Raw genomic sequence first — 57671 nt, 5'->3', positions numbered from 1 at the left:
CCCTAGAGAATTCAAAACCGAGAAGCTTAAATCTTTCGCATCCATTTTTTCGAGTTGTAAAAGCATGTAGGCAACAATGATGACAAAGACGCCGAGTATTCCGATGAGGTCGGTTAGGGATAATTGCATAGGGTATGTTCCGTTGAGTGTTTAGTGAAGAAGTGTATCGAAGAAGGGTTAAAAAAAGGGGTTTCAGACCTAAAAACGCCCGTTTAGGACGTTTTTTATGGTCTTTACATCATGCCGGGCATTCCACCCATACCGCCCATATCAGGCATTGCAGGTTTGTCTTCTTTGATCTCGTGGATCGTTGCTTCAGTTGTGAGAAGCATACTCGATACCGACGTTGCGTTGGTCAATGCGACACGCTCTACTTTGAGAGGATCGATGATTCCCGCTTCGTACATATCGACGTATTCACCCGTTGCCGCGTTGAATCCGATGTTTTCATTTGTTGCAGAGACGATCGTGTTGACAACAACACCTGCATCGTATCCCGCATTTTCAGCGATTTGTTTCACCGGAGCGGTGATCGCACGGAGGATGATCTCCCAACCGATTTTTTGATCGCCGGTAAGGTCGTGTTTTACTTTTGCCGCCGCACGGATCAATGCCGCACCGCCGCCGATAACGATCCCCTCTTCAACGGCCGCTTTGGTTGCTGAGAGTGCATCATCTACACGGTCTTTTTTCTCTTTCATTTCGGTTTCCGTCGCTGCTCCGACTTTGATAACCGCAACGCCGCCTGCGAGTTTCGCAAGACGCTCTTGAAGTTTCTCTTTATCGTATTCGCTCGTAGTCGCTTCGATTTGGGTACGGATCTCTTTGATACGTGAGTTAACCGCATCTTTATCTCCTGCTCCATCAACGATCGTGGTGTTGTCTTTGCTGATTACCACGCGAGAGGCTTGACCCAAATCAGTTATCGTTGCACTGTCGAGTGTTCGTCCGATCTCTTCGCTGATGAGTTGTGCACGAGTGAGCACCGCGATATCCTGGAGCATCGCTTTACGGCGATCACCGAATCCCGGAGCTTTAACGGCAGTGATGTTCAAAACACCGCGAAGTTTGTTGACGACCAACGTTGCCAACGCTTCACCTTCAACATCTTCTGCGATGATGAGAAGCGGGCGTGAACTTTTTTGAACTTGCTCCAACACAGGGAGAAGGTCTTTGAGGTTCGAGATTTTTTGATCGAACAAAAGGATAAACGGATGATCCAATTCAACGGTCATTTTTTCCGAGTTGTTGATGAAATACGGGCTGAGGTAACCACGGTCGAATTGCATCCCCTCTACCACGTCGAGTTCGTCATTGATTCCTTTGGCTTCTTCAACCGTGATAACGCCATCACGGCCTACTTTATCCATCGCTTCGGCGATCATTGCACCGATGCGCTCATCGGAGTTTGCCGAGATGGTTGCGACTTGCGCGATCTCTTTTTTATCGTTGATGATACGTGAAGCCGCTTTGAGCTCTGCCAAGATCGCTTCGGTCGCTTTGTCCATACCCCGTTTAACTTCGATCGGATTAGCCCCCGCTGTGATGTTTCGAAGACCCTCTTTGAAAATAGAGTTGGCTAGGATGGTCGCCGTTGTGGTACCGTCACCCGCTTCGTCCGCCGTGTTAGAAGCAACCTCTTTAACGAGTTGCGCTCCCATGTTTTCAAGCGGGTCTTTGAGTTCTACCTCTTTGGCAACCGATACACCGTCTTTAGTGATAAGCGGTGCGCCGTAGCTGCGTTGGATAAGGACATTACGACCGCGCGGCCCCATGGTTACTTTGACCGCATCGGTCAGTTTTTGTACTCCGGCGGCTAATTTATTGCGTGCGTCATCTGAATAGTGAATTTCTTTTGCCATAGTAGTTTCCTTTATTTAATAATTCCGAGTAAATCGCTTGTCGCAATCACTAAGTAAGCTTTTCCCTCTAGTGTCAATTCTGTACCGGCGTATTTACCGAAAACGACAACATTCCCTATCTCTACATTACTTACTTTCTCGCTCACAGCTATAACAGTTCCTTGTGAGGGTTTCTCTTTTGCATTGTCAGGAATAATGATACCCGATGCGGTTGTGGTTGCTTCTTCGAGACGTTGAACCAATACCCGTTTTCCAAGTGGTTGAAAATTCATTGTGTTTCCTTTATATGATGTGAAATTTTTATGTGCGGGATTGTACATGAGTTTGGGTTAATTCGTCTTTATGACTCAATAATAATGAGTTATATTATATAGTGTAAAGTATGAGATCCACGGATAAATTGAAATTTTAGATTATCTTTTAGCTTTTAATAAGCAATGGTTCACTATAATTCCGGTCTTTCCAAAAGATGGCTGGGTAGCTCAGCTGGTTAGAGCGCTGGTCTCATAAGCCGGAGGTCGGGGGTTCGAGTCCCCCCCCCGCCACCATCTTTAAAATTAACCCCGTAAAATATCATCAATAAAACCCTTACAAACCACACAAAATAGGCATTATTGCTACTTCTTACCGTCTAAACGAGTCAAAGCCGATTTAATACAATCCAAATATTTAATGTACTTTTTAATGTACTTCTCTATAATGTACCTCATTAATACCTAAAAAAAGGTACAAAAAAGAAGGGTACATTATGGCAAAACGAGAAGTTACACCGCTTATAGATACTCAACTAAGAAACGCCATACCAAAAGAAAAAGAGTACACGCTACCCGATGGGAACGGCTTACAGCTCAATATCAAACCCGACGGGCGGAAAGTTTGGGAGATACGTTACACGATTAACGGCAAAGCCAAAAAGACCACAGCGGGGAGTTATCCTAATACTTCGTTAAAAGATGCGAGGCTCAAACGTGACGAACTCAAAGAAAAGATTAAAAGCGGGATAGACCCTATCCAAGAGAAAAAAGAGATCAAGGCTATCAATGAAGCGGAAAAGATCGAAACACAAACCGCTATAAATACTCAATTTCATCTAATCACCTACGAATGGCTATCTACCCTCAAAAATGATGATGCGACCGCCACAAAGCGAAAGAGAGCGTTTGAGCGTGATTTATTCCCTTATTTTTGTACCTATGACGAACGCCACGTTATCACCTCATCCAAAACAATCGGAGAGATCACCCACGGGGAGCTATTGAAGATCATCACCGAAAAGGGAAAGACCGCCCCCGAAACGGCATCCCGACTCTTTGCCGATTGTAACCGTTTATGGATTTATGCAGTGAGTCACGAATACACCGATTTAAACATTACGTTACGAATAGATAAAAGCGTACTTCCAAAGCATGAAGAAAAGAACATGGCAAAGATTACCGATGAAAAGATACTGGGAGAGCTTTTAAGAGGGATAGACGGCTATTATGGAGAGGGCGGGGTGATTGTACGGAATATTTTACGTTTCGTATCTTTGATACCTTTACGGGCGGATAACCTTTGTAAATTGAAATGGTCACAGATTGATTTTGAAAAAGCCGTTATCACTATCCCCCGCTCAGAGATGAAAGTGAAAGATAAAAACCTACCCGATTTTAAAATCCCCCTACCTCATCAGGCTATCAATATCCTCAAAGAGATCAAAGAGGTAACGGGGTGGGGTGTATGGGTATTTCATGGTGTACGAAACAATTTAACCCATGCAAACAAAGAGAGCGGAAACAAAGCGTTAAGGGCGATAGGCTTCAATGATGAAGTAACGGGGCGTAAACAAACGCTTCACAGTTTTAGAGGTACGTTTCGATCATTAACCGAGACACACGCCACAGCCCACGGGGTGAGCTTTGAAGTACGGGAGCGGGTACTCGATCATCATGAAGAAAACAAGGTGGTGAGATCGTACACCCATAAAGCCGATTACACCGAACAGATGCGGGAGTTATTGCAGTGGTGGGCGGATTATCTCGATGAGGTAAAGAAATCAAAGGGAGATAAATAAAATGGCGAAACTAAGCGCATTAGGGAAAGGTTTAGGGGCATTATTGCAAGAGATTGAAGATGCTTATGATCAATCACCTTACAAATGGAAAGAAATCACATTAGAAGAAAAAGATTTTATTAATCAATCTTTACAAAAATTATCAAAAAAAGAGATAGATTTTGTTAATCAATACATAGAACCATCCGAGAAGAAAATCGTTATTGAAACATTGCTATTTATGGGGCGGATAGAAAAACCTACAATCAAAAAAACACACAGTCATAATAAAGTCATGCACGAAATTAGTAATGCAAAAAAAGAACATCAAGATTTTAATAGAACTCAAATTATTGAGCATGTAGCAAAACAGTTAGATATGACTCCAAGAGCAGTTACTAAGCACTATTATCAAACAAAATAATCTTACACCTTTACACCTTTTTACACTTTTACACCTTGTTTCATTTTTCTTTTGAGTTGTTTCCCCTTATTATTGCAATCGTTTAAACAAATAAAACTTAGTGCTAAGTAATCCAATCCAAGAGGTTACGACATGGAACAGAATTTCAGAGTTAAAGACGCTTCAAAATATTTGAGTGTTTGTATTGCTACGGTGTGGGCTTATGCTAAAGAAGGGCGATTACACCCGATTAAACTATCCCCACGGGTAACGATATTTAAAAAGAGTGATTTAGATGCACTCATTGACAGTATGACGGCGGTGGCATCATGAAACGTAAAGATCAGATGCTTATTATCCTCGAACTCTTAAATGAGATCGACATTGCAAAGATAAACGATCATCAAGACGCTATCCCGATGCTAACAATGATACAAAACCGTATCTTTACAATACAAAGCGTTATCCCAAACGATAGCACATTTTGCAAAATCCTCGATCATTTCGTGGGAGACGTTCAAGCGTTGGAAAATGAGTTATTCAAAAATCTCAAACATGAGGGGATTAACTTATGAGACACATTTATCATAAAAGATCAGTAATGCGCCGTTTTTTGCGGGATTTACTCAATGGGGAAAGTATCGGGGCATCCGATGGGAGACGTTACGGCGTTTCATGGTTGGCGAATTATGCCACAGAGCTACGGGAAGCCCACGGGCTGATTATCGACAGCGTACCAAGAGGAAAAGGGCTTAAACACTACTACATCATCCGAAACAAAGAACAAGCCCGTAAAGTGTTGGCTATGTTTGAAAAACAAGCTCAAAGACCAAGCGGTAACGATGAATAATAATCGCTCCATTTCGGGGCGGTGAAACTCTCGAAAACAGCGTTTAAGCTTCAAAAAAATACACGGATGAATAGAGTCTAATAGCGTCTAATGAGATGATGAGGTCATGGGGTGAAAGAGATACACAAAAACAAGCCTCAATCCACGGCGGGGCGGGGCTTTGTTTGAGGTGGTGAAAGTGCCGTTATTATGCACTTTAAGAAATCGCCCCCGTAGTGTAGTGTTATTCTTATTCTAAAACCTAATAAATGAACCAAGAAAAAAAGCGGGTTGATTATGAAAAAAATACTCGAACGAATAGAAAATTATCTCAATGATTTTAACCAAACCTACGGGATGGATTTAGCGATTGATACGATACGTATTCAATTCAAAAAAGAGGATAAACTCGAAAAGCTTTACAGTTTGGGAACATGGCGAAAAATCGCCCTAAACTCTAATATTTCGGCAAAGGTTAAAAAGAGACTCAAAGAGGATGAGATCACATCAGCCTATCAGTTTGAGCGTGAAAATATTTATTACTTCAATAGCAACATAGACCGCCCACGCTACAACATAGCCGTAATGGTCATTTTCGGGATGAAACAATACACCTCATCCGCTCCAAACAATCACACCGTAAAAAGCATTTTAAGCATCCTAAAGGACGTTTCAGAGATAGACGTATGTTACGACACACCGACACCGCCAAACCTTGAAGAGCTATCAAAACGGTTTAATCTTACACCTTACAAAGACAGCCGTTACATCAACACGCCAAACATTCAAATGATTGAGAAAATCATCATTTATAATAAGGCACTAAAGAACGGTCTAAACGCTCCATTATGGCGCATAGAGTTTAAGGTGACAATACCAAACGCCCGACATTTAGCGATACCGCTTCACGATATAAAAGAGATCATAGACATTACAAAGGGGAACGGATGAACTCTAAACAGCGCAAAGCACTCGAAGCAAAAGCGAAAAAGAAGATCAAGGCGATAATGAAACAATATCCATTATTCAGTGATACGGCGATAACAATCACGTTTAAAAATCCAAGGGGAGAGAATGAACGATAAACAAAAGAAGTTTTTACAGCTCAGAGCGTCGGGGATGAGTTTCGACAAAATAGCCATAGAGCTAAAATCATCCAAACAAACTTTAATACAGTGGGGGCGATTGTTTAAAGATGAGTTAAACGATATGAAATTTCAATCCCTTGCAACGCTCAAAGAGGAGTACCAATACACCGTTAAGGCAAAATATGAACAGCTCCTCAAACACCTCTCAAAGATCGATGAAGCGATAGAGAAATTTGATTACAGCACTGCGACACTCAAAGACCTTGCAACGGTGAGGAATGATATTATCGCTCAGTTAGAGAAGATCGAAAAACAAACCTCTTTTATACAGACGGGGTTAGTCACTACGTGCGAATACACGGGGAAAAAAGAAGCGGTAACGGTCAAGCTCAATGAGATCGAATGAACTAAAAACAATCCAAGCCGTACCGAAAATTAAACGATTGAAGCCTATCCCCTCACTCTCTCCACGTGAAGAGTGGCAACGGGGGGAGATAGTAAACGCCGTTAAAATCCTTTTACTCATTGCATACGTCAATCATGACGCTATGATGATAATAGAGGACGGCAAAGAGTGGACGGGCGAAAAAGCGTTATTGATTGATACCTATCTATTAATCGTCAAAAGATTGTTTGGTTATGTAGATGAGGGGTACATGATGAAAAAAGAATTTAATCAAATCAAAAAGGACTTAAAAATAAGGTTTGATAAATGACTGAAAAGGTTACAAAAAGGAAGCACTAAAACCCCGTTGTTATCGTACTTTGTCGATAAAAGGAAACACTAAAAAATCCCCTAAAAATCCCATAGAAAATCTTACTAAAAACTTAGTACATTAAAGCCCGAAAGGTCACGGGGCATAATTCAACACCTCCCCCCACAGTTTGGGGGCGTATCTCTTCAAATTCAACACTACGTTAAAGCAATTCAATAGCCCTATTATCTCGATGAGATTGATCGATACAGCTTTAGAAAACCTAACAAAACCTTACCTTGCTAACTAATGCTAACTTTCAAAGATAGAGAATTCACAAATTACGGGCGATATGTAAGCTCAGAAAACTTGAAAAAACTTGAAATTCAAGGGTAAGGAATTCACACCTAAAGAGAGGAGAGCGAAATTTTACGCCGTCCTATCCTCAAAGATACATCCAAATTAGGATACACCCCGACAATGCCCCCAACTTTGGGGATATTATAAAACATCGGAATTTTAATATTAAAAAGATGCGCTCATTTTTGAGCCTAAAGTATTCCTTAGAGGGAAGTGGGGAACGAATCACAAAAATGAGAACGGCAAAATAAAAGTATTGAGTTGATCGATGAGGTACGTTTCAATCTTTTCAAAGATCACGCCGATATAATGACAGCATGAAAAAACAGTGATTTATCGGTTAAGATAGATTTAAACAAACGGGTTAATGTACCTTTTTATGTACCTTTTTTTAAAGCACACCTTTAAAGCGTCATAAAATAGGGATAAGACGATAGACCCCCCCGCCACCATCTTTGAAAAACAATCCCCATTCAAAACTTCACAAAATCATCATTTCATCCATACCTAATTTACTCATTCAATAAAATGACTTTCCCTATTTTGAGTTAGGCTCGTTTTCAAAAAGTGAAGATTGAATACCTGACCCCTAGTTCATCGAGTCATCAATCCATTGTGCAATTTTGTATCGCTTTTTTTATATTTTGTTAGAACCTAAAAAATGAAGATTGAATACCCCTTTTCCTTTATTTTGTATTGACATTTTTTTTTGCTAGACTATTATAGAAATAAGATGTTATGAGGGATGGTTATTAAATGCGGAAATTTATTTTTTTAATTTTTAGTTTGTTGTCTTTAAACTTGTTGGCTGATGAGCTAGTTGAAAATCCCTATGTGTATGCAAGTGAAGTTGGAGATTTTAGCGAAGGCTTGTTGCCGATCAAGATGAGTCCGAAATGGGGATTAGTAGGAGATGAAAAACAAAAAGAAGAAATAAATAAATGGGGGTATATTGATAAGTCAGGTCACTTTGTTATTCGCCCTAAATTTTCTTTTATAGATCAACGAGGATTTCAATTTGGTAGAGCTAATGTCGTATATAAAAATAGATGGGGAACAATTGACAGTGTAGGTAGATTTATGATTGAAGCAGTTTATTCTGATACCTATACTTTTTATAATGATGTTGCAATAGTTTTAATGCCTTTAAAAAATGATACCAACTATACGTACTATTCTCAGAATCCAGACTATCAAATAAAGTTGACTAGTTCATCTATTTTTGAAAAAAAGATGATAGACAAAGAAGGTAAAACCATTACCACTCCACCATGTTTAAATATTGAATATATTGGAGATAAAATGTATACATGTACAATAAATGGGTTGTCAGGACTGATGAATGAATCGGGAAAATTACTGACAAAACCTATCTACAATCAGATTAATAAATTTGTAAATGAAAGAGCAATTGTAGTTTATCAAGATATTGTCAACGGATTGGGTATGGGAGTGATAGATACAGAAGGAAATATAATCGAAGAACCTAAAAACAATATTAACATAACGACTGATGAAGAATCATATTTAATTCGAGAAAATGGAAAAATTGGCTTTAAGGACAAAAATGGTCGTATGATTTTAGAACCAATTTATAATAGTGCTCATGCTTATAAATATAATCTATTTGCCGTTGCCAATGATAAAACTTGGCATTTTATTAATGATAAAAAAGAAAAAATTAATGAAGATGAGTTCGATAACGTTGATGATTTTTATGATGGTAGAGCCCGAGTTGGTAAAAAGAATTTTTTCGGAAAAGTCTTATATGGCTTTATCAATTCAAATGGTCAATATCTTGTTGAGCCAACGTATACAATAGCCAATCCTTTTTCGGAAGGCTTGGCAGGGGTATGTCGAACTTCTATAGTTGGTGATCAATTTTGTGGTTACATTAATACTGAAGGCAAAGAAATTATTCCATTAAAATATGCCCATGTTGGTTCGTTCCAATCAGGGATAGCAAAAGTAGGTGAACGGGTGGCTGTAGGCAAAAACAATGCTATTTCTGTTTATATAGATAAAAATGGGAAAGAGTTTTTTCGCTCTGACAAAGCAATAAACTTTCAAAGTTTTGCGTCAGCATACAGCGATATTTTTATAGGAAAATTTGACGAAGATGGGTATGCCAAACTTCAACAAAACGGGCAATGGGGGATTATTAATAGAGAAGGAAAAATAGTCATACCTCCTCAATATCAAAATATTGGAATATTTCATAGAGGGATAATTAAAGCATCTAAAGTAGGTGGAGGAATTGTCTTTCTTGACGATAAAAATAATATTGTTTTACCAAAATAGAATTGTTAGCCATGTGTGAAAAATATGAAAAATAGGGGTATTCAATTATCACTCAGGAGCGTGAGAGCAAGTAAAAGCTAGTAACGCAAAAAGTGCTATAATTTTCTTAATAGAACAAAGGGGAAAGCTATGACAATGACGATTACCGTTAATGATAGCGTTGCCGATAAAGTAATGGCTTTTTTAAACTCACTTCCTAAAGAGTCGGTAACAGTAGAACAATCCCGTCCATGGTACGCCGATGAAGTCAAACGCCGAGTAGAGGAATACAAAAGCGGGAAGATGGAGACATACCCACTCGATCAAGATTTTTGGGATAGAATGGATAAACGTATCGATGAAATGGATAGCCATTGAGGATTAGACGGAGTGGACGTTTTGAGTATGAGTTAGGTGAGATTATCGATTATATCGCCAATATTTATCGATGGGGATATTATAGTGGTTTTGGGTATCTTCAATCAGAATATGTGGAGTAAAGAAGAAGATTAAAAGCGGTTCAATATCAGTTAAGCAAAACGGTTTATATACCTTTTTTTATCGTACACCTTTAAAACATCATAAAACAAGTATTGGACGATAGTCCCTCTCCTCCACCATCTTCATAAATATTTCCCCCAACAAAACATCGACTTATCCTAAGTAGCTTTCCTAAGCTGTACCTATGTTATAATCATTCAAAAGCCATTCTTAAAGAGATACAATGAATATGGTGTTAGCACTTGTTTTGTTACCGATTATTGCCGCATTTTTAGTGTTATTAGTCCCCTTCGGGCGTGCTCAGTATGCCGTGAGCGGAGCAGTTTTGGCCTTACTCAGCGGTGTTACTTTTGCCCTGTATAACTCTTTTGGTATTTTTACCTTTCAACTTTCCCCTATTATGAACATTATGATTGTTGCCGCCGATGTTGTACTGCTGTTGTTTTTTCTCTATCAAGGTAAAGTCTTCAATCATCCCAAAGTGATGGCTCTTGCTGCAGTGCAGCTGGTGTTGTACGGATATATCGAGTTTATTGCCCCTGCGGCGGGGACGGCTGAGATTGTGGTGGATGAGCTTTCGAAGTTTATGTTTTTGATTATCAACGGGGTGGGTGGGATTATCGTCTTGTACTCCGTGAAATACATGGAGGATGAACCGACGTCACCGCTTAAAAAACGGTTGTTTATCGGTACATTGCTCGTTTTTCTTTCGGTGATGAATTTGATCGTTGTTGCTAACTCGATCCTCCTTTTCTTTTTCCTTTTTGAGATGACGACGCTGGCCTCGTACCTGTTGATCGCCTTTAGGGACGATGAGGTGAGCCGTAGCAATGCCCTTAAAGCCCTTTGGATGAATCAGATCGGCGGAGTGGTAATTTTGGTGGGGGCATTGATCGCCATCATCGGATTTAAGACGGTGATGTTCGATACGCTGTTACAAAGTTCAGGGGGAATGGTGCTTTTGGCTATTGCATTTCTCTCGATGGCGGCACTGGTGAAGGGGGCGTCGATCCCGTTCGAGGGGTGGTTACTCGGGGCGATGGTGGCACCGACTCCCGTGAGCGCGATGCTCCACTCGGCGACGATGGTAAAAATCGCTCCCTATCTGATCCTGAAACTCTCTCCCGCATTGGCCGTGAGTATGGTCGGGGGGATGATTTCGATCATCGGTGCTCTGGTGTTTGTTGCCGCGTCGTATTTGGCACTCTCTCGCTCAGTTCTCAAAGAGATTTTGGGATACTCTACCGTGGCACTGCTGGGGCTTATGATGGCATTGGCGGCAATCGGGAGCGAAGAGAGTATCAATTTGGCGATGGCATTGATGCTCTTTCATGCCCTCTCAAAAGCGTTGCTTTTCCTCTCTGCGGGGGTGTTAGAGCGGGTGCATCACGCTAAAAATATTGAGGAGATGAAAGGGATGGTGAGCCGTTCTCCCAAAACGGTCGGATTTATCCTCTTTGGCTTTGTCTCTTTGACACTGCCTCCGTTTGGTCTTTTTATGGGGAAACTTTTTGCGATCAGTTCGGTGGCGTCGCTGCTCAAAGAACACCCTTCTAATCTCATTATTCTCCTCGCACTGATCGTCGGAAGCGCGTTGATGGTGCTTCTCTATTTTAAAGTCGCATCGGCACTTCTATCTGCTCCTTGCGATGTGGAAGTTTCTCCGGCAATTGTGATCCCCAACGGTTTTAATGTCCCGTTGGTGTTGTTGAGCGTTTTTATTGTGATCGGGGCTCTCGGATACATTATGATGCAGCACAACATCTTCGTCGTGATGTTGGCATTGCCGATGGTCTTTGTGTTTGCGCTACCCGCGATTGTTCGGCGTATGGATCGGTATGATCGTTCACAGCCCTATCATTGCGGGGAAAAAGAGCCTTTTGATGCGGCATTGGTCTATTATGCACCCTCGGAAAAAATAGAAAAAATAGTGTATTGGGGGTTTGGGTTCCTGTTTGTCGCCGTAGCGATTATCGGAGCCGTGTCGTGATCTGGGTATGGATAGCGTTGGCCCCGATTTTAGGGGGATTGGCGTATGGAGGAGAGCGGGTGTTGCGTGCTCGGATGCAGCGGCGCCAGGGGCCGCCGATCTTGCAGCCGTTTTACGATATGTTTAAACTTCTCGATAAGCGGACGCTGATCGTCCATGCTCCCCATGCCCTCCTCGCACTCGCCCATTTTTTTGTCTTATGGTTCAGCATCGCCGCCATCTTTTTGGGATGGAATCTCCTCTACATCATTTTTCTCCACCTTTTTGCCCAAATCCTCCTCATTTTGGCGGGGTACAGTGTCCGCTCCGTCTATTCGCATCTCGGATCAAACCGTGAACTGCTGATGGTGGTGGCGTATGAGCCGATACTGATTTTGGTCGCGGTCGGTTTGTATCTCGTGAGCGGTAGTTTTGAGATTGCCGAGATTTTAACAAGAGATAATTATCTTCTTCAGCTCCCATTGCTTTTTATCGCGTTGGTGATGATTGTCCCGATCAAGGTTAAAAAGTCGCCGTTTGATGTCGGTGAAGCCCATCAGGAGATCGTCGGGGGAGTCGAGATCGAGTACAGCGGCGTTTTTTACGAGTTTTTGTATATGTCCCGTTTTCTCGAATATATTTTTATCTACAGCTTTGTTTACCTTTTCGGAGGGGAGTCGCATTGGATCGGTGCGGTTTTGGTCGCGGGAGTATTTTTGCTCGTCAATCTCGTCGATAACGCGACCGCCCGTGTCCGCGCTTCTCATATGGTTAAAATCATCTATAGCGTGGCAATGTCTCTTACTGTTCTAAATTTTTTGGGGATTCTCCTATGAAGTTTTTTACCCCGTTTCGTAAAAAATCGCCGTGGGTTTTACACTACAATGCGGGAAGCTGCAATGGCTGTGATATCGAGATTCTTGCGGCACTGGGGCCGAAGTTCGATTTGGAGCGTTTCGGGGTGATTAACACGGGAAATCCGAAGCAATCCGATATCTTTTTGGTGACGGGGCCTGTCACCTATCGCTCACGTGAGCGTCTTGTCGAGCTTTACTCCCAAATCCCTGAACCCAAAGTGGTCGTGGCGGTCGGATCGTGTACAACGACGGGGGGTGTGTTTCGGGGGATGTACAACGTCGAGGATGGGATCGACCGATATATCCCCGTCGATGTGTATGTACCCGGATGCGCTTCTTCTCCGCAACTCATTATCGATGCATTGGTCAAAGGGCTCGAAATTCTCGAAGCGAAAAGCAAAGCAATCGAGAAACCGTTTAAACTCTTCGGCGCTATCGAGATGATCGGAAATAAACTCAGCCGCCTGGGCATGGCGACAAAGGTGGAACAGCATGAGAAAAATTGAAACCACATTAGATACGTTATTGAACGATATCGGAGCGTTTTATGTTCCAAAACAATGGCATTTTTTGAGTGTCAACGGGATCGATTTGGGTGAGGGGAAGATAGAGTTGCAATGGATTTTCTCACAATACGGGGTAAAAGATGAGATAGTGATCTATTACGCCCTCAGTGACTACGAAACTGCTGTCCCCTCGATTGTCAGTTTGATCCCCTCTGCGATTATGGGGGAGAGGGAAATCGTTGATATGTTTGGGTTGAGTGTCGATGGGGCGGAGAGAGGGCTTTATCTTGATGAGGACTCCATGGCACACCCGCTAAGGGGCGAATCATGAAAAAAACGATCCAAATCCCTCTGGGGTCACAGCATATCTCTCTATTGGAGCCGATACGGTTTAAATTTGAGTGCGAGAATGAAAAGATTATCGGGGTTGATGCCGATGTCGGATTTGTCCATCGCGGGGTAGAACTGGCGTGTACCCGTAGTTTTGAGTTTAAACAGGTGGGATATGTCGTCGCCCGTGTCTGTGGACTTTGCGCTATCACCCATTCCCTCTCGTATACGCTGGCGGTCGAAAAACTGCTGGGGTACGAGGCCAATGATCGGATCAAATATTTGCGGATGCTGATGGTAGAGCTGGATCGTATCCACTCCCACATGCTCTGTCTCGCCCACACGGCGGAAAATGCGGGATTTGAAGCCCTTTTTATGCAGATCATGGGAGATCGGGAACTGGTTATGGATGTTCAAGAAGCAATCAGCGGCAACCGTGTCCAGTTTGATTATATCTCCATCGGCGGGGTGAACCGTGATTTAACCCCTGAACTGAGTGCATTGATCCATAAAAATTTGAACACTCTTTCTGAAAAAATTGATGCTCTACTCGGGTTGTTTGATAATAATTGGTCATTGTCCCTTAAATACAAAGGCTTAGGGGTGCTGAGTTTGGAAGATGCCTATACCTATAATGCGCTGGGGCCATTGGCGCGTGCGGCGGGATTGGCAACCGATGTCCGCGCCGAGACGAGCGATTTTCCCTATGAGGCATTGGGCTATACGATGATCCTAGAATCTACGGGAGACATCCATGCCCGTAACTTCGTCCGTCTTCGGGAGATTCAAAACTCTATAGCAATGTGCCGTAATATTGTTGATAACCTCCCGCTCGGAGAGATACAGGAGAAGGCAAAAGGGAAACCGAACGGCGAAGCGGTCGTCCGTGTCGAAGCACCGCGCGGAGAGCTTTTCTATCTGGTTCGAGGGAATGGACAGAATATGCTGGAGAGAGTTCGGATCAAGACTCCGACCTTTTCGGCGATTCCTGCAATGATGGAGGTGTTTAAGGGCGCAGAGTATGCCGATGCACCGGCGATTCTCGCCTCATTTGATCCGTGTATGTCCTGTACGGCGAAGTAGGAGAGATTATGTTACGCTCTATGCTCGAAGCGTTTAAAAACCTTTTCAAACCGGTACGTACAATTCAGTACCCCGCAGAAGATATCGTTCTTCCCTCCGGATATCGAGGATTGATCGAATATGGGATAGATGAGTGTATTTTTTGTGATAAATGCGAAAAAGTGTGTCCTCCCGGGGCAATTTTGTTTTATCAGCATGAGGGTGGGGAGAAAGAGTACCGCTATAACCCGTGGCTCTGTATCTACTGCGGCGAATGTGTACGTGCCTGCCCGAAACCTGAGGAGGCGTTGTGGCAAAGTGAGACAAAACAGCACAGCGCCGTAAAAGAAGATGGGGCGAACGAGGGGTGGTTTGTCTGGGAAGATGCGTGTAAAAAAAGCCGCCAAAGGTATGTGGAAGCGAAAAAAGCCGATAAAATCCAAAACAAGAGTGAGGAGTAGATCATGCGCATCGTTATTGTCGGAGGCGGGATTGCCGCTGTTTATATCGCCAATTCTCTTATGGAACAATCGAATGAATGGGAGGTGGTCATTGTTTCGGATGAGGAACACCCTCCGTATGATCGTATCCATTTGTGTAAACTGGTCGATGATTGCAACTGTAACGATTCCATCGAATTGGAACTGCACTCGAAAGTACGGTTGGAACTGAACCAAAAGATCGTATCTCTCGATCCGCAGAATAAGCGTGTTTTCAGTGAGCATGCCGCATTTCATTATGACAAGCTGATTATTGCGACGGGATCGGTTCCCAAAACTCTCTTTAATATCACCGGTATTGAGAATGCGGCGACGTTCCGAAGTCAGAAGGATTGCGAAGTGATCGCGCAGGGGATGGTCGGTAAAAATGTGATTATCGTCGGAGCGGGACCGATTGCTCTCGAACTGCTCGATACCCTGATGCGCAGCGATACCCCGAAGAGCATTACGCTGCTGGTGCGTAAAAACTATCTCTACTCCGAGGTGATCAGCCGTGAGGGATTAGAACTGATACGGGGGATTTTCGAAGCCGATCCGCGTGTACGCATCCGATTTAAAGATCAAATCGTGGATAAAGAGGTGAGAGGTAATACGATTACCAAAGTATTGACGACACAAGGAGAAATTGATAATCCGTTTATTATTTTCGGTGTCGGGATCGATCCCAATATTGCCTTTGCACGTGAGGCGCTTGAGTGTGATCGGGGAGTTTTGGTAGATGAGAGGATGCGTACATCGGTAGAGGATATCTATTGTGTGGGAGAAGCGGCGCAGCTCCGTGCGGGGGGATTTATCGCCGGACGGGTCAAAGAATGCACCCTTCAAGCAGATGTAGCGATTGAGCATCTGCTTGGGGATGCAAACACATCGTTTAAAGAAGAGGTTTCGATCGATGGGCTCAAAGTGGGATCGTTCTTGTTCGCCGACGTTACCGCAACCGATTTTGATCCGAATGATCATGAGAACGAAACGATTTTGATCACACACGGAGATCGGATCGATCAGTATATCGTCAATAATGACAGGCTAAAACGGTTTATCGGGATCAATACCAATATCGATCTGTTAGCTTTGAAACGGCTGATGGAGAAGGATGAACCGATCGATGCGGCGTATCTCTACTCGAATCGTCTGATGTCCGAATATGGGAGACTTGTATGCAGCTGTGAGGGGGTGCATGAGCAGGAATTGGTCGATATCATCAAAGAGAATGCGGTGACATCGTTTGCGGAACTCAAAGAGCACACCAAAGCGGGACGTACCTGCGGGCGGTGCAAACAGGATGTCTGTGCGATCATCAATGCAACTCCGGTTGATCCCGCTGAAGCAGGTCGGTTACGTGAAGAGCGCGAAGCACTTAAAACAGCGCATGAACTCGAGATTGTCCAAGCGCGGATCGATAAATACAACCGTATCCACCCTAAAAATCATTTAAGTGCCGAAAATTTGCAGGAAGCGCTTGAAACATTTGAGATGGGTAAAGAGTTCAATCGCTGGGTTTCGATGATTACCGCCTCGATGCATCTGCATCCGAAGTTTGAGGAAGGGGTTAAAGGGGCGGTGATGCAATTGAATAAAATACCGATTATTTGGCTGGAACTTGCCGATTGTTCGGGAAATTCGGAAGGATTTATCAAATCAGCGCATCCGAGTGTCGATGATTTGATCCTCAAATACATCTCGCTCGATTATCATGAACTGCTGATGGCAGGATCGGGAGATCAATCCGAAGCGGTGTTGGATCGAATTATTCGGGAGGATGCGGGAAAATACCTCCTGATCGTGGAGGGTGCCGTGCCGATGGGGCTGGAGGGGAAATTCTTGCGGATCGGCCCTAAGGGGGAGACAGGGGTAGATTTGCTTCGCCGTGTCGCCCAAAAAGCGGTGGCGGTGATGGCAGTAGGCTCATGCGCTCTTGATGGGGGGGTGGTTGCGGCTGCTCCCAATCCTACCGGAGCGGTAGGTGTCTCTGAAGCACTGGGTCGCGAGGATATTATCAACCTTCCGGGATGTCCTGTCAATCCCATTAATATCGTAGGGACATTGCTTCATTATATTATGTTCGAAGAGTTTCCGAAGCTTGATAGTAAAAACCGTCCCGAATGGGCATACGGTTTCCGTGTCCATGATAACTGTGAACGCCGAGGGCACTACGATGCCGATGAGTTTGTCCGTGAATGGGGGGATGAGGGGGCGAAGAAGGGGTGGTGCCTTTTTGAAATGGGATGCAAAGGCCCCTACGCCGATCTCAACTGCTCGCTGGTGAAGTTCAATGAGGGGACCAGCTGGCCGGTACAGGCGGGACATGGATGTTTCGCGTGCGGTCAGGGTAAAATCGCGTTTGACAGCTACGCCAATAATCGTAAGTTACCGGAGGGTGAACATGAGCACTAAAAAAATTGTTATTGACCCGATTACCCGTATCGAGGGGCATCTACGGATCGAGGTGGAGATCGATGAGAATAACGTTGTTACGGAAGCGTGGGCTTCGGGTCAGCTTTTTCGGGGGATCGAGACGATTTTAAAAGGGCGTGATCCGCGCGATGCGGGATTGATCGCTCAGCGTATCTGCGGGGTATGTACGAACGTCCATTACCGTGCTTCGATCAGTGCGGTGGAAGCGGCATACGGCATTGAAATACCGCAAAATGCCGAGATCATCCGTAATCTGGTGACACTTTCTTTGTTTGTTCAAGATCATATTGTCCATTATTATCATCTCCATTCGCTCGATTTTGTCGATATCACAGCGGCGCTTAGGGCAGACTGTACGCAAGCTTCCGAGGATGCTGAGAGCTGGTGTGAACACCCTTATCGCAACTCTGACGGTCATCTCGAAGCGATCAAAGAGAAGCTGGAGGGGTTTGTTAAAGCGGGGCGGCTTGGGCTGTTTGCCAACGGTTACTGGGGACATGACGCCTATCGTCTCTCTCCGGAAGAGAATTTGGTTCATATGAACCACTATCTCGAAGCACTTCGGATTCAACGAGATCTCTCCAAAGCGGTAGCAATTTTCGCAGGAAAAACCCCCCACCCCCAAAATCTTGTCGTCGGCGGGGTTACGAGTGTTGCCGATATGCTTAACCCTCAGCGGTTGAATGACTTTTTGTTCATTATCAAAGAGGTTCGAGATTTCATCGAACGTGCCTACATACCGGATATGCTGATGCTCGTCAATGCGTATCGTGACTCGATTGCTGCGGGAGAAGGACGTGCCAGCGGTAACTTTATGTGCTGCGGCGGATACCGATTTGGAAAGCAGCAACAACTTTTTGAGAGCGGCGTGATCAAAGGGCATAACTTTGACTCCGTTGAGCCGTTTGACGCTGGAAAAATCACCGAAGAGGCATCACGCTCATGGTATGAAAACGATGCACCGCTTTCACCGTATGAGGGGGAGACAACCCCGTTTTACACCGATTTGAATGAGGACGGTTCGCTCAAAACCGAGGGAAAATACACGTGGGTCAAAGCGCCGAGGTATGATGGGGAGGTGATGGAAGTGGGGCCGTTGGCGCGAATGATAATGGGCTACGTTAAAAATTCTCCCGTTATCCGCCCGTACATGGAGCGCTTCATGAAAAAATCGGGGATGAGTCTGATCGATTTTTCGACGACGGTGGGACGCAATGCGGCGCGCGCTGTGGAAGCACAAATTTGCTGCGACTATCTTTTCGATACGATGAGCGATTTGATCGAAAATATCAAATACTACGATGAAACGACGTGGACGAAGTATCTCTTTGAAGAATTGCCCAAAGAGGCAAAGGGCTCAGGTATTTTCGAAGTGCCTCGCGGCGTACTCGGGCATTTTGTCCGTATCGAAGAGGCTAAAATCGCCAACTATCAGGCGGTCGTTCCGACAACATGGAATGCCTCTCCTAAGGGGGCCAAAGAGGGGCGCGGAGCCTATGAAGAGTCATTAATCGGACTTCGTCTCGCCGATCCCTCCGCACCGTTGGAGGTTTTGCGTGCGGTACACTCGTTCGATCCGTGTCTGGCGTGTGCCGTACATGTCATCGATGCAACAGGAAAAGAACTCTCTCGGTACAAACTGAACGATTCAAATATATCTAAATCTGAATTATAATTCAGTTTTAAAGAACTATCTGTCATAGTAAAAAAAGATCGGTATTTTGTGGTCTCCTGGAGATCAAGCAAATGAGTTATGATGGATAAGATTATTGGTTTTCTTGCTTTGCAACAGTTTATTTATGGGATAGGGTGGCTTGTAGGGATAAGACTGATTCCTGAAATACGTAGAGTAGGAATTTGGCTGAGCGGGTTCGCTATTTTGAGCGGTTTATATTTCAGTATTTCTCCTACTCATGGGGAGACAGTTACCTCTTGGCATATTTATAGTGCGCAGTTTGTTATTTTGCTGGTTATGGTTATGGTACGACGAGCCAACGAAGCCCTTTTTTTCGAACCGTATCGTTGGAAAGAAGATGCGAGTCTGATTGTACTCTTTTTAATGATTGTTCTGTGGACGTTTAGTGTTCCGATGCAAACATCCGTTGTTGTGATGACAGCCTCTTTTATCGTTCTTTGGATGGGGATTCGAACGGTTGTTCTATCGTATCGTTCAATTTCCAATGAATTCGGCTTAACGATTACGCTGTTGGTGAATATGCCGATCATATTCTTTTTGCTGGTAAAAGGGGTTCAGGCTTTTGCGATCATCGATCACCAAATGATTATACTTGATCCTAATACAGGGCGTTTGGAAAGTAAATGGTATCTTGCATTATTGCTTGCCCTCACAGGATTAATGCATGTCAATTATGTGGTTATGCTGTTAAAACGGCTTATTCAAGATCTGAACAAGATGACGAAAACAGATGTATTGACAAATGTGATGAACCGTCGTGCGGCGGAGGAGGCTCTTTGTCGTGAGTTAAGCGAGACGACTCGCAATGGGGACGCTTTTACAATATTCATGATAGATATCGATTTCTTCAAAAGTGTCAATGACCGATACGGACATGCGAAAGGCGATGAAGTATTACGCGGTGTTTGTAAATGTATGCGAGAAACGGTTCGGAAGAATGATTACGTAGCACGGTTCGGAGGGGAAGAGTTTTTGATTATTCTTCCTCATACTTTAATAGAGCCGGCGGTTGAATTAGCCGATAGAATCCGTCAAAAAGTAGCTGATTTACGCTTTGAACCCAATAACATCAGAGTAACGATCAGTATAGGAATCACACAATCTGATACGAATGACACGGTGATGGAACATATTGTTTCCCGAGCCGATAAAGCATTATATAGGTCAAAAGAGTGTGGTCGAAATCAGATTAATGTGAATACAAAAATTCTGAATGCATGTTCGCTATAATTACGAAAATGAATCACCAAGAGGAATAGAATTTGGCACGACCGACTAAAGAAGAACGTAAAATCTCGATTATGACAAAAGCCCTGGAGCTTTTTTCAAAGGAGGGATTTTATCAGACAACCATGCCCACGATCGCCGAAAAAATCGGTATGAGTGTCGGAAATCTGTATAACTACTTTACGTCCAAAGAGATGCTCGCCAAAGACCTCATTCTCTATATTGCCAATATATTGGGTGAGGAAATTCGAAAAATCAATGAAAGTCCGATGAGTACCCAAGAGAAAATCGAGGCGATTGTCCATATGTATTTTCGTATCGCCCAAGATCGTCCTGAAACCATCGAGTATTTCTTGCGGGTTTATCTCTCGAACCGCGAAGTCTTTCAAAATTGCTGCGAGGGGATGATCTGTGTTTCCGCCTTTGTGACCGAAATGATGATCTTTTTTGAAGAGGGTGTCCGATGCGGTGATTTGAGAGATCAGGATTTTTTCAGTGCATTCGGTCTTTTCATGGGGTATCTGGGAGGAATGGTGTTTATCAACGGTGAAAAGATTCTTCCTAAACCGTTAGAGAGCTACGAACACTCGATCAGCGAGAATATCTACTATGCTCTCAAATCCCGCTAGAGTCAAAATTATCTGGCTGCAGGGGATCACCTGCAACGGCAACACCCACTCGTTTTTAAACGATCCCGCTCTGGGGAATTTTTTGGAGTCGGCGGAGTTTATCCATCATCCGCTCCTCCCTTGTAAAAACACACTCAAAGAGTTGGTCAAAAAACTTCCTAAATCGGATATTTTGATTTTCGAGGGGGCGTATAGCGCCTCGTTCGAACGTGCCGGTATGGCGATGGAGACGCTTTTACCCGCCCTTGCATCCAAAACCAGCCATATCATTAGTTTAGGCAGCTGTGCGAGTTTTGGGGGAATATTCAAAGAGGGCAATCCAGAGCAAATCAGCGGAATAGTGTTTGATAAAGAGGAAGAGAAGGGTCCGCTGCGTGCTATGCGAGAGAAAGTGATTACCCTCAGCGGGTGTCCCGCCCACCCAAAATGGCTCAGTTTTGTCATCGATATGATCGTATCGGGCAAAAGAATAGCGCTGGATGAGTATCGTCGTCCAAAAGAGCTCTACGGCTATCTCGTCCACAACGGCTGTTTGCGCAACGAGTATTTTGAGTGGAAAGTGGACAGTCACCATTTCGGAACCAAAGAGGGGTGTTTGTATTATGCCCAAGGGTGCCAAGGCCCCTTTACCCACGGCAGCTGCAATAAAATCCTCTGGAATGAAGTGAGTTCCAAAACCCGTTCCGGTACACCGTGTGTCGGATGTACTGAACCTACGTTTCCCAAAAGCAATCTTTTCTCAACAAAAACGTACATGTCGATCCCCTCGGAGATGCCCTTGGGGATACCGAAACGGAGCTATCTCGCTTTGGCGGGGGCGGCGAAATCGTTCCATATTAAACGGCTCGAAGAGAGGTTGATCGATGATAACGCATGAACTGATCGAGCGGATCGAAGGGGAAGCGGTCCTCGATTTTAAAACCGATAAAAGCGGAGTCGTCCAAGATGCTAATATCCGTTTTAGCCATTTTCGTGGGATGGAAGCGATTTTGGAAGGACGCAATGCTCTTGATGCGTTGGTGATCACTCCCCGCGTCTGCGGTATCTGCGGTCATTCGCATCTGATCGCGACGGTGAAAATGATCGAAAATGTCTACCGCAATGCGGGAGTTTCGATCCGTATCAGCGACAAAGCAAACGCGATCCGCCAGATCACCCTCTCGTGCGAACTGATCCAAAACCATATCAAATGGCTCTATCTCGTGATGCTTCATGAGAGCGCAAAGATGCTGGGAGAAGAACCCGGCGTTGCTCTTAAAGCGCTCTATGTTTCGTCACAGGTCAATCAGCTCTGCGCCCTTTTCAGCGGTCAGTGGCCTCACAGTTCGTATGCACTCCCCGGAGGTGTGACGTGCGATCCGACCCATATCGAAGTGATGCAGGCGTTGAAAATCCTCTCCGACGTGGAGTGTTTTATCCGCGATGAGGTACTGGGATGTGATGTTGATGCGTTTGCCCAAGCGATGGAGCACAATAGAGTGCTGAGCCTCACCGGAGATTTTGGAACCGTATTGCGTAATTTTGAGCGGCTTGGAGTGTTGGAACAGGGGAAAAGTCACAGTCGATTTTTGGTTCTGGGGGATACCCAAGAGATTATCGTCCATTCGCAGCACAGCGGTGCGATTGCGGAAAATGTGAGCGAAGACAGTTCTCAAACATTTGCGGAAGGGGGAAACACCTATGCCAAAAATGCTCTCTACAACGGAGAATTTTTCGAGACGGGACCGTTAGCGCGCGCTTTGGTTCAAGAACGCACAGGCATCAGTGCTCTGCATCGTTTATACGGAGATAGTGCGCTGACGCGAATCACGGCTCGGGTCGATGAAATGGTATCACTATGCGCAGAGGTGCGTGAGCTTTTAATGTCGCTGGATCTCTCCCAGCCTTCGTTTATCACCCCTCCCTCCATCGAGAGTATTAGCGGTGAAGGGATCGGGATCGTCGAAGCCCCGCGCGGGTCACTGATCCATCGTGCAACCATTGAAAAAGGGAAAATCGTGTCGTATACGATTATCACTCCGACCCAATGGAATCTGGGAAATGGAACATCGATGATTCCGGGAATAGCACAAAAGGCTATGATCGGAGCCGCATCCACGGCGAAAGCCTCGCTCTTATTTCGCACCTTTGATGTCTGCTCGGTTTGTACGACGCATTAGACTTTTATTTGACCTATTGACACCTTGTATCTTAATGGATACAATTTGTCCATGTATACCATTCAGCAAACCCATAAATTTTCGCAATGGCTCACTAAACTCAAAGATATGCGTGCCCGTATCGCAATCGCTCGACGTTTAGATCGTGCTCAAAGCGGTAATCTTGGGGATGTGAAGAGCGTTGGTGAGCGTGTATTTGAGATGCGTGTCGATATGGGGGCGGGTTATCGGCTCTATTACACGATGCGTGGGAATGAACTTATTATATTGCTCGTTGGCGGTGATAAATCGACGCAACAACGCGATATAGAAAAAGCTATAGAAATGGCAAAGGAGATATAACGATGGAAACACAATTGACTCCATTTGATATGACGCAGTATTTAGACAGCGAAGAAGCGATTGCTGAGTACCTCACGCAAGTCCTCGAAGAGGGTGATACCGATGAGCTAATCCGTGCCATCGGACATATCGCGAAAGCTCGCGGTATGAGCCAAATCGCACAAGAAAGCGGATTGGGACGCGAGAGCCTCTATAAAACATTCGCCCCCGGTTCTAAACCCCGTTTTGACACCATCGCCAAAGTGGTAAAATCGTTGGGATTGCACTTTCATATTACGCCGCTTAAAGCTTCGTGATGCTCCAACTCAGGAGAGTAAGAGCGAGAAAAGGAATGTTGTTGTGAAAGACTTGATTTATTTTCCATATTTTGAACCAAGAAATGAAAAATGGCTAAAGTTCGCATTATTATATATTGATGAGTTTAGACCAATTATTCCATATAATAGGCGGGAAGATATATCTGGCTTGTATCGACAAATTCAAGATGAAACAGATTTGATAGTACCTTATTCACCTGATTATGCTGAAGGGTCAACGGCTTCTAAAAATGCTATTAAAGAAATAGAATTGTTATTAAGTCAACAAAGTACAGGCTATTTGTTTAGTGGAAAAAATATAGCTCAACAAGCGAGAAATGAGCAAGATTATTTGATTTATAGAGAAAAGTTTTCACATGAATTTGAAAATTTTTGTATTGATAATGAGCTTGCCAGAAAACATGATGATGGTTTGTATGTCTCAGAGGAAATAGCTTATATTTTTATGTCAGGGCTTGCGCAAGAAATATCTTATAAAACTAATTCATCCATTATTAGCGATAGTGCTCAATTTACGAATTATGCGAATTCAAAAAGAGTGTTCAATCAAAGTCAGCAAAAGAAAATGAGTTTGGCTGAAAGTATCATTGAATTAAAATTACCTCAAAATATAGATGATATTGAGTTTCGAAAACTTATCGAATTTAGAAATGCAAATAAGAGTTTGATTGAAAACTTTAATCGTGAACTTCAAAAAATTGAAAATGGTGATATTAATACTATGAATAGTTATGGCTTTTTACAAAACTATAATGAAATTTATAGTGAACTGACTAATAAAATAGTTTTGTTGGGTATTTCAAGTGCATTAATATTCTCTTTTTCAGTATATAAGTTATTTCAAAATAATGATGCAATTACATTAGAAGATACAAAAGAAATATTGGGTGGAATTAGTGGATTATCAGGTATGTATTATTCGGTAAAAGATGTTTTGACGAATATAAAAGAAAAAAGAGCAACTGTAAAATATCTTGCAAATTTGCAGAAAATATAATGGAACTTGGTTATCTTAAAGATCATAAGTACATGAATATGGCTTACCTATGACCCCCATCACCGACACCATGGACGTATTCGCCGAGAAGTTCGAGAACATTGATCTCCACGGCAAAAAGATCACCAAAGCCGAATTCGATGACTGTACTTTCGTCTCCTGCGATTTCAGTGAAACCTTTTTCTCTTCCTGCAAATTTACCGAATGCCGTTTCGAAAACTGCAATCTGAGTCTGATGAAACTGACCAGTACCAAAATGAGCGATATCGAGTTTGTTTCGTGCAAGATGATCGGGATCGATTGGACGATGGCGGATTGGAAGAGTTTGCTGAATGCCGATCCGCTCCATTTTCGGGAATGTATCCTGAATGATAGTAATTTCTTCGGATTGACGTTAGAAGGTATGCTTATGCGGGAATGTCGAGCCAAAGAGGTTGATTTTCGCAACGCGACCCTCCAAAAAGCCGATTTTAGCGGAACGGATTTCAAGGGGGCACTGTTTGGCAATACTCACCTCGAAGGTGCCAACTTTACCGACACGAGTAACACGATGATCGATATACGCTCGAACCATCTCAAGGGAGCGCTCTTCAGCCGCTATGAGGCGCTGTTTTTACTTGAGACGATGGGGATCGTATTAGTAGATTGAATATATTATGACTGCACTAAAATAACTTTTTTAAAACTTACCTTTTTTCTCTTCATGAGAGTAAAATAATATTTTTTTATTGCTTGATTGTTTACGAATTGAGTATTTTTGTTCTAAAAATGAATAAGTATTCACCTTTTTTAAATAATTTTTATCTTTTAAATATTCGTTTAAGTTATCCAGTCGTAGAATACTGAATGATTGTTCATAAAAAATTGAGGAGGGGATTATGTCCGATAGAGTAGAAGCGGTTAAAAAACTGTTTACTTCGAAAAGTTCGCGTGTCGAAACGAACAAGGGTGATACGTATTATCAAGACTTGTTCGATAAATGTGAGGCGCGTTTGAATGAAATGCGTGCACAGACACCGGCAAACAAACTAGATTTTACCGATCTTTTAGAAGAGAATGGTATCGATCGACGTGAGTTTATGAAATGGGCTAGTGCTACAACAGCAATGTTGATGTTACCTCCTATGTTTACACCACTGGTTGCCGATGCGGCAGTGATGATGAATCGTGCGCCGGTTATTTGGCTTGAACTTCAAGACTGTGCCGGAAACTCTGAAGCGCTTTTACGTGCCGATGGGCCAAAAATCGATGAGATCGTTTTGGACATAATTTCCCTTGAATTTCATGAAACGCTTCAAGCCGCGTCAGGCCATCAGGCTGAGAAACAGCTCGATGAAGCGATGGAACATTTCAAAGGAAAATATCTCCTATTCGTTGAAGGTGCTATTCCGATGGGGATGGAGGGACAGTACGGAACAATCGGTGCAAAAGGTGAAACATTCCATGACCATTTATTGCGCTGTGCTGAAAATGCTGCTGCAGTTGTTGCGGTAGGAAGTTGTGCTACGTATGGCGGTATCCCTGCAGCGTCTCCGAATCCTACGGGTGCGGTTGGGGTTATGGATGTTGTCAAAAGCAAACCTATTATCAATATCCCTGCTTGTCCGGCAAATCCTGCCAATATGGTCGGGGTGATTTTGCATTACGTCTTGACGGGTCAAGTACCGGAACTTGATTCACTTCTCCGTCCTAAATTTGCATTCGGCTATCGTATCCACGATAACTGTGAACGCCGCGCACACTTCGATGCCGGTGAGTATGTTGAAGAGTGGGGCGATATTGGTGCCAAAAACAATTTCTGTCTCTACAAAATGGGTTGTAAAGGACCGATGACGTTTAACAACTGTTCGATTGTCCGTTACAATGATGGGGTAAACTGGCCTATCGGAGTCGGACGCGGTTGTATCGGATGTTCGGAACCCGATTTCTGGGATAAATACGCGTATGAGCGTCCGATGTCGGATGCAAAAATTAAAGCACCTACGGGTGGAGTTGAAAAAACCGTTGACGAATTTGGTTTGGGCATGTTGACCGCAGTCGGTATCGGTATCGCGATCCATGCAGCAGCCAGCGCAGTAGCCGGTAAACGAGAAAATTCAGGAGAGAGCCATGAGTAAGCATATTGTAGTTGACCCTATTACCCGTATTGAAGGACATTTGCGTATTGAAGCGGTCATTGATGATAATAACACGATTGTAGATGCGTACAGCGCTTCGACGATGTTCCGTGGTATTGAGACGATTTTACAAGGACGCGATCCTCGTGACTGCGGACTTTTAGCAATGCGTATTTGCGGTGTTTGTACCGGAACTCACTATCAACGCTCTATTGAAGCGGTAGAAGATGCGTTTAACATCACTATCCCTAAAAATGCTCGTCTGGTTCGTAACTTGATTCAAGGTGCGCTCTATGTGCATGACCATGTGGTTCATTTCTATCATTTGCATGCACTTGATTTCGTTGACGTTGTTTCCGCATTGTCAGCCGATCCGGTTAAAACAGCGGCAGAAGCACGCAAATGGGCAAGTGTTGCGGGTGAGTCCCCGTTTATCGACGGTGAGAGCGAATTTAAAGCGATTCAAGATCGTGTGGCAAAATTTGTCAAACAAGGGCGTCTCGGAATTTTCGGAAACGGTTACTGGGGCAATCCGCACTATAAATTGACTCCTGAACAAAATCTTATCGGTGTTGCCCACTACCTTCAAGCGTTGGATGTACAACGTGATTTGGCAAAAATGCAGGCGATTTTCGGCGGTAAGAATCCGCATCCGCAATCGATTGTTGTCGGTGGGGTAACGTGTGTTCAAGATATTCAAAATCCTGCGCGTATTGCATTGTTCAAATCATTGCTGCTCGAAGGGCGCAGATTTGTTAAACAAGCGTATTTGCCGGATGTTTACATGGCGGGAACCATGTATGCGGGTGAAGCAACCGATTCAAAAGCGACCTTTAGCGAACTAGTCGGGGGCAAAGGGGTCGGTGGAACCGGCGGTGGATTGCTTAACTATATGAGTTACGGTGACTTCCGTCTCGATGATACCGGTTTTTACAACTCTGCGCTCCTTTTCCCTAAAGGGGTTGTCATGGGTGGCGATATCTCTAAAGTCCTTCCTTTGGATGAAGCAAAAATCATGGAAGACGTGACCCACGCATGGTACAAAGGGGACAAACCTCTTCATCCGTATGAAGGGCAAACAATCCCTGAATACACCGGTTTGGACAAACGTGCAGACGGTATCGCGTATTTGAAAACCAAAGAGAAATACAGCTGGATTAAATCACCGATTTACAATGATGCTCGTGTCGAAGTAGGGCCGTTGGCACGTATGGTGATCGGGGTTGCGGCAAAAGATAAGCGTATTACCCAATACGTCACCAATTTCCTAACACGTGGAAATCTACCGGTTTCAGTACTCTTTAGTACCGTCGGACGTACGGCGGCACGTGCTATCGAAACCGAGTTGATGGCAGATGTAATGGTTGAGTGGGTTGACGAACTTGCAAAAAATGCAGCTTCAGGCGAACTCAAAACATGGACTGATTTTGATTTTGATGAAGTGAGTGTGAGTGCAAAAGGACGCGGTATGGCGGAAGCTCCGCGTGGAGCCCTCGGACACTGGGTAAGCGTCGAGGATGGAAAAGTTATTAATTATCAAGCGATTGTCCCTTCAACATGGAATGCGGCTCCGCGTGATTATAAAAATCGTATGGGGGCCTATGAAGCGAGTTTGATCGGAACGAAAGTAGCCAATCCTGAGCAACCGTTGGAAATTATCCGTACTATTCACAGTTTTGACCCTTGTATCGCATGTGCGGTTCACGTCGTCGATACCAAAGGTAAAGAGCTTGCTGTTTACAAAGTAGATACTTCTTGCAGTATCTAAGGAGAGAATCATGAAACAACAGGGGTATACACAAGTCAAACGTATGACTCCGATCATGCGGATCATGCATTGGGTAAATGTGATTTGTTTGGTTGGATCGATTGCTACAGGACTTTATATCGGACACCCGTATTATCAGACATTAATTGCTGATGGTGCCGTTGATAAATACGTCATGGCGTGGAATCGCTATGGCCATTTTATCATTGCGATCATTTTTGATGTGACATCGGTCGCTATCGCCTATCTTTACTTTTTCAGTCGTTTTGAAAAAGCGTATAAGAAGGTGATTCCAAATGCGAAAAATATTTTGGAATTCAAAAATGTTTTAATTAATTTAATAACCTTAAACCGTAAAAATGAGTTCAATTCAGCTCATGCGGACAGTTTCAATACGGTCTATTTTACGGTTTTCCATTTGCTGTTGATTTGGATGCTTCTCACGGGGCTTCAACTCTATGTGCATGGATTAGGATCAGGGACAAGTTCAATCGGTGCATGGTGGCCGTGGATATTGCATGCATCAACGGATTGGACATTGTACGTAACTGGCGGAAGCAAAATGGATGTTCGTATGTCACATCATTTGACCATGTGGTTGATCCTTTGCTGGGTAGTGTTTCATATCTACTATCAAGTTTGGAGAACGATTTTCTGGAAAGAGGCGGATATTGCTATCGTTATCGGCGGATCGAAGTTTGTTAAAGACAACTCTCCAAAAGCGTAACAGTCCCGTCTGTAAAGGCGATTTTTTTACTCATTCACCCTGAACAAGGTTCAGGGTGAATGAAGAGCGTAGGTCTTTTATAATTCTCCGGCGGGAGAGAGATACAAGCTCTACCATTTTGTTATTGAAGGTTCGTTATGGCATTCGCATTAGAGGTGATGACCTCTTTTTCTCAACCCACGATTAAAAATTATCTTATTTCACTTATCCGCTCTTTTGGTATCAAAGCCGTTGTCCACCAGCAGAAAACGAAAATCATCTGTGCTTTTGACAGTACCGATGAAAGGCTTCAGGAATGTTTGGAATCGATCGCGTCTAATCTGCCGGCATCGTGTTTTATGAGCAATTCGCAGCATTACGAAATGGAGGGAGAGCCGGAATCGATTCCCGATTTTGAGATGGAATATCCGGTTGCACTGGGATTATGCCCAAGCTGTCAAAAAGAGATGTTTGATCCATCCTCGAAACGGTATTACTACCCTTTTACGCAGTGCACCCATTGCGGCGGGCAATACGCGTTTTTTGAACACTATCCGTACGCACGTGAAAATACGTCACTGTCGTATATAAAACCGTGTCCCACGTGTGAAAATGAGGCAAAAAATTTAGGACGACGGGAAAAACAGGTACTGGGCTCTTGTCATGAATGCGGTATCCCCGTAAAATTGATTCACAAAGAGAAAGAGCGTTATGCAAACGATGCAGGGAGCTTTCGAACAATGTTTGAAGTTTCCGCCAAAGCACTGCGTGACGGCAAAACTCTCCTGATGAAAACAACGATGGGATATCGGTTGTTTCAGCGAGCAGATATGCTTCCGCAAGGCTCAGTATTGATGCTTGTCAATGCGGTGAAGATTACGGAGTATTGCTCCCTCATTAACGATGAATTTAACGCATTGCTCAGCATCGAACGTCCTATTTTACATGTGGCGCTTAAAGATGAAACCCTGCGCAGTACATTCGGAGCCTCAATCGATGTCAAATACCCCGATGAGGGATTTTCCATTCTTCTTGCGAAAGAGTTGAGCCTTTTAGGACTCAATTTTATTGCTTATGAAGCCTTGGAAACTCCTTGTGAAGCCGATTTTGTGATGGATTTTGATCTGGAACTCCATCATCAGAGCGATATGCGGTTGTTTATCAATAAAGATGTCAAATTCATCGCCTCCGGTGAACGGGTTTCGTTTCCCTCAAGGCTCCCTTATGGAACGGATACCCTTAGCATCGCCCACGGTCTGGTCGGTATCAAGGATGATAAAGGGGTATTGTTCGATCAAATGGGACGGTTTACATCTGCTTCAACGTTCAAGGTTAATCAGCTTGAAACGGAACCCCGTGAAGTTGAATCGAATAACTTTCACTCGATTTCTGCAGATGAAGCCTCTTTTATGTCGGTAATAGCGGAACACAATAAATTCGGAACCAAAGTGGTGGGGGCCTATTTCGAAGGGGAACCCTCTTTTTTGTATTACGACGGTAAAAAAGTGATTCGGGTCGTACCTCCGAAACATTTCAGCGGAATCGGAATTATCGAAGCGATGCGCGGGTTGCGAGAAGGTTCCGATCGACTCATCGCTAATGTCGAGAACAATCATCCTGAGTTGTTCAGTGTTTTGCGTGAGATCGAGGAGAAGGATGGTTCGTTGTTTGAAGCGACAGCGATGATCTTGGGACTGCAAGAACACAGTTATGCAGGTGTGATGAAAGAGGCACTGAAGTTTATCGGTAAGGGCGGTTTGCAGATCGATACCAAAGTCGAAGATAACCGTTTTAACCATGTCGCCTTTTTAGCAAGTATCATCAGTTACCGCCTTGCGGGTGTCGATTCAGTTTATCTGAGCTATTCTATCTTCGAATCTTTCGGAGATTATTTCAGTGAACTGTTGAATGAAATCAAGGGTAAAACGAAAGCAAACGATATCGTATTGTGCGGATCGTATTTCGCCGGACAATCCCTTTTTAGCCGATTACAGAGAAATCTGAAATCGTCTGCGGTGCTAATGAATATGAGTTATCCGATCGGGAAGGAAAATTGCGTTGTCGGTGGAGTCTTTTTATAAACTAATGGTACACACTTTCCGAGCAAAGCCCGCAAAGTGGCAGGGACAAATGTCCCTACAACCCCCTAAAGCACCCGTATCGCTCACGATACGGGAGAAGAACTGTGTATGATCAGTTGTAAAATTACGATCAAAGGGATAGTTCAGGGGGTTGGATTTCGCCCCTTTGTCTACCGTGAAGCGTGCCGTTACGGGATTAGAGGATTTGTCTGCAATACCCCTGAGGGGGTGGTGATCGAGGCACATGGCGAGCTGTGTGAGCCCTTTATCAACGCATTGCGAGAAAATCTTCCGGAGCGTGCTCGTATCGATTCTATGGTGATTGAGCCGTGCGACTTTTTGGAGTATAGCGATTTTGAGATTCGAGAGAGTACTCTGGGATTTGGCTCTATTGCTATCCCTCTGGATACGGCGCTTTGTCCTGCGTGTCAAGCAGAAATGGATAACCCAAGTGATCGCCGTTACCGATACCCGTTTATCAATTGCACCGATTGCGGTCCTCGGTATACCATTATCCAAACTCCCCCTTATGACCGTGTCCGTACCTCGATGAAACATTTTACGATGTGTCCTGACTGTGAGGCCGAATACACCGATCCCGCTTCCCGCCGCTACCATGCCGAACCCATTTCATGTCCACAGTGCGGCCCGGAATTGAAATTCCTTGATAATAAAGGAAATGAGATGGCGGGAGACCCAATCGATCTGGCCGTACAAATGCTCAAAGCGGGAAAAATCATCGCCCTGAAAGGGTTGGGGGGATTTCATCTGATGTGCGATGCCACCTCGGAGAGTGCCGTCAGCGAACTGCGACTGCGCAAACACCGTAAAGCTAAACCCCTCGCGGTAATGTTCGGCTCAATTGAACAGCTTGAAACATACGCTCAGATCAATGAAACAGAAAAAAGCTATATCACGGGAGCAATCAAGCCGATTGTGATCGCGGGTGCGGTGCAAGGGACAAATCTCTCAAAACAGATTGCCCCTTTGATTGACCGATTGGGGGTTTTTCTCCCGTATACGCCACTGCATCGTCTTATATTTGAGCAAATCGATTGCCCTCTTGTTGCGACGAGTGCCAACATCAGCGATGAACCGATTATGATCCGAAGCTCTGAAATTATTAACCGGATGAGTCATGTGGTGGACGGTATTCTCGATCATGACCGTACCATAATCAATGCTCTCGATGATGCGGTGATTCAATTTGCCGAGGGTCATGTCGTAATGTTACGGATGGGGCGGGGATTTGCTCCCCATACGTTCCCTTGTACCCACCCAATAGAGAAAGGGATTTTAGCCCTTGGTGCTCATCAAAAAAGTGCTATTGCTCTGGGGGTAAAAGAGAATATGGTACTTAGCGGACATATCGGCGATTTGGGAAGTGTTGAAGCCGATGGCTATTTTGAGCGGACGGTACAAACATTTAAACGGTTTTATGAAAGTGAGCCACAGCTTTTGGTCCACGATCTGCATCCGCAGTACGCCTCGAGCGTGTACGTACAGGAACAGAAAACAGAGCACTACGGAATTGGGCACCATTACGCTCATATTTTAGCGTGTATGGCGGAATACGCTTTAGAGGAAAAAGTGCTCGGTTTCGCGTATGACGGTACGGGATACGGAGAGGACGGAAGTCTTTGGGGAGGTGAGGTGATTGTTGCAGATGCTTACGCTTATGAGCGGATCGGACATTTAAAACCGTTTGCTCTGCTGGGAGGGGATAAGGCGATCAAAGAGCCGCGACGGATTGCGTTGTCTCTGTTGTTTGAGAGTTTCACTCTCGATGAGGTACTGACTCTCAAATCACCGACCGTTGAAGCATTCTTACCGCATGAAATCCGAACCCTTCACCATATGTGGGTTAAAAATATCAATGCTCCCCGCAGTTCATCGATGGGGCGGCTTTTTGATGCGGTAGCCTCGTTGGGGGGATTTATCCAGAATCTTGATTACGAGGGGCAGGGGGGGATGATGATGGAGTCGTTTGTGGATGATTCCATTATGGAACCATTCGCATTTGAGGTTCAAAACAGAGTGATCGATCTTTCTCCTATGGTTAAGGAGATCATAACACTCGGTGCGGAGAATCAAACGGTCGTTGCCAGCCGTTTTATCGCTACGGTAGAGGCGATAATGGGTTATTATGCTGATCACTATCCTGAATTGCCGATGGTTGTCGGTGGCGGTGTGTTTCAAAACCGAGTGTTGATGAGCCGATTGTACCGACGTTTCGGAAGAGGACGATTTTACGCTCAACAGCAAACGCCGATCAATGACGGATCGATTGCACTGGGACAGTTATACTATGCTTTGCATAATTCCCGTTCACCCTGAGCCTGGCGAAGGGTATGTTCATGGTTCGACAAAACAAGGGTACCGCTCGCGAAGCGATGTTTCCTTGAGCTCACCACGAACGAAAAAAACTTGATACAAAAGGTAATACATGAACGCTAAGATTGCACTAATCGGTTCGGGAAACGCATTTTTTATGGATGAAGGGATCGGGCTTTACGCGGGAAAATATCTCAAAGAGAATTTTACGTATGAGCCTGCATTGGATATCGTTGATGGCGGAACACTTGGATTTTTACTCATGCCGCTGCTTCAGGAGTATGAATACGTCATAATCGCTAACACCAGTTCCGATGACTCTAAGGCGATTGGGACGATTGAGGTGATGAGCGGCGATGAGCTTATCGCCAATCAGGGGATTAAAAAAACGGCGAACGAAGTAGAGATTACCGAGATGCTCCAAATCTGTTCGATGGCACATCACTGTGCACAAACCACGATGATCAGTATTGTTCCCGAAGATATTATCAGCGTCAGTGTCGATGTGACCCCCGCTTTGCGTGCACATTGGGAGAACTATATCGAGATGATTGTATCGGAACTCGCCAAATGTGGTATCACTGCGACCCTAAAAAGCGATGTGATGAGTTTGGATGAGATCATCGAGCAGTTTGCCAACCCGAGTATCGAACATGGTAAAGGTTTCTGAGGCTATGTCGATTGTCGTATTGGGTGTCGGAAATGTACTCGAAGAGGATGATGGTGTCGGTATTTACGCGTGCGCCTATCTGAATGCCAATTATACATTCACCCCTGAAATAGAGATCATCAACGGGGGGGTTGAGGGGATCAACCTGCTCAATCTCTTTTTGGAGAATGACCGCATCATTATCCTCGATACGATCAACCTCGATGATGAGGCGGGGAGTATCTATAATATCCCCTCTTACGAACTCAGCGGCTACGGCTTGAACAGCGGCGGAGCGCATGAAGTAGGGGTGATGCAGTGTTTGGATATGATCGAGCTGATGGGACATCCGTTACCGGAATCGAACGTTATCGGGATTATCCCCAAAAGCATCACGTTTGAGATGGGTTTGAGTACTGCGTTGAAAGATCGATTTGATGCATATATAAATACAGTTATTAACTATCTAAAAACTATTAATATCGATGCGGTACCTAAAGAGACGATGAAGAGCTTAATCGAGATTATCGAGGAGTTTAAATATCCGAGCCGTTAGAGAGGAGTTTTTTTATATCATTTTTTAAAGGCAGAAGCTTGTTATTGATAATATCCCAAATCTCATCCGCGTCAATACCGAAATAATCATGGGCGATAATATTTCTAAAATCTTTTATTTTTTGCCAAGGTATTTCTGAATGAGAGGTTTTGAAATTTTCATCCAAACGAGAAATGATTTCGCCTATTACGACGAATTGCATCATTGAAGCATCAAAACTTTTTTGATCATGATAGAATGTATCTGCATTGTCAAAATCTTGTGAGTACAACTTGATCTTTTCGATAGATTCGATAAGTGCATTCAGATTAAAAGTGATATTGTTAGACATACAGGGTATCTTTTAAAATTTGCTCTCTCGCATACGGTTTTAGATATTTTTCGCGAGCTATATCGACACTGCGATCAAATGAGAGAGAGAGAAATTGTTTCAAAGAATCTTTTAAATCGTGTATATTTTGCGTCCCTTCTTCAAGCTCTACCAATAGATCAACATCACTGTTTTCTCGTTGTTCATTACGGGCGAATGAGCCGAACAAACCGATTTTTGTGACATGATATTTTTCTAAGAGAAGTTTACGATTGTTGTGCAAAAAATTGACGATCTCATCTTGTGTGTTCATAAGGGTATTCTATCATACTTCTAATTAGGGCGAAAATAGAGATTGAAACGAGGGTTATTTCTCTATCTCTTTACAGTTTATCCATGTGCTAATATGATCACGATGAAAAGTATCTAAATCTTTGATAACCCCGACGGCTTTAGGATGAACATCATGAAACAAAATAATTCCTTTGCGATGTAAAAGCATGAGTGTGATTGTCCGGTCTTTCACCTGTTTGGTCGTTAGTTTTTGGTTCCAATCTTGAGAATCGATATTCCATAACATGACTCTATCTCCTAAATTTCCGAGCCTATCTACTAATGCTTGCTGTCGCTGACCGTAGGGCGGTCTAAACCACAAATATTTTTTTTGAGTTCCTTGGAGCTGATTTTCGGTAATTAGGCTACGTGTTTTATCGTACAGTTCAGACCAATTTTCGAGCTTTGGATGAGGTGTATGTACGTAGCCGTGAGAACCGACACACATACCATCGTAAAGTTGTTTAAGGTCATTAACTCCATGCGCTTTTAGCGCCCCTTCTAAATTTTCTCCCAATACAAAAAATATTCCGTTGATATTTAGTTTACGTAATTGGTCGGTTACAAGTGGTGTTTGCGAATATTTCGGACCATCATCAAAGGTTAGGAGAAATTGTCCATCCGCATACTCGAACCCTTGTATTTCTCTCTCATCAAGTGTGTGAATTTCGGAGGTAATCCGAGGAAACAAAGCCGCCAATCGAACTTGTTCATAAAGATAATAAGAGAAAAATGTTTGAGAGGCGTTATACCAAGGCACGAGAAATTGTTTCGGTTTGTATTGTGTGGATAGTGTTGATAACTCTTGCCAAGTATTAACATTTTGGCATAAATCTTTTTTGTCACTGCAACTTTTTTGAGCTTGTTTGAAGTTTTTAAGTAAATTATTTTGGGTAAACGATTGCCATTTTGTAACGGAGGCGGAATTGATGTTCTTGATGGAAGTAAATTCTTGGATAGATGATGTATCGGAAAGGTTGATACTATTGATTTGACGAATGTAGCTGATGATTTCATGCCGCGAAGCATCATCAAATGAATTTTTTGAATGAATGGGGTATGGCCAAAGCATTCTATCAAAAGTGGCTATTTTCTCTGGACCATAAGCATGGCTAACAACCGAAAAGAATAAAATAAATATTAAAAATTGCATATCTTTCCTTTATGATTGTGTATAATACAAAAAAACACGTAAAAGGGTTATTATGATTAAATTATTCGTAGTTGTATATTTTCTTATTTGTGTAAATATTTCGGCAGGTGAGATTCAATTGTTATCAGCTGTCAAGAAAGATACTCCCATTGCTAATGCAGAAGTAATTTTCCAAAAATCAGGGGAAACTTCTATTAAAACGTATTCTAATGCTCAGGGAAAAGTTTTTTATAACAGATTCAGCGGTATGGAGTCATCCGATACAATGATGTTGATCAAAAAGCCTGGTTTTTCTACATTAGTGGCTAAATGTCCATGTGATGGTTTAACATACGCATTAAGTCCGAATATGCAAAACTTGGATGGGCTTCGTGTAGTTTTGACATGGGGGCAATATCCGGCTGATTTGGATTCACATTTGTCCTATCCGGGAAATCACATCTTTTTTGGATCTCAAGTAGGTGTTCAAGCAAATCTTGATGTAGATGATACAGACAGTTTTGGTCCTGAAACGATTACAGTTGATCAGAAACAAGTCGGTAAAAAATATATTTATGCTGTCCACAATTATTCAGATAACTCTAACCCAAATTCGAGTGGATTGAGTAACTCAGGCGCTACTGTTAATGTTTATATTGGTCAAACATTGGTTCGTACCTATCGTGCAATGCCGCATAAGGTTGGAAATATTTGGATTGTCTTTGGAATCAATGAAAATGGAGTGTTCCAAGATATTAACAGCTATATCGGGACATCAAATAATTCAGAGGGTGTTAAAAATATATTGGGTGGAATGGTTAATATGGGAGACTTTCATGTCTCAAATAGTATTTCCAGTGTAGATTTATCTCAATCTGAAGCGTTAAATTTACAAGGTGAACAACAATATCATAAAGGTAATTTAGAAGATTCAATGTATTTATTTCAAGATGCGATCAATGTATCCCCTAATTATGCTCAAGCGTACAGTAATTTGGGGTTGACTTATCAAAAATTAGGACGAGAAGCAGAATCATTATGGGCAAATCGAAAAGCAATTGAATTGGCTAGTGGAAGTAGCAAAAATACGGTACAGGCAAGTTCATACTACAACATTGCCAAAATTTATGAAAGCCGATCTCAATGGCGAGACGCATTGAAGAATTATCAATATGCACTCGCCAAAAAAGAGCATAATGCTTATCGTCAAGGGATCGCTCGAATGCAGGCAAAATTACGATAATTATTTAGGCATACGAAAATAGAGTTGTTCTAAAATCATTGAGCGTTCTGAGATCGGCGTATTGAACTTAAATTCCGCCTCTTTGAGATAGTAAGGGAAGTGCTCGTTACTTACCCCTTTAAAACCGGTAATAAACTGTTCAAAATAGTGCCAAAACTTCTCAATAACATTGTCATGTTCGGATATTTTTATGATTTTGCTGGTTCGCATGAATTTGGAAAACTCTTTATAATAGAGCCCTTCGAGATTATCTGCTAAAAACTGTTGTTTGAATATCCCCAGCGAGGGCATGAGAAGGGTGTAAACCCTCTTTCCGTAACCGAATGTCAGAAAATTATGGGAATCGAAAATAGCGGTTTTGTCACGCCGCTTGGATTTCTCAATATAGAGGTACTCTTCGTATTGTGTCTCTTCATTTCGATGAAGATGGTACTCGGTTTCGCAGTATTCAGCACTTAGGTGTCGAAATTTTTGATAATAATTCAAAACGGTAGCGTAACTCAGATTCAGAGATATCGATGCCGAGAGGGCATTTTCTTCTTCGCAGAATAATTTAATCAGATGTTTTATTTGATTGACGCGTGTCGGGCTGTATTTTTTTTTGCATTTAGAGCATTTAACCATTCCATCGGCGAGATGATAGAGTGTGTGATTACAATGGATACAGTGACGAAATTCTTTCATGAGGGATATTGTAGCGCAACAACATCAGTGAAGAAAGTATCCTCCGTTAATATTGTTATTATTGGATTAAATTATTTTTTTACTCTATATGATAAACTTTGTGTATTAGCTAAATAGAGGGGTTTTTTTATGAAGAGCAAAATTATAAGTGCATTCGTGTGTATGTCATTGGGGGCAGGGACTGCCGTATCTGCAATGGGAGATGAACATCATAATCACGCTTCCGCATCAACGGTGAGTGAACAAACGATTCATGCGAGCGGGACAATAAAGCAGATTTCCCAAAATCATGAAACTCTCCGTATCTTTCACGATCCGATTCCAGAACTGAAATGGCCTTCGATGAACATGCAATTCGAGGTTGTCAATCCTGAACTGACCCATTCAGTAGAAGTGGGTGATCGTGTGAATTTTGAGTTTGTTCAAAAAGAGGGGAAATATATTATTGTAAAGATGGCTAAATGAACCGTATTATCCTTTTTGTCATGATTGGAATAATGGGTTATGCCGCCGAGGTCACGGTGTCGACACCTTCCTCTGCGGATGCATTGAGCGGTAAAAGTGTTTATACCCCTCCCTCTGCTTCGATTGACGTAGTCGAAGAGGGGTGCGTTCAAAAAGAGGATCAGAATGCGACAGGGCATGGAGGTGCGAAATGGTAGGCAAAACACTCACAGCATCGATAGCGGCATTGGTCTTTATTTCGGGATGTTCTACCATTTCCCAAAAAGAAGCGTTCGAGTCGGTGAATCAGCTCACAAGTGAGCAGGGGGGCAAAAATCTTCAATGGATCAAAACACCTCAAGAAGCAGCAAGTGTCGATGAGAGTGTAAAAGCACTTCTTTCAAAGCCGTTGACACAGGAAAATGCGGTTCGTATCATGCTGATTAATAACCGCGCATTACAGCAAACCTACGAAAATATCGGTATCGCTCAGAGCGAGTTGGTGGAAGCAGGGCTTATGCGCAATCCTCTTTTGGGCTACAGTATCGGACGCAGTAACGGGGTAACTACCTCGACTCTGAGTGTAGAGGTAGCCTTTTTAGACCTTCTTTGGATCCCTCTGCGGCGTGAACTAGGACACTTAGCCCTCGAAGAGACTACTCTCAGTGTCGGAGACACCGTGTTGCGCAGTGCTAGAGATGCAAAGAAGAGCTACATTGATGCCCGTTTAGCTGAAGAAAAAGGTGCGCTCAATCGTTCGATTCTCAAATCCCATGAAGCTTCACTCCAGCTTGCGGTTCGTCAATATACGGCAGGTAATCTTTCCAAACGGGATATGCTCAAAGTTCAAGAGAGCTATGAGCGTGAGCGTATCGAATCGATCAAGCTCGCTCGTGACAATGCGGCAGCACGCGAAGCCTTAAATAAGATTCTCGGGCTTTATGGTTCGCAAACCCATTATACATTGAGTACAGAACCACTAACGCGTATGGAGCCTGCCGTTTCAGAATCGGGATTGGAAAAACGTGCCATCGTCAATCGTCTCGATATGCGCAGTGCGATAAAATCGGTCGATTATGCCGCACTGCAGGCGGGATACAGTGAAAATACACGCCTCCTCGATGAGCTGGAACTCTCCGTAGAGAGTGAAAAAACAACGGGTGAAAAACGGTTTAATACCTTTGGAATAAAACTTCCCATCCCGCTTTTTGATTTTGGACAAGCTCGGGTGAGTAAGACGCAGGCGGTCTACAATCAAAATGTCCATCGCCTGTATGAAACAGCCGTTAATATCCGCTCAGAAGTGCGTGAGGGGTATGCACACCTTCGATATACATTTGATATAGCGCGCTCATACGATGAGGTGGTTGTGAAGAATAATCAGCAGATTTTAGAAGAGACACAGCTTTTCTATAACGGTATGCTGGACGGTATTTACGAGCTGCTCGAAGATCAACGGCGCTTAGGTGAGGTAAAAATGGAAGCGCTCGATGCGTTGGGAGATTACCAAAAAGCACAAGCCGATTTGGAATATACGATAGGGGGAAAACTCTAATGGGACACGATAGACGCGATTTTTTGGGTTTGGGTGCGGCATTGATCGCCACTGCGGCACTCGGTTCAAAAGCCGAAGCTTCCGAACATGATCATGCCGGACATGAAAGCAAAAAGCGCCAACTCACGCTCGTTAAAAATCCTAAACGGGTTCTTTCACCTGCTACCCTCATTACCCCTCAAGAGGGGAAAAATTACAATCCGGTGGTAACACTCAACGGCTGGAGTCTCCCTTATGAAATGAAAGAGGGGATCAAAGAGTTTCGTATTATCGTTGAACCTGTCGTCCGCGAGTTTGCTCCGGGGATGGTAGTGAACTGCTGGGGCTACAACGGTACCTCTCCTGGACCTACGATTGAAGCAGTTGAGGGGGATCGCGTACGGCTGATCGTGACGAACAAGCTTCCCGAACATACCACGATCCATTGGCACGGTCTTATACTCCCTAACGGGATGGACGGGGTTGGGGGATTGACGCAGGTACAGATCGCACCGGGCGAGACCTATGTGTATGAATTTACCCTTCGTCAAAGCGGGACGTTTATGTATCACCCGCACGCCGATGAGATGGTGCAGATGGCGATGGGGTGCATGGGGATGTTTATCGTTCACCCAAAAGCGCCGAAAGCGCATAAAGTAGATCGGGATTTTTGTTTTCTCCTTGCCAGCTACGATGTGGCACCGGGGACCTATACTCCGAATCCATCGACCATGACCGAGTTTAATATCTGGAGTTTTAACAGCCGTGTCTTTCCGGGGATCGATTCAATGAATGTGCGGGTGGGAGATCGTGTACGTATCCGTGTGGGGAATCTGACAATGACGAACCATCCGATTCATATGCATGGACATCCGTTTGAAGTGACGTGCACCGATGGAGGGTGGGTTCCCAAAAGTGCTCGGTGGCCTGAAGTCACCATCGATATCGGTGTCGGGCAAGTGAGAGCTTTTGAATTTGTTGCCACCGAAGAGGGGGACTGGTCGTTGCATTGCCATAAGTCGCATCATACGATGGGACCGATGGGGCACAGCGTTCCTAATATGATCGGAGTCAAGCAAGATGATCTCACCGAAAAAATCAGTGACTTAATGCCCGATTACATGTACATGCCGATGGGTAAAAACGGGATGGCAGAGATGCAGGATATGGTTGAGATGGGGATGAAAATTCCGGAGAATACGTTGCCGATGATGACCGGCAAAGGGCCGTTTGGTCCCATCGAGATGGGGGGGATGTTTACCCTCGTGAAAGTACGTAAAAATCAGCCCAAAGGTGATTACTCTGATCCGGGCTGGTATGAGCATCCCAACGGAACCGTTGCAAAAAAAATGAACTAGGAGTTTAAAATGAAATATTTTAAACATATGACAATGATTTTGTTTTCCGTCGGGGTGATCGTTCCCTCTTCAGTTTTTGCTCATGGGGGTAATACTGAAATAAAACATAAAGAAATGGATTCAAATCAGACATTACACGCCTATAAAATTATTAATAACGAATACGTTAAAAGCATAAAACCTATTTTTGAAAAAAAATGTTTTGATTGCCATGGAAATATAACAAAATTTCCTTGGTATTATAAGGTTCCCGGTGTTAAACAGATGGTTGATTATGATATCAAAGAAGGCAAAAAGCATCTAGATATGAGTAAAGACTTTCCCTTTATTTCGCATGTAACACCGTTAAAAGATTTAGAAGGTATTAAAGAAGTGAGCATTGAAGGTGATATGCCGCCACTTCGTTATGTTCTCGGACATTGGGATTCCCGTTTAACTGAAAGGGAGAAACAAAGCATTCTTTCCTGGAGCAAAGCGTCCATACTAATGCTAAAAGGAGTCCCTCATAAATGAGCCTATTTATGAGATAACCCGATGCCTGCCAGTCAATTTGACGTTTTTTTCAATGAGCGAAAAAATATGCTATAGTATTTGAAAATATTTAGTATTAGAGAAACAGTGTACTGCGAGATTGATTAAAGAGGAAAGGAAAGAAAAATGACAAAGCGTACATTTTTTTTTCGTCGTGTTTTAGCTGGATTTTTTGTAGGAGTCAGTGTCCCCTTTTTAGTCTCTCCGGTGCAGGGTGCCCAAACACCTGAACTGCTCGCACAAAACGATTTATTGCAAATGTCGATCGAAGATCTGACCAACCTTGAAGTGACGACAGCCTCGAAATTTTCTCAGAAAATGGCTGAAGCCCCCGCTTCCGTAACGGTGATCACAGAGGATGAGATCAAGATATACGGCTATCGGAATTTAGCGGATATTCTCTCGGGGGTACGAGGACTCTACACAACGAACGATCGTAACTACGAGTATGTCGGAGTTCGGGGGTTCAACCGTCCCGGCGATTACAACAGCCGAATATTACTGCTGGTAGACGGCACCCGCATTAACGATGCCGATTACGATACGGCGTCGATCGGGCAGGAGTTTTTTCTCGATATCGCTTTGATCAAGAGGATCGAGATTATCCGTGGACCGGGCTCATCCATATATGGCAGTAACGCTTTTTTCGGTGTGATCAATATCATTACGAAAAGCGGCAGCGATTATAAAGGGGGCGAGCTCTCAGCCAGCATAGGGAGTTTCGGGACGACAGGCGCTCGGGGTACCTATGCTCAGGTATTGCAAAACGGCACCGATGTACTTCTTTCGGCGAGCTACGACGAGAGTCGGGGGCAGAACTTCTTTTTCCCGGAATTTAATGATCCCTCCACCAACAACGGGATGGCTCAAGATCTTGACAGCGATCGGGCGAAGCGTTTTTACGGAAAAGTCTCTTTTGGGGAACTGACGATGAGCGCAGGTTATTCCGAGCGGGTCAAAAAAGTTCCGACCGCATCGTTTGAGAGTATTTTCAACGATCCGCGTACGCAGACGACCGATTCGGAAGGTATCGTAAGTCTAGCGTATACAAAAGCCCTCAGTGACAAACTGGAACTCTCCGGAAAAGTTTTTGCCGGAGGATACTATTACAAAGGGACATTCCCGTACGATCAGCCTCCTGTTACGATTAATCAGGACGATGCATTCTCCGAATGGGCGGGGGCAGAAGCCAAGGCGCTGCTCCGTTTGGAAGGACACACCATTATCGTGGGGGGAGAGTATCAAAAAAATCTTCACCAAAACATGAAAAACTACGATGAAGATCCGGCAGCGCTCTATAACGATCTTAAAATGAGCAGCGACCGAAAAGCGCTCTATTTTCAAGATGAGATCACCCTCTCTGAGCGGTTGATACTCAATGCAGGTATACGCTATGATGCATTTTCGACCGTGGGAGAGACGACAAATCCTCGTTTAGCCCTCATCTATGCACTGCAACCGGAAACAGTGCTGAAACTCCTCTACGGAAGTGCCTTTCGCGCCCCAAACACCTATGAAATGTACTCCAGCGGTTTTTCTACTAAGGCAAATCATGCTCTTCAGCCGGAGGAGATTAAAACCTATGAAGCGATCATCGAACATCATCCTCAGAACAATCTGCGACTCTCTGCTTCTCTCTATCGCAACGATATCAACAATCTGATCAATCAGGTTATTGACCCGTCGGACGGGTTTAGCGTTTTTCAAAATATCGGGCAAGTACAGACTATCGGAGCGGAGGTAGAGGCGGAGAAAGTCTGGAGCAATCAAAACCGGCTGCGTGTCAGCTATACTTGGCAAAAAACGATCGATCAAATAACAAATCAGGAGCTGGAAAACTCCCCTCGTAATCTGGCCGCGCTTCAGTATGCGATTCCTCTGTTTGATGAAGCACTTCAGAGCGGCATACGGTTGCAGTATGTCGGCAGTCGCAAAACGCTCGGAGGTTCAAGGGTGGGAGGCTATACCCTTGCTCATGCGAATTTTTTAACCCATGAGCTGGCAAAAGGGACAGAATTTGCAGTCGGAGTTTACAACCTTTTCGACCATCGTTATGCCGATCCTGGCCGTCCTGAACACCAAGAAGATACCATTACTCAAGACGGGCGGAGCGTCAGAGTAAAATTGACATACCGATTTTAAGGATGCAGTTGATCTATCGAGTCTTTTTTCTTTTTACGTGGCTTCTCGCCGTTTCGGGTTATTTACAAGCATCGGTGTATGAGGAAAACCAAGTCAAGGCTGCGTTTCTTTACAATTTTCCTAAATTTATCGAGTTGCCAGGAGAGAATACTTTGACACTGTGTATCGTTGGTGAGGATTCGTTCGGTGATGCGATGGCCGCACTGAATGGGCAAGTAACAGCCGGTAAGCGGCTTGTGGTTAAGCGTGTCAATTCTGTTAATGAAATCCCTTCCTGTCAGATCCTTTATCTCTCTTCCCTCGAGAAAAACAAACTTGAACCCATTATGCGATACGCTAGAAACAAACCGATTCTTACCGTCGGCGATACGTCGGAATATTCGAATCAAGGGGTAATCATCAATTTTTATTTAGAGAACAATCGAGTCAAAATCGAGATCAATATGGATGCGGCAGAGCAGTCCAAACTCAAAATCAGTTCCAAACTTCTTAAAATCGCAAGGATCATTCGTAATGGGCAATAAACGGCAGGGATTTCTTCTGAAATATTCCATTAAAACTAAGCTGATTTTGATCGGCGTGGTGATTTCAGTCTTTGGGCTCATTGTTCTTGGCCTCACAATGGCGATTATGGAAGTGAGTATCGAAAAACAGAAGATACTCAAAGAACTTAATATTCAAGCGAAAATTATCGGAGACAATTCCACTGCTTCGTTGATATTCAACGATCCGAAAAGTGCCGGAGAGACCCTCTCCGCACTCAAAGCCAATCAAAATATCGATTACTGCGAATTGTACACGAAGGAGGGGGTAGCGTTTGCCACCTACAAATATCGTGATCGACACAACCATCCGCTCATCCCTTTTTCAAAAATTGAGTCCAATCATTTCGGACTCAATCATGTCTCTGTGTATCAGGAAATTATTCTCGACGGCGATGTGGTGGGAGGGATTTACATCCAGTCCAATCTTGATGAAATGTACAGCAATCTCTCGTATTACGCCCTCTTTTTGCTTATAGGGCTTTTAATTGCCCTTTTTCTATCGTATGTTCTATCCAAAAAACTGCAAAAAAAGATTACCGAACCGATCATTCAAATGGTCGAAATGATGCAAATGGTCTCGGAAGAAAAAAACTATGCCATCCGTACCCCTGTCATCAGCAATGACGAGCTAGGGTTGCTGGCAGAAGGATTCAATGAGATGCTTTCTCAAATCCAGATGAGGGATAGCACTCTTGAAGAGCATCGGCAAAATCTGCAGATACTGGTCGATCAACGGACCGGCGAACTCCATAAAATAACCGATAGACTCGTTTTGCATTTTCAGCAGCTCCCTTTTGCCGTTATCGAATGGGATATGGATTTCAGGGTCATCGATTGGAACCCGGCGGCTGAAAAAATATTCGGCTTTACCAAGGAAGAGGCGATGGGAAAACGGGGTGACGAGCTACTTCTCCCTGCCTCCAGTAAAACATTAAAAATATGGTCTGCCCTCTTAAGCGGTAATGGTGGAGAATACAGTTTAAATAAGAATCGGACGAAAGAGGGGAAAATAATTTTATGTGAATGGCACAATACTCGGCTGATTGATGAAAACAATCAAATTGTCGGTATTGCCTCCGTTGCGGAAGATGTCACGGAAAAAAAACAATTTGAACAAAAAATTGAATATTTGGCGTATTACGATGAATTAACCGGATTACCTAACCGTGCACTGTTTAAAAATCACTTGGAGACGGAATGCCATAGGGCAGATAGAAACCACAATATTGTCGGTATTGTTTTTATGGATCTTGATTTCTTTAAAACCGTGAACGATACGTTGGGACACGGTGTGGGTGATATTCTTTTGCAAGCTGTTGCATCCCGGCTAAAAAATAGTTTTAGAAAAAGTGATACGGTATCGCGTTTTGGGGGGGATGAGTTTGCCGTCCTTATTCCTGATTTACATATGGAAGAAGAGATTGAGACTATTCTTCAAAATGTTTATGATCAATTTACTGCCCCTTTTGTGATATTGGAACATATACTCTATGTTAGTTTGAGTATCGGATACAGTTTTTACCCTTTGGATGAAACCGATTCCGAAATGCTTTTACGCAATGCCGATGCAGCTATGTATTATGCCAAAGAATCAGGACGGAATAAATACTCTCGCTATCAGAATGAAATGACCGCCTATATTCACGATGAATTGAAGATTCAAAATGAGCTCATCAGTGCACTTCAAAACGGAGAATTTCTCCTTTATTATCAGCCTCAAATGAATATCGGCAATAGTATCGTAACGGGCGCGGAAGCTTTGATACGATGGAATCATCCAGAACGTGGGATCGTATCTCCGGGTGACTTTATATCTATAGCCGAAAAAACAGGGCTGATCGTCCCTATCGGAGAATGGGTATTGCGTACCGCATGCCAACAACTTAAAAATTGGAATGACCAAGGAATAGAGACCTTCACTATGGCCATTAATCTCTCTTCACGCCAATTTAAAGAGGAAAATTTTTTCAACAAAACCATTGATATTTTGAATGAAATAGGGGTAGATCCGAAAGATATTGAGCTTGAACTGACGGAAAGTATCCTAATTGATGATACGTCTAAAATTTTTAATATTCTGAGCGCATTTAAAACGTTCGGAATCCAGTTCTCTCTTGATGATTTCGGGACAGGTTATTCATCCCTGAGCTATTTAAAACATTTCCCCATCTCCAAACTGAAAATCGATCAGTCATTTGTCAAAAATGTTATGACCGATGGAAATGATTCTACTCTGGTAAAAGCGATTATAGCAATGGGGAAGGCACTAAATCTTACAACGATTGCTGAGGGAGTTGAATTAGCAGAACAGCTGGAATTTTTACGTCAAGAAGGGTGTGATGAAATACAAGGGTATTTCTTGGGTAAACCGATGCCTGCAAGCCAATTTGAAGTTTTTTTCAATGAGCGAAAAAGAGGTGAGTCCTGAAATTTAATAAGAAAATCATTTTTTTAGGTTTGTTTTACCATAAAATCTTATAATCACTTATTCTGAATGATTATTCATAAATAGGGGCTTGAAAATGGAAATCGGTTTAATGATCATTTTTTGGTACGGTATCTTGCACGCTTTTGGGCCGGATCATCTGAGCGCTATTACCGATTTTTCGATCGGTAAAGAGACGAAAAAGACATTTTTGATCGTAGGGGCTTTTGCGATTGGGCATGGGATCATGCTCTTTATCTTTGCAAAAATCCTGCAATATTACACATTGCCTGAAGCGGTTCTAGCCTATGGGGATGTGATTGCGTCGAGTGTGATTCTCTCCATCGGACTCTATTTACTGTATTTGGTCTATGCGAATAGAATCCATTTGAAAACGCATACTCATGAGCATAAAAAACACGTACACATTTGGTTCGGAAATGAACACCAACACGAATCTTCCACGACTGCATCCGCATTTGGGGTGGGTGTTTTGATGGGGATCGGCGGGGTGCGTGGTATGTTGGTCACTCTCGGAGTTTTGCAGGGACAAGCGGTTGACTTTAGCATGGTTTTAGCCTTTATCGCCGGAGTTATGGTGGTCTTCTTTAGCTTCGGTTTGGTCATTTCTTGGATTAATCGAGAGATTTTGACGAATATTCAAAATGTACGACGTGTTTTTGCTACGGTTGGTGTCATTTCCGTCTTAGTCGGCGGGAATATGTTATTAGCGTAACTTCGATTCCGTTCGCCCTGAGCCTGTCGAAGGGTGTGTCCATGGTTCGACATACCCTATAGGGCACGTGAGCTCACCACGAACGGAAAATATAAACTAAACAATAAGGATTTTAATTATGTGCAAAGACTGCGGCTGTTCTATTACGGATCACGATCACCATCATGATCACCACGACCACGACACTCATCATCACCATGATCATGGAGACCATGACCATCACTCTCATGATCATCATGCGGCGCATGAAACATTGCACCATAATCCGCAGTTGAACGATTCTAAAACCATCGCGGTGATCAAAAAGATTTTGGACAAGAACGATCAAGAAGCGCACCATAATCGCGAACATTTCAATGAGCACGGGGTATTAGCGATTAACCTTATGAGCTCACCGGGAAGCGGAAAAACAACCCTTTTGGAAAAAATGGGTGCGTTGGCTCCGTTTAAATTCGGTGTCATCGAAGGGGATTTGGAGACGTCGCGTGATGCGGATCGTCTCAAAGCGGTTGGAATCGATGCCGTACAGATTCAGACGGGGAGTGCGTGTCATCTGGATGCGTTTATGGTTCATAAGGGGCTACATGATCTGCCGTTAGCTCCTTTGGATGTCTGTTTTATCGAAAATGTCGGGAACCTCGTCTGTCCGGCAAGCTACGATGTCGGATCGCATTTGAACATTGTCCTTGTCTCTATTCCTGAGGGGGAAGACAAGATCGCCAAATATCCGGTGATGTTTCGCACCGCCGATTTGATTCTTATCACCAAAACCGATCTCCTCCCCTATTTTCAATACGACATTGAGCGTGAAAAATCCGAAGCGCGTAAGATCAAACCGAATGTCGATATTTTAGAGGTGAACATCAACGATGAGGCATCGATTAAAAGAGTGATTGAATGGATTGAATTTAAACGAAAGATGAGAGCGTAATTATGTGTTTATCGATTCCCTCAAAAGTGGTCAGCATTGACACGGAACTTAACATTGCAACCGTCGATACGATGGGAGTTCAGCGGACAGCAGGATTGGATTTGATGGAAGAGGGCACAGTTGCAATCGGCGATTATGTACTGTTGCATATCGGATTTATCATGAACAAGATCGATGAAGAAGATGCTCTCGAATCTTTGAGAGTCTATCAAGAGATACTAGAGGCACTCGATGAAGAAGAACGTAGGGCGTTGGTGCTGGAAGATGACAATTGTATCAACCGAGAAGCCCCATGAGTTCATTGGAACTCAAAGACCTCTATGATGGCTTTCGCAATCCCGAGGTAATCAAAAGCTTTCAAAAGCTGATTGCTGTCGAGGCAAAGAAGCTTGAACGAACCGTTAATATTATGGAGGTATGCGGCGGTCATACCCACACGATTATGAAATACGGTTTGACTCAGCTGTTACCGGAAAACATCAACTTTATCCACGGCCCGGGATGTCCGGTATGCATCATGCCCAAAGAGCGGATCGATCATGCTTATACGTTAGCGATGCAAGAGGATGTGATTTTACTGACATTGGGAGACATGATCAAAGTTCCGGGAAGCCACGGTTCGCTCCAAAATGCCCGTGCCAAAGGTGCCGATGTCCGTTACGTTTATTCGCCGATGGATGCGCTGAAAGTAGCGGAGGAGAATCCAACCAAAAAGATCATCTTCTTTGCGATCGGTTTTGAGACGACGACCCCGATGAGTGCCGCATTACTCGATGTGGTCATCAAACGCGGTATCAAAAACATCTTTTTTCATATCAACCATGTCACCGTACCTGAGGTGATGAAAGAGTTGATTGATAGCCGAGACGAGCACGTCAACAGCTACGATCACCGCATCGATGCGTTTATCGGACCCTCCCATGTGAGCGTGATCAGCGGATCGAAGATTTATGCGGTTTTCCCCGAACATTACCGTATCCCCGTCGTTGTGGCAGGATTTGAGCCGGTTGATGTGATGGAAGCGATTTATATGATGATCAAACAGTTTAACGAGGGACGTAGCGAGCTGGAGATCCAGTACAAACGGCTTGTCACCCATGAGGGGAACCTCAAAGCGCAATCGCTGATCGAAAAGTATTTTGAGAAAGTGGATCTGTTCAAATGGCGGGGGATGGGAAATGTCCCCAATAGCGGTTTAAAACTGCGTGATGCCTTTGCGGCGTACGATGCCGAGGTGCTTTACAAAGAGGTACTTCCCTACGATGAGATCGACGATCACAAACTTTGTATCTGCGGTGATATTCTGCGCGGATTTGCCAAACCGCAAGATTGCAGTGTATTCGGAACGGCATGTAAGCCGAGTTCTCCTCTGGGGAGCTGTATGGTGAGTTCAGAGGGGGCATGTGCCGCCTATTACAAATACGGGAATCTATTATGACAAAAAATATTGTACTCGCCCAAGGCAACGGCGGGGAAGAAAACGCTGAACTGATCTCCAAAATATTTTACAAACATTTTAAAAACGAGATTCTGGCAAAAAGCGAAGATGCGGCGATTATCGACGGAGGGCGTTTAGCGTTTACGACGGACAGTTTTACCGTCAGCCCTATCTTTTTTGACGGCGGTGATATCGGGAAACTGAGCATTTGCGGTACGTGTAACGACCTCGCAATGATGGGGGCGAAACCGACCTATATGACGTGCGCGGTGATTGTCGAAGAGGGGTTTTCGGTTGAAGAGCTGGAGAAGATCGTCCGCTCGATGAAAAAAGAGTTAGAGATTAACGGTGCCATGATCGTTTGCGGGGATACCAAAGTGGTTCCGCGCGGAAGTGTCGATAAGATTTTTATCAATACGACGGGTGTGGGCGTTGTCCAAAAAAGCGGGATATCTTCGAACAGCGTGAGCGAAGAGGATGTGATCATCGTCTCCAACGAGATCGGCAAACACGGCGCGACGATTTTTGCCAACCGCGAAGGGATGGAGTTCAGCAGCAATCTTCAAAGCGATTGTACGTCGTTATGGCCGTTGGTCGAAAAACTCCTCTCGGAGGGGATAGCGATTACGGCGATGCGCGATGCGACGCGCGGCGGTGTTGCGGCGGTGTTGAACGAATGGGCGAAGCAGTCCAAAGTGTGTATCGAAGTGAACGAAGAAGCCATTCCGGTAAGCGATGACGTACGGGGAATCTGCGAGATTTTGGGATTCGAGGCGTACAATCTGGCGAATGAGGGGACGTTTGTTCTCGCCGTTAAACGCTCCGATGCTGAGCGTGCGGTGGACGTGTTAAAAACATTCGAAGAGGGTGTAAAGGCGAGCATCATCGCCTCGGTAACCCATCAGTATGACGGACGGGTTCTCCTTCTTAGTCCGTGGGGATCGAAACGGTTCATGGATTTGCCTACGGGTGAGTTATTGCCTCGAATATGTTAACTGAGGCGAGTTTTGCGTATTTTATTGGTGGTCAGTGCTTTTAATTCCCTCTCTCAACGGCTCTTTTGCCATCTTAGAGATCGCGGAGAGAATGTGGGAGTTGCTTTTGCAATTAACGATGCGCAGCTCATTGCGGAAGTGGAAACCTTTTCTCCCGATATTATCATCGCGCCGTTTTTAAAGAAGAGAATTCCCGAAACGATCTGGAGTGCGATACCGACCTTTATCGTCCATCCGGGGATTGCCGGAGATCGGGGCGCCCATGCACTCGATTGGGCCATTTTAAACCGATCATCGGAATGGGGTGTCACGATTCTGCGCGCCAACGGTGAGTACGATGCAGGAGATATCTACGCACACGGGACATTCACCATGCCGCAGGGGAGTAAAGCATCTATTTATCGCAACGAAACGACGACTCTCGCTATAGAGTTGGTGGATGAACTGTTAGACGTGCTGAATGAGCCGACGTTTATTCCGTTGGCTCAACACGAAAATACTTTAAGCGGTTCGGCGCACAGAGCGATGACGCAGAGTGATCGTCGGATCGACTGGGAGAACGACACTACCGAGAGTATCATTACTAAGATTCGATCCGCCGACAGCCATCCGGGTGTTCTGGATACTATTTTAGGGGTAGAGTGTACCCTCTACGGTGCTCATCGCGAGGGGAGGCTTCGCGGCGGGATCAAAGAGATTCTCGCCAAGCGTGAGGGGGCGATTTGTCTGGGGACGAAAGATGGAGCGATTTGGATTACCCATCTTAAAGAGCGTCATCTTCCGAGCATCAAACTCCCCGCAACCTATGTGCTTAAAGATCGGCTCAAAGGGGTGATGGAAGATCGATTGCCGTTGTTCGTCGATCCCTCTTTAGAGACGTTCAAAGAGATCACCTATCTTGAGCGTGATGAGGTAGGGTATCTCGGATTTGATTTTCATAACGGTGCGATGGGTGCGCATCAGTGTGTCCGGTTGAAATACGCGCTCGATCATCTCAAACAATCGGGGATCAAAGTGCTGGTATTGATGGGGGGAGAAGAGTTTTTCTCCAACGGCATCCATCTGAACATCATGGAAGACTCCAAAAAATCGGATGAAGACGGATGGTCGAACATCCATTCGATGAACGAAGCGGTCAAATCGATTTTACTGTGCGATGAGGTGCTCACGGTGAGTGCATTACGGCGCAACGCGGGAGCGGGAGGGGTCTTTTTAGCCCTTGCTTCCGATTTCGTCGTTGCACGTGAGGGAGTGGTATTAAATCCCCACTACCAAACACTTGGGCTTCACGGGAGCGAGTATTGGACCTATACTTTGCCTCGCCGTGTCGGAGAGATTAAAGCGGACGAACTGACCAGCAGCTGTCTGCCGATCAGTGCCGTACATGCGGAGGCTATTGGTTTGGTCGATACGGTTTTATCCGAAGATGAGGAGAGGTATTTACCGGAGCTTCATCAGTATTGTAAGGAACTGTATGAGGATGAAGAGCGCTATGAGGAGCTTTTGGATATCAAACGTCAAAAAATCCATCATACCTCGTTTACGGAGGAGATTCAGCGTCATCGTGAGATTGAACTGGAGCGGATGTATCCGAGTTTTTACGATCCTGCCAGTGAGTTTAACCGTCTGCGCAAAGATTTCGTTTACAAACTGTGTCCGATACAGACACCCATCTATTTACAAGGAGTAGGAAATGCATGAGTATTCGATTGTGCAGGCGTTGTTAACACAATGTGAAGATATAGCGCGTGAGAATGAAGCGGAATCGGTGACGAAGATTGTCGTAAAAATCGGTAAAATGTCCGGCGTAGAGCCGCATCTGCTTGAAATCGCGTTTAATACGTTTAAAGAAAAAACGGTGTGTGACAGCGCTGATTTTGTACTGAACGTTCAGCCTCTTGTGATTGAATGTAAGCAATGCGGTACCGCAACCGAACTGAGTGAGATATATTATAAATGTCCAGCGTGTGAAAGTTTGGATGTCAAAGTGATCGATGGTGAAGATATGTATTTAATGACGTTGGAAATGGAGTAGAACATGCAAGAATATTGGGAATTATATATGAAAACAATCGATGGCAACATTGCTTCGGTTTTAGTCAATGCAGGTATAGCCGTAGAGTTACCGAGTGAAGATAAGTTTATCGTCGGATTTATTAAGATGAAAATGCATTCTCCCAATGAACGGGGATTAATATCGGAAGAGGAAGAGGCTCAACTCAGTTTTATCGAAGATAAAATAGAGATGGAGTCATTGCGCTATCGTGTCGGAAGTTATGTCGGTAAAATTGTCTCCAATGGTGAGATAACTTTTATTTACTATCTCAAACACGATTTTGATTGGCCGAATGCGGTGCAATCGGCAATGATAGAGTTCCCTGACTACCAATATGAGTATGGTTCCAAACCTGACAGCGAATGGGAGGTGTATCACAAACTTTTGTTTCCCACCCCTGTTGAGTGGCAAATAATCCAAAATCATAAAGTGTGCGATCATTTAAAAACGCAGGGCGATTCGTTGCATTTACCGCGCGCGATTGAACATAAAGCCTATTTTGAAACGGTAGAAAAACGAGAAGGTTTTATCACAGCAATCGAATCGGAAGGATTTAACGTTAAAGACTTAGTGGATGCCAATGAAAACATCCCTATGGTAGGAGTTAGTTTTTACCGACAAGATAAACCTTTTTACTACGATATCGATACGTTGACTCTTTATTTAATCAATCTTTCGGTTCACCACAGCGGAGCTTATGACGGTTGGGAAACGAGTGTCGTAAAAATTTAGCGATTATTTCCTGAAAACCTATTCACTTTTAAGAAACTTTAATCTATAGACGGTGATAATAAGAGTAACAACGTCTCACATTAATATCAAAAGGAGTGAAGTAATGAGTCCAGAGGAAATCATGAAAAAGATTGAAGCACATAAAGGGCTTTCCCGTCGTGACGCACTGAAAATGATGGCGTTATCGCCGGTAGCCGCATCCGTACTCGCCGGATCAGCAGTTGCGACACCCGTACACGCTTCAGCTTCTGATGCGGTGGGAAAAATCGTCATTGTCGGCGGTGGATCGGGTGCGCTGATGACACTGTCGCGCTTACGCCGGGCTCTTTCCAAACCGGATATCACCATTATCGCTCCGAATGAAAAACATGTCTATCAACCGGGTCAGATTTTTGTTGCGGCGGGGGAATATGAGCCGGAGGATATTATTTTTGATAACACCGGATACATTGGGGATGATGTAACCTGGATCAAAGATGAAGTGGCCACGTTTGATCCCGATAACAATAAGCTAACCACCAAAACGGGAACCATTGTCGATTACGATTATCTCGTGGTTGCGGCCGGAGTCCAATACCATTATGAGCAAATCGAGGGGCTGAGTGTCGATATGCTGGGGAAACACGGTATCGCGAGTGTCTATCAAAGTGACCTCGCAGCCGGAACGGCAGAGGGGGCTACAATTACCCGTGATTGGTTTAAGGCGCTTCATGAAGCGGCAAAAACCTCTAAACCTCGTGTTATCTGCACTCAACCCTCCACTCCGCTCAAATGCGGCGGTGCACCGCAAAAAATCCTCTATCTCAGCGACGATTACCTCAAGCGTGATAACTTGGACGCTGATTTCATCTTTGCAACAGCGGGTGAAAAACTTTTTAGTCTCCCTGAGATTGATGCGGCTATACAAAAAGTTCAAAAAGGGTACGGTAATATCACCAACAAATTCGGACATGAACTGATTCGAATCGATGCCGAGAAAAAAGTAGCAACCTTCCATCATACTTATCAGGTACAGGGTGAATACGACAAAGAGTTCGAAGAGTATGAGATGATCGACAAAGAAGAAGAGGTAACGCTGGAATACGATTTTATCCATATTTCTCCTCCGACAGCCGCAGTCGATGCCGTGGCCAACTCACTGCTCGGATGGCAAAAAGGGACGGCAAAAGGGTGGCTGGAAGTCGATCGTGAGACGCTGCAGCACCGTCGCTATAAAAATGTATTCGGTATCGGAGACGTGTGCGGCATTCCTGTCGGTAAAACCGGGGGAAGTGCACGTCATCAAGGGCCGATTGTGGTCGGAAACCTTATTTCGGTGATGGAGAAAAAAGAGCCTTCGCTCAAATTTGACGGCTATACGGTCTGTCCTCTTAAAACATCGTACGGTGAGATTATTATGGCAGAATTTAACTATGACGGTTTAGCTCCGTCATTCCCGCTCGATCCGGCGAAGCCTCGATGGGTATGGTGGGTATTTGATCTCTACATGCTTCAACCCATGTACCGTTATCTGATGCTAAACGGATTAATGTAATACGGTATTACTAAAAAAATATTTTAAGCATTAAAACGTTGAGTTAAATCTAATTGTCATATTTACAAGACGGATGGAATGTTCTTTGCACTACAATAAGAGATTCTGAATCTAGAGTGCAAAGGTGAGTCGTGAGTAATGAATATGTGTTGAAAGATACCGATTTCTTGGTATCACAGACGGACGAAAAGGGAAAAATTCTTTTCGCCAACGAAGATTTTTGCAAAATAGCGGGGTATACACTTGAGGAGTTAGTGGGTAAAGCGCATAGTATTGTCCGTCATCGAGATATGCCGCGTGCCGCATTCAAAGATTTGTGGGATACGATTAAAAGCGGTAAAGTTTGGACGGGATACGTTAAGAATTCGACCAAAAGCGGCGGTTTTTACTGGGTTTATGCTACGGTTTATCCAAATATCGCCTGTGAAGATGGCACCTGTGGATTCATGTCATGTCGACGAAAAGCATCTTCTGATGAGATTGCCGAAGCTGAACGTCTCTACAAAACAATGAATTAAGGGTGCTGTACATGAAGAATTCGATAAAAATAACGATTATAACTATTATTGCTGCACTTGGTTTATTGGTTGGGCTATTGACACAAAGCGTAGGTGTTTTAGTCGGTGTCGTGATTGTTGTACTTGTGGTCGGAATATGGTTGATCACGAGTGCAAATGGAAGAGAAGAGTCTGTTCAAAAGCAATTGGATAATTTTATTCAGCTGTTGCAGTTCAAGCGTAATCGTCTTACGTTAATGGATGCAGAGATAGGGAGTACCGAAGAGAAGCTGAACGCTTTGTCCAAAGCTCATGAAGAGATGCTGCAACAAGATACGTTGGTAGCAGGCGAGATGGTCTTGTTAGCCGACAAAGTACGTCAGGGGCATTATGCGTGTCGTATCGGGAGTGATACAAAAACGCCGCACGTTCACATACTGCGAAAAACGATGAATACGATGCTTGATGCGACGGAAGCAAACTTGGACACTGCAATCCGCGTGTTAGAAGCGTTGAGCGAAGGGAAGTTTTCCACCCGTGCCGAGGTCAAAGTATCGGGGAAAATGGAGACAATGCTTCAGCATATCAATGACTTAGCCGGTGCATTGGAGACGATGGAGTTCCAAAACAACGAAGCCAAAGAGGTTTTAAATAATAATACCAAAAACCTCAAGGCAACCATCGAAGATCTACGCGCCACCAAATTTGTCGAACTCAACGGGATGATTAATTCCACGGTAGAACGGATACAAAGTGTCGCAGGGAAAGAGCATGAACTCTCCGGCAATTTACAAGCGCTTGTCG

General features: G+C 44.0%; 61 protein-coding genes and 1 tRNA gene (2 of these 62 only partly in view). 55 read left to right on the top strand and 7 right to left on the bottom strand.

Features of this window, described 5'->3' with window-relative positions:
* The 3 genes from B649_RS09880 to groES all read right to left on the bottom strand — a co-directional run.
* Positions 1–129, bottom strand: partial view of a hypothetical protein gene (locus B649_RS09880; protein ID WP_015654382.1) — the beginning only. It extends 141 nt beyond the left edge of the window; only the first 129 of its 270 coding nucleotides appear in the window; the start codon lies at positions 127–129; its stop codon lies beyond the left edge, outside the window.
* Between the two features lie 104 nt (positions 130–233).
* Positions 234–1862 (bottom strand): chaperonin GroEL, encoded by a 1629-nt coding sequence (groL, locus tag B649_RS09875; RefSeq protein ID WP_015654381.1) that lies wholly within the window; start codon positions 1860–1862, stop codon positions 234–236.
* Between the two features lie 11 nt (positions 1863–1873).
* On the bottom strand, positions 1874–2134 hold the full coding sequence (gene groES, locus B649_RS09870; RefSeq protein WP_015654380.1) for a co-chaperone GroES: 261 nt from the start codon (positions 2132–2134) through the stop codon (positions 1874–1876).
* Positions 2135–2333: 199 nt separating this feature from the next.
* Between groES and B649_RS09865 the strand changes: the two genes are divergently transcribed.
* The 35 genes from B649_RS09865 (at position 2334) to B649_RS09700 (ending at position 35267) form a co-directional block, all read left to right on the top strand.
* Positions 2334–2410 (top strand) — tRNA-Met (locus tag B649_RS09865).
* Between the two features lie 200 nt (positions 2411–2610).
* Complete coding sequence (locus tag B649_RS12645) at positions 2611–3915, top strand: integrase arm-type DNA-binding domain-containing protein (protein WP_015654379.1); 1305 nt, start codon at positions 2611–2613, stop codon at positions 3913–3915.
* A 1-nt stretch (position 3916) separates the two neighbouring features.
* Positions 3917–4318 carry a hypothetical protein gene (locus B649_RS09855; RefSeq protein WP_015654378.1) on the top strand — a complete coding sequence of 134 codons (402 nt, stop codon included), beginning with the start codon at positions 3917–3919 and terminating at the stop codon, positions 4316–4318.
* A 132-nt stretch (positions 4319–4450) separates the two neighbouring features.
* On the top strand, positions 4451–4630 hold the full coding sequence (locus tag B649_RS09850) for a helix-turn-helix domain-containing protein (RefSeq protein WP_015654377.1): 180 nt from the start codon (positions 4451–4453) through the stop codon (positions 4628–4630).
* A complete protein-coding gene (locus B649_RS09845) occupies positions 4627–4872 on the top strand; it encodes a hypothetical protein (RefSeq protein WP_015654376.1) in 246 nt (81 codons plus the stop codon). Before B649_RS09850 ends, B649_RS09845 begins: the two co-directional genes overlap by 4 nt.
* Positions 4869–5147: a hypothetical protein gene (locus tag B649_RS09840; protein WP_291750896.1), complete on the top strand. Its 279-nt coding sequence runs from the start codon at positions 4869–4871 to the stop codon at positions 5145–5147. Before B649_RS09845 ends, B649_RS09840 begins: the two co-directional genes overlap by 4 nt.
* Positions 5148–5423: 276 nt before the next feature.
* On the top strand, positions 5424–6077 hold the full coding sequence (locus tag B649_RS09835) for a hypothetical protein (protein ID WP_015654374.1): 654 nt from the start codon (positions 5424–5426) through the stop codon (positions 6075–6077).
* Positions 6074–6211, top strand: coding sequence for a hypothetical protein (locus B649_RS12640; protein WP_291750895.1), 138 nt, complete (start codon positions 6074–6076; stop codon positions 6209–6211). Before B649_RS09835 ends, B649_RS12640 begins: the two co-directional genes overlap by 4 nt.
* The gene (locus B649_RS09830) at positions 6201–6620 is read left to right on the top strand and encodes a hypothetical protein (RefSeq protein WP_015654373.1); all 420 of its coding nucleotides are present in this window, start codon (positions 6201–6203) and stop codon (positions 6618–6620) included. The genes B649_RS12640 and B649_RS09830 overlap by 11 nt, the downstream gene beginning before the upstream one ends.
* Positions 6607–6930, top strand: a complete 324-nt coding sequence (locus tag B649_RS09825) for a hypothetical protein (protein ID WP_015654372.1) — start codon at positions 6607–6609, stop codon at positions 6928–6930. The genes B649_RS09830 and B649_RS09825 overlap by 14 nt, the downstream gene beginning before the upstream one ends.
* Positions 6931–8025: 1095 nt before the next feature.
* The gene (locus tag B649_RS09820) at positions 8026–9570 is read left to right on the top strand and encodes a WG repeat-containing protein (protein WP_015654371.1); all 1545 of its coding nucleotides are present in this window, start codon (positions 8026–8028) and stop codon (positions 9568–9570) included.
* A gap of 129 nt (positions 9571–9699) precedes the next feature.
* Positions 9700–9927: an addiction module protein gene (locus B649_RS09815; RefSeq protein ID WP_015654370.1), complete on the top strand. Its 228-nt coding sequence runs from the start codon at positions 9700–9702 to the stop codon at positions 9925–9927.
* Between the two features lie 346 nt (positions 9928–10273).
* Positions 10274–12040, top strand: a complete 1767-nt coding sequence (locus B649_RS09810; RefSeq protein ID WP_015654369.1) for a proton-conducting transporter membrane subunit — start codon at positions 10274–10276, stop codon at positions 12038–12040.
* Complete coding sequence (locus B649_RS09805; RefSeq protein WP_015654368.1) at positions 12037–12855, top strand: complex I subunit 1 family protein; 819 nt, start codon at positions 12037–12039, stop codon at positions 12853–12855. The genes B649_RS09810 and B649_RS09805 overlap by 4 nt, the downstream gene beginning before the upstream one ends.
* Positions 12852–13382, top strand: coding sequence for an NADH-quinone oxidoreductase subunit NuoB (nuoB, locus tag B649_RS09800; protein ID WP_015654367.1), 531 nt, complete (start codon positions 12852–12854; stop codon positions 13380–13382). Before B649_RS09805 ends, nuoB begins: the two co-directional genes overlap by 4 nt.
* Positions 13369–13713 carry an NADH-quinone oxidoreductase subunit C gene (locus B649_RS09795; RefSeq protein ID WP_015654366.1) on the top strand — a complete coding sequence of 115 codons (345 nt, stop codon included), beginning with the start codon at positions 13369–13371 and terminating at the stop codon, positions 13711–13713. The genes nuoB and B649_RS09795 overlap by 14 nt, the downstream gene beginning before the upstream one ends.
* Positions 13710–14795 (top strand): nickel-dependent hydrogenase large subunit, encoded by a 1086-nt coding sequence (locus B649_RS09790; protein WP_015654365.1) that lies wholly within the window; start codon positions 13710–13712, stop codon positions 14793–14795. The genes B649_RS09795 and B649_RS09790 overlap by 4 nt, the downstream gene beginning before the upstream one ends.
* Positions 14796–14803: 8 nt before the next feature.
* Positions 14804–15235 (top strand): 4Fe-4S dicluster domain-containing protein, encoded by a 432-nt coding sequence (locus B649_RS09785; RefSeq protein WP_015654364.1) that lies wholly within the window; start codon positions 14804–14806, stop codon positions 15233–15235.
* Between the two features lie 3 nt (positions 15236–15238).
* Positions 15239–17668, top strand: a complete 2430-nt coding sequence (locus B649_RS09780) for a hydrogenase small subunit (RefSeq protein ID WP_015654363.1) — start codon at positions 15239–15241, stop codon at positions 17666–17668.
* Positions 17658–19364, top strand: a complete 1707-nt coding sequence (locus B649_RS09775) for a nickel-dependent hydrogenase large subunit (RefSeq protein WP_015654362.1) — start codon at positions 17658–17660, stop codon at positions 19362–19364. The genes B649_RS09780 and B649_RS09775 overlap by 11 nt, the downstream gene beginning before the upstream one ends.
* Positions 19365–19445: 81 nt before the next feature.
* Complete coding sequence (locus B649_RS12330) at positions 19446–20615, top strand: GGDEF domain-containing protein (RefSeq protein WP_015654361.1); 1170 nt, start codon at positions 19446–19448, stop codon at positions 20613–20615.
* Between the two features lie 32 nt (positions 20616–20647).
* Positions 20648–21241, top strand: a complete 594-nt coding sequence (locus B649_RS09765) for a TetR/AcrR family transcriptional regulator (protein WP_015654360.1) — start codon at positions 20648–20650, stop codon at positions 21239–21241.
* On the top strand, positions 21222–22118 hold the full coding sequence (locus tag B649_RS09760) for a hypothetical protein (protein ID WP_015654359.1): 897 nt from the start codon (positions 21222–21224) through the stop codon (positions 22116–22118). Before B649_RS09765 ends, B649_RS09760 begins: the two co-directional genes overlap by 20 nt.
* The gene (locus B649_RS09755; RefSeq protein ID WP_015654358.1) at positions 22105–23400 is read left to right on the top strand and encodes a nickel-dependent hydrogenase large subunit; all 1296 of its coding nucleotides are present in this window, start codon (positions 22105–22107) and stop codon (positions 23398–23400) included. Before B649_RS09760 ends, B649_RS09755 begins: the two co-directional genes overlap by 14 nt.
* A gap of 51 nt (positions 23401–23451) precedes the next feature.
* The gene (locus B649_RS09750; protein WP_015654357.1) at positions 23452–23742 is read left to right on the top strand and encodes a type II toxin-antitoxin system RelE/ParE family toxin; all 291 of its coding nucleotides are present in this window, start codon (positions 23452–23454) and stop codon (positions 23740–23742) included.
* Positions 23743–23744: 2 nt separating this feature from the next.
* Positions 23745–24038 (top strand): addiction module antidote protein, encoded by a 294-nt coding sequence (locus B649_RS09745; RefSeq protein WP_015654356.1) that lies wholly within the window; start codon positions 23745–23747, stop codon positions 24036–24038.
* Between the two features lie 43 nt (positions 24039–24081).
* Entirely contained in the window at positions 24082–25056 is a 975-nt protein-coding gene (locus B649_RS09740) for a hypothetical protein (protein WP_015654355.1), read from the top strand.
* A gap of 49 nt (positions 25057–25105) precedes the next feature.
* Complete coding sequence (locus B649_RS09735; RefSeq protein WP_015654354.1) at positions 25106–25705, top strand: pentapeptide repeat-containing protein; 600 nt, start codon at positions 25106–25108, stop codon at positions 25703–25705.
* A 229-nt stretch (positions 25706–25934) separates the two neighbouring features.
* Positions 25935–27173: a hydrogenase small subunit gene (locus B649_RS09730; RefSeq protein ID WP_015654353.1), complete on the top strand. Its 1239-nt coding sequence runs from the start codon at positions 25935–25937 to the stop codon at positions 27171–27173.
* Entirely contained in the window at positions 27166–28941 is a 1776-nt protein-coding gene (locus tag B649_RS09725; protein ID WP_015654352.1) for a nickel-dependent hydrogenase large subunit, read from the top strand. The genes B649_RS09730 and B649_RS09725 overlap by 8 nt, the downstream gene beginning before the upstream one ends.
* A gap of 10 nt (positions 28942–28951) precedes the next feature.
* Positions 28952–29668, top strand: coding sequence for a cytochrome b/b6 domain-containing protein (locus B649_RS09720; protein WP_015654351.1), 717 nt, complete (start codon positions 28952–28954; stop codon positions 29666–29668).
* A gap of 137 nt (positions 29669–29805) precedes the next feature.
* Entirely contained in the window at positions 29806–31728 is a 1923-nt protein-coding gene (locus tag B649_RS09715; protein WP_015654350.1) for a hypothetical protein, read from the top strand.
* Positions 31729–31836: 108 nt separating this feature from the next.
* Positions 31837–34065: a carbamoyltransferase HypF gene (gene hypF, locus B649_RS09710; protein WP_015654349.1), complete on the top strand. Its 2229-nt coding sequence runs from the start codon at positions 31837–31839 to the stop codon at positions 34063–34065.
* Between the two features lie 109 nt (positions 34066–34174).
* The gene (locus B649_RS09705; protein ID WP_015654348.1) at positions 34175–34732 is read left to right on the top strand and encodes a hydrogenase maturation protease; all 558 of its coding nucleotides are present in this window, start codon (positions 34175–34177) and stop codon (positions 34730–34732) included.
* A gap of 4 nt (positions 34733–34736) precedes the next feature.
* A complete protein-coding gene (locus B649_RS09700) occupies positions 34737–35267 on the top strand; it encodes a HyaD/HybD family hydrogenase maturation endopeptidase (RefSeq protein WP_015654347.1) in 531 nt (176 codons plus the stop codon).
* Here B649_RS09700 and B649_RS09695 read toward each other — a convergent pair.
* Genes B649_RS09695 through B649_RS12325 form a run of 3 tightly spaced genes read right to left on the bottom strand, consistent with a single transcriptional unit; the run spans position 35248 to position 37063 of the window.
* The gene (locus B649_RS09695; RefSeq protein WP_015654346.1) at positions 35248–35598 is read right to left on the bottom strand and encodes a HepT-like ribonuclease domain-containing protein; all 351 of its coding nucleotides are present in this window, start codon (positions 35596–35598) and stop codon (positions 35248–35250) included. The genes B649_RS09700 and B649_RS09695 overlap by 20 nt on opposite strands.
* The gene (locus B649_RS09690; RefSeq protein WP_015654345.1) at positions 35591–35890 is read right to left on the bottom strand and encodes a nucleotidyltransferase domain-containing protein; all 300 of its coding nucleotides are present in this window, start codon (positions 35888–35890) and stop codon (positions 35591–35593) included. Before B649_RS09690 ends, B649_RS09695 begins: the two co-directional genes overlap by 8 nt.
* Positions 35891–35944: 54 nt before the next feature.
* Entirely contained in the window at positions 35945–37063 is a 1119-nt protein-coding gene (locus tag B649_RS12325; protein WP_015654344.1) for a polysaccharide deacetylase family protein, read from the bottom strand.
* A gap of 52 nt (positions 37064–37115) precedes the next feature.
* Here B649_RS12325 and B649_RS09680 point away from each other — a divergent pair, with 52 nt between their 5' ends.
* The gene (locus tag B649_RS09680; protein WP_015654343.1) at positions 37116–38285 is read left to right on the top strand and encodes a tetratricopeptide repeat protein; all 1170 of its coding nucleotides are present in this window, start codon (positions 37116–37118) and stop codon (positions 38283–38285) included.
* On the opposite strand, the gene B649_RS09675 is transcribed toward B649_RS09680, so the two are convergent.
* A complete protein-coding gene (locus tag B649_RS09675) occupies positions 38286–38969 on the bottom strand; it encodes a hypothetical protein (RefSeq protein WP_015654342.1) in 684 nt (227 codons plus the stop codon). It abuts the gene before it with no gap.
* 129 nt (positions 38970–39098) lie between these two features.
* On the opposite strand from B649_RS09675, the gene B649_RS09670 reads away from it, so the two are divergent.
* The 19 genes from B649_RS09670 to B649_RS09580 all read left to right on the top strand — a co-directional run.
* A complete protein-coding gene (locus tag B649_RS09670) occupies positions 39099–39434 on the top strand; it encodes a copper-binding protein (protein WP_015654341.1) in 336 nt (111 codons plus the stop codon).
* Positions 39431–39631, top strand: coding sequence for a hypothetical protein (locus tag B649_RS09665; RefSeq protein WP_015654340.1), 201 nt, complete (start codon positions 39431–39433; stop codon positions 39629–39631). Before B649_RS09670 ends, B649_RS09665 begins: the two co-directional genes overlap by 4 nt.
* Positions 39625–40968, top strand: a complete 1344-nt coding sequence (locus B649_RS09660; RefSeq protein ID WP_015654339.1) for a TolC family protein — start codon at positions 39625–39627, stop codon at positions 40966–40968. The genes B649_RS09665 and B649_RS09660 overlap by 7 nt, the downstream gene beginning before the upstream one ends.
* A complete protein-coding gene (locus tag B649_RS09655) occupies positions 40968–42305 on the top strand; it encodes a copper oxidase (RefSeq protein ID WP_015654338.1) in 1338 nt (445 codons plus the stop codon). The genes B649_RS09660 and B649_RS09655 overlap by 1 nt, the downstream gene beginning before the upstream one ends.
* A 9-nt stretch (positions 42306–42314) precedes the next feature.
* A complete protein-coding gene (locus B649_RS09650) occupies positions 42315–42818 on the top strand; it encodes a heme-binding domain-containing protein (RefSeq protein WP_015654337.1) in 504 nt (167 codons plus the stop codon).
* A 144-nt stretch (positions 42819–42962) separates the two neighbouring features.
* Positions 42963–44978 (top strand): TonB-dependent receptor, encoded by a 2016-nt coding sequence (locus tag B649_RS09645; RefSeq protein WP_015654336.1) that lies wholly within the window; start codon positions 42963–42965, stop codon positions 44976–44978.
* Between the two features lie 8 nt (positions 44979–44986).
* Positions 44987–45502 (top strand): YfiR family protein, encoded by a 516-nt coding sequence (locus B649_RS09640; RefSeq protein WP_015654335.1) that lies wholly within the window; start codon positions 44987–44989, stop codon positions 45500–45502.
* Complete coding sequence (locus B649_RS12320; protein WP_015654334.1) at positions 45492–47951, top strand: EAL domain-containing protein; 2460 nt, start codon at positions 45492–45494, stop codon at positions 47949–47951. The genes B649_RS09640 and B649_RS12320 overlap by 11 nt, the downstream gene beginning before the upstream one ends.
* 94 nt (positions 47952–48045) lie before the next feature.
* Positions 48046–48684 (top strand): hypothetical protein, encoded by a 639-nt coding sequence (locus tag B649_RS09630; RefSeq protein ID WP_015654333.1) that lies wholly within the window; start codon positions 48046–48048, stop codon positions 48682–48684.
* A 118-nt stretch (positions 48685–48802) separates the two neighbouring features.
* Entirely contained in the window at positions 48803–49615 is an 813-nt protein-coding gene (gene hypB / locus B649_RS09625; RefSeq protein WP_015654332.1) for a hydrogenase nickel incorporation protein HypB, read from the top strand.
* A 2-nt stretch (positions 49616–49617) separates the two neighbouring features.
* Positions 49618–49911 (top strand): HypC/HybG/HupF family hydrogenase formation chaperone, encoded by a 294-nt coding sequence (locus B649_RS09620; protein ID WP_015654331.1) that lies wholly within the window; start codon positions 49618–49620, stop codon positions 49909–49911.
* The gene (hypD, locus tag B649_RS09615) at positions 49908–51053 is read left to right on the top strand and encodes a hydrogenase formation protein HypD (RefSeq protein WP_015654330.1); all 1146 of its coding nucleotides are present in this window, start codon (positions 49908–49910) and stop codon (positions 51051–51053) included. Before B649_RS09620 ends, hypD begins: the two co-directional genes overlap by 4 nt.
* The gene (hypE, locus tag B649_RS09610) at positions 51050–52048 is read left to right on the top strand and encodes a hydrogenase expression/formation protein HypE (protein ID WP_015654329.1); all 999 of its coding nucleotides are present in this window, start codon (positions 51050–51052) and stop codon (positions 52046–52048) included. Before hypD ends, hypE begins: the two co-directional genes overlap by 4 nt.
* Before the next feature lie 12 nt (positions 52049–52060).
* Complete coding sequence (locus B649_RS09605; RefSeq protein ID WP_015654328.1) at positions 52061–53749, top strand: hydrogenase maturation protein; 1689 nt, start codon at positions 52061–52063, stop codon at positions 53747–53749.
* Complete coding sequence (gene hypA, locus B649_RS09600; protein WP_015654327.1) at positions 53742–54083, top strand: hydrogenase maturation nickel metallochaperone HypA; 342 nt, start codon at positions 53742–53744, stop codon at positions 54081–54083. The genes B649_RS09605 and hypA overlap by 8 nt, the downstream gene beginning before the upstream one ends.
* A 27-nt stretch (positions 54084–54110) precedes the next feature.
* The gene (locus B649_RS09595) at positions 54111–54836 is read left to right on the top strand and encodes a DUF695 domain-containing protein (RefSeq protein ID WP_291750894.1); all 726 of its coding nucleotides are present in this window, start codon (positions 54111–54113) and stop codon (positions 54834–54836) included.
* 103 nt (positions 54837–54939) lie between these two features.
* Positions 54940–56370: an FAD/NAD(P)-binding oxidoreductase gene (locus B649_RS09590; protein WP_015654325.1), complete on the top strand. Its 1431-nt coding sequence runs from the start codon at positions 54940–54942 to the stop codon at positions 56368–56370.
* Positions 56371–56501: 131 nt separating this feature from the next.
* Positions 56502–56888 (top strand): PAS domain-containing protein, encoded by a 387-nt coding sequence (locus B649_RS09585; RefSeq protein ID WP_015654324.1) that lies wholly within the window; start codon positions 56502–56504, stop codon positions 56886–56888.
* 11 nt (positions 56889–56899) lie between these two features.
* On the top strand, positions 56900–57671 hold the 5' portion of the coding sequence (locus B649_RS09580; RefSeq protein ID WP_015654323.1) for a methyl-accepting chemotaxis protein. 338 nt of this gene lie beyond the right edge of the window; only the first 772 of its 1110 coding nucleotides appear in the window; it begins with the start codon at positions 56900–56902; the stop codon falls past the right edge of the window.

The organism is Candidatus Sulfuricurvum sp. RIFRC-1, assembly GCF_000310245.1.
Classification (GTDB): domain Bacteria; phylum Campylobacterota; class Campylobacteria; order Campylobacterales; family Sulfurimonadaceae; genus Sulfuricurvum.
This window is presented reverse-complemented; position numbering and strand designations above follow the sequence as displayed.

Bases quoted from the DNA above. Each gene is read 5' to 3' on its own strand.
- hypF (WP_015654349.1), top strand. From the start codon at position 31,837: ATGATCAGTTGTAAAATTACGATCAAAGGGATAGTTCAGGGGGTTGGA.
- B649_RS09630 (WP_015654333.1), top strand. From the start codon at position 48,046: ATGGAAATCGGTTTAATGATCATTTTTTGGTACGGTATCTTGCACGCT.
- B649_RS09620 (WP_015654331.1), top strand. From the start codon at position 49,618: ATGTGTTTATCGATTCCCTCAAAAGTGGTCAGCATTGACACGGAACTT.
- B649_RS09590 (WP_015654325.1), top strand. From the start codon at position 54,940: ATGAGTCCAGAGGAAATCATGAAAAAGATTGAAGCACATAAAGGGCTT.
- B649_RS09670 (WP_015654341.1), top strand. From the start codon at position 39,099: ATGAAGAGCAAAATTATAAGTGCATTCGTGTGTATGTCATTGGGGGCA.
- B649_RS09845 (WP_015654376.1), top strand. From the start codon at position 4,627: ATGAAACGTAAAGATCAGATGCTTATTATCCTCGAACTCTTAAATGAG.
- B649_RS09655 (WP_015654338.1), top strand. From the start codon at position 40,968: ATGGGACACGATAGACGCGATTTTTTGGGTTTGGGTGCGGCATTGATC.
- B649_RS09830 (WP_015654373.1), top strand. From the start codon at position 6,201: ATGAACGATAAACAAAAGAAGTTTTTACAGCTCAGAGCGTCGGGGATG.
- B649_RS09645 (WP_015654336.1), top strand. From the start codon at position 42,963: ATGACAAAGCGTACATTTTTTTTTCGTCGTGTTTTAGCTGGATTTTTT.
- B649_RS09665 (WP_015654340.1), top strand. From the start codon at position 39,431: ATGAACCGTATTATCCTTTTTGTCATGATTGGAATAATGGGTTATGCC.
- hypD (WP_015654330.1), top strand. From the start codon at position 49,908: ATGAGTTCATTGGAACTCAAAGACCTCTATGATGGCTTTCGCAATCCC.
- B649_RS12645 (WP_015654379.1), top strand. From the start codon at position 2,611: ATGGCAAAACGAGAAGTTACACCGCTTATAGATACTCAACTAAGAAAC.
- B649_RS09850 (WP_015654377.1), top strand. From the start codon at position 4,451: ATGGAACAGAATTTCAGAGTTAAAGACGCTTCAAAATATTTGAGTGTT.
- B649_RS09720 (WP_015654351.1), top strand. From the start codon at position 28,952: ATGAAACAACAGGGGTATACACAAGTCAAACGTATGACTCCGATCATG.
- nuoB (WP_015654367.1), top strand. From the start codon at position 12,852: ATGAAGTTTTTTACCCCGTTTCGTAAAAAATCGCCGTGGGTTTTACAC.
- B649_RS09780 (WP_015654363.1), top strand. From the start codon at position 15,239: ATGCGCATCGTTATTGTCGGAGGCGGGATTGCCGCTGTTTATATCGCC.
- B649_RS09725 (WP_015654352.1), top strand. From the start codon at position 27,166: ATGAGTAAGCATATTGTAGTTGACCCTATTACCCGTATTGAAGGACAT.
- B649_RS12640 (WP_291750895.1), top strand. From the start codon at position 6,074: ATGAACTCTAAACAGCGCAAAGCACTCGAAGCAAAAGCGAAAAAGAAG.
- B649_RS09815 (WP_015654370.1), top strand. From the start codon at position 9,700: ATGACAATGACGATTACCGTTAATGATAGCGTTGCCGATAAAGTAATG.
- B649_RS09660 (WP_015654339.1), top strand. From the start codon at position 39,625: ATGGTAGGCAAAACACTCACAGCATCGATAGCGGCATTGGTCTTTATT.
- B649_RS09680 (WP_015654343.1), top strand. From the start codon at position 37,116: ATGATTAAATTATTCGTAGTTGTATATTTTCTTATTTGTGTAAATATT.
- B649_RS09715 (WP_015654350.1), top strand. From the start codon at position 29,806: ATGGCATTCGCATTAGAGGTGATGACCTCTTTTTCTCAACCCACGATT.
- B649_RS09735 (WP_015654354.1), top strand. From the start codon at position 25,106: ATGACCCCCATCACCGACACCATGGACGTATTCGCCGAGAAGTTCGAG.
- B649_RS09795 (WP_015654366.1), top strand. From the start codon at position 13,369: ATGAGAAAAATTGAAACCACATTAGATACGTTATTGAACGATATCGGA.
- groES (WP_015654380.1), bottom strand. From the start codon at position 2,134: ATGAATTTTCAACCACTTGGAAAACGGGTATTGGTTCAACGTCTCGAA.
- B649_RS09745 (WP_015654356.1), top strand. From the start codon at position 23,745: ATGGAAACACAATTGACTCCATTTGATATGACGCAGTATTTAGACAGC.
- B649_RS09675 (WP_015654342.1), bottom strand. From the start codon at position 38,969: ATGAAAGAATTTCGTCACTGTATCCATTGTAATCACACACTCTATCAT.
- B649_RS12330 (WP_015654361.1), top strand. From the start codon at position 19,446: ATGGATAAGATTATTGGTTTTCTTGCTTTGCAACAGTTTATTTATGGG.
- B649_RS09820 (WP_015654371.1), top strand. From the start codon at position 8,026: ATGCGGAAATTTATTTTTTTAATTTTTAGTTTGTTGTCTTTAAACTTG.
- B649_RS09855 (WP_015654378.1), top strand. From the start codon at position 3,917: ATGGCGAAACTAAGCGCATTAGGGAAAGGTTTAGGGGCATTATTGCAA.
- B649_RS09650 (WP_015654337.1), top strand. From the start codon at position 42,315: ATGAAATATTTTAAACATATGACAATGATTTTGTTTTCCGTCGGGGTG.
- B649_RS09790 (WP_015654365.1), top strand. From the start codon at position 13,710: ATGAAAAAAACGATCCAAATCCCTCTGGGGTCACAGCATATCTCTCTA.
- groL (WP_015654381.1), bottom strand. From the start codon at position 1,862: ATGGCAAAAGAAATTCACTATTCAGATGACGCACGCAATAAATTAGCC.
- B649_RS09760 (WP_015654359.1), top strand. From the start codon at position 21,222: ATGCTCTCAAATCCCGCTAGAGTCAAAATTATCTGGCTGCAGGGGATC.
- B649_RS09755 (WP_015654358.1), top strand. From the start codon at position 22,105: ATGATAACGCATGAACTGATCGAGCGGATCGAAGGGGAAGCGGTCCTC.
- B649_RS09835 (WP_015654374.1), top strand. From the start codon at position 5,424: ATGAAAAAAATACTCGAACGAATAGAAAATTATCTCAATGATTTTAAC.
- B649_RS09810 (WP_015654369.1), top strand. From the start codon at position 10,274: ATGAATATGGTGTTAGCACTTGTTTTGTTACCGATTATTGCCGCATTT.
- hypA (WP_015654327.1), top strand. From the start codon at position 53,742: ATGCATGAGTATTCGATTGTGCAGGCGTTGTTAACACAATGTGAAGAT.
- B649_RS09695 (WP_015654346.1), bottom strand. From the start codon at position 35,598: ATGTCTAACAATATCACTTTTAATCTGAATGCACTTATCGAATCTATC.
- hypB (WP_015654332.1), top strand. From the start codon at position 48,803: ATGTGCAAAGACTGCGGCTGTTCTATTACGGATCACGATCACCATCAT.
- B649_RS09825 (WP_015654372.1), top strand. From the start codon at position 6,607: ATGAGATCGAATGAACTAAAAACAATCCAAGCCGTACCGAAAATTAAA.
- B649_RS09750 (WP_015654357.1), top strand. From the start codon at position 23,452: ATGTATACCATTCAGCAAACCCATAAATTTTCGCAATGGCTCACTAAA.
- B649_RS09785 (WP_015654364.1), top strand. From the start codon at position 14,804: ATGTTACGCTCTATGCTCGAAGCGTTTAAAAACCTTTTCAAACCGGTA.
- B649_RS12325 (WP_015654344.1), bottom strand. From the start codon at position 37,063: ATGCAATTTTTAATATTTATTTTATTCTTTTCGGTTGTTAGCCATGCT.
- B649_RS09705 (WP_015654348.1), top strand. From the start codon at position 34,175: ATGAACGCTAAGATTGCACTAATCGGTTCGGGAAACGCATTTTTTATG.
- B649_RS12320 (WP_015654334.1), top strand. From the start codon at position 45,492: ATGGGCAATAAACGGCAGGGATTTCTTCTGAAATATTCCATTAAAACT.
- B649_RS09595 (WP_291750894.1), top strand. From the start codon at position 54,111: ATGAAAACAATCGATGGCAACATTGCTTCGGTTTTAGTCAATGCAGGT.
- B649_RS09690 (WP_015654345.1), bottom strand. From the start codon at position 35,890: ATGAACACACAAGATGAGATCGTCAATTTTTTGCACAACAATCGTAAA.
- B649_RS09700 (WP_015654347.1), top strand. From the start codon at position 34,737: ATGTCGATTGTCGTATTGGGTGTCGGAAATGTACTCGAAGAGGATGAT.
- B649_RS09775 (WP_015654362.1), top strand. From the start codon at position 17,658: ATGAGCACTAAAAAAATTGTTATTGACCCGATTACCCGTATCGAGGGG.
- B649_RS09730 (WP_015654353.1), top strand. From the start codon at position 25,935: ATGTCCGATAGAGTAGAAGCGGTTAAAAAACTGTTTACTTCGAAAAGT.
- B649_RS09840 (WP_291750896.1), top strand. From the start codon at position 4,869: ATGAGACACATTTATCATAAAAGATCAGTAATGCGCCGTTTTTTGCGG.
- hypE (WP_015654329.1), top strand. From the start codon at position 51,050: ATGACAAAAAATATTGTACTCGCCCAAGGCAACGGCGGGGAAGAAAAC.